Annotated in this window: 53 protein-coding genes, 1 tRNA gene and 4 pseudogenes (1 of these 58 cut by a window edge); 29 read left to right on the forward strand and 29 right to left on the reverse strand. The window is 65.5% G+C overall.

The features are described 5' to 3' along the window. The first annotated feature begins 85 nt into the window (after positions 1–85). Positions 86–1288 carry a formate-dependent phosphoribosylglycinamide formyltransferase gene (gene purT / locus G6N46_RS13175; protein WP_138248153.1) on the forward strand — a complete coding sequence of 401 codons (1203 nt, stop codon included), beginning with the start codon at positions 86–88 and terminating at the stop codon, positions 1286–1288. Between the two features lie 57 nt (positions 1289–1345). Here the strand turns inward: purT and G6N46_RS13180 are convergent, their stop codons facing one another. After that, complete coding sequence (locus G6N46_RS13180) at positions 1346–2188, reverse strand: Bax inhibitor-1/YccA family protein (RefSeq protein WP_064860641.1); 843 nt, start codon at positions 2186–2188, stop codon at positions 1346–1348. Between the two features lie 161 nt (positions 2189–2349). Between G6N46_RS13180 and G6N46_RS13185 the strand changes: the two genes are divergently transcribed. The 3 genes from G6N46_RS13185 (at position 2350) to G6N46_RS13195 (ending at position 5943) form a co-directional block, all read left to right on the forward strand. After that, positions 2350–3384 (forward strand): enoyl-CoA hydratase/isomerase family protein, encoded by a 1035-nt coding sequence (locus G6N46_RS13185; RefSeq protein WP_138248152.1) that lies wholly within the window; start codon positions 2350–2352, stop codon positions 3382–3384. Between the two features lie 15 nt (positions 3385–3399). Next, positions 3400–4182: an enoyl-CoA hydratase gene (locus tag G6N46_RS13190; RefSeq protein ID WP_053854339.1), complete on the forward strand. Its 783-nt coding sequence runs from the start codon at positions 3400–3402 to the stop codon at positions 4180–4182. A gap of 105 nt (positions 4183–4287) precedes the next feature. Then, positions 4288–5943 (forward strand): alpha/beta hydrolase, encoded by a 1656-nt coding sequence (locus G6N46_RS13195; RefSeq protein ID WP_234880559.1) that lies wholly within the window; start codon positions 4288–4290, stop codon positions 5941–5943. Here the strand turns inward: G6N46_RS13195 and G6N46_RS13200 are convergent. Continuing rightward, positions 5920–6366: a rhodanese-like domain-containing protein gene (locus G6N46_RS13200; RefSeq protein WP_138248150.1), complete on the reverse strand. Its 447-nt coding sequence runs from the start codon at positions 6364–6366 to the stop codon at positions 5920–5922. The two genes, G6N46_RS13195 and G6N46_RS13200, sit on opposite strands and share 24 nt — an antisense overlap. Beyond that, positions 6366–6911 (reverse strand): cysteine dioxygenase, encoded by a 546-nt coding sequence (locus G6N46_RS13205; RefSeq protein WP_138248149.1) that lies wholly within the window; start codon positions 6909–6911, stop codon positions 6366–6368. The genes G6N46_RS13200 and G6N46_RS13205 overlap by 1 nt, the downstream gene beginning before the upstream one ends. 187 nt (positions 6912–7098) lie before the next feature. On the opposite strand from G6N46_RS13205, the gene lpqV reads away from it, so the two are divergent. The 4 genes from lpqV to G6N46_RS13225 all read left to right on the forward strand — a co-directional run bounded on the left by lpqV (position 7099) and on the right by G6N46_RS13225 (position 11252). After that, on the forward strand, positions 7099–7518 hold the full coding sequence (gene lpqV / locus G6N46_RS13210) for a lipoprotein LpqV (protein WP_138248148.1): 420 nt from the start codon (positions 7099–7101) through the stop codon (positions 7516–7518). A gap of 186 nt (positions 7519–7704) precedes the next feature. Next, a complete protein-coding gene (locus tag G6N46_RS13215; protein ID WP_407665103.1) occupies positions 7705–9339 on the forward strand; it encodes an LCP family protein in 1635 nt (544 codons plus the stop codon). Between the two features lie 678 nt (positions 9340–10017). Continuing rightward, the gene (locus tag G6N46_RS13220; RefSeq protein ID WP_138248147.1) at positions 10018–10233 is read left to right on the forward strand and encodes a hypothetical protein; all 216 of its coding nucleotides are present in this window, start codon (positions 10018–10020) and stop codon (positions 10231–10233) included. Positions 10234–10280: 47 nt separating this feature from the next. After that, a complete protein-coding gene (locus G6N46_RS13225) occupies positions 10281–11252 on the forward strand; it encodes a patatin-like phospholipase family protein (RefSeq protein ID WP_138248146.1) in 972 nt (323 codons plus the stop codon). Here G6N46_RS13225 and G6N46_RS13230 read toward each other — a convergent pair. Together G6N46_RS13230 and G6N46_RS13235 are read right to left on the reverse strand one after the other, a co-directional pair. Next, positions 11249–12100, reverse strand: coding sequence for a patatin-like phospholipase family protein (locus tag G6N46_RS13230; RefSeq protein ID WP_138248145.1), 852 nt, complete (start codon positions 12098–12100; stop codon positions 11249–11251). The two genes, G6N46_RS13225 and G6N46_RS13230, sit on opposite strands and share 4 nt — an antisense overlap. Before the next feature lie 39 nt (positions 12101–12139). After that, positions 12140–12625, reverse strand: a complete 486-nt coding sequence (locus G6N46_RS13235) for an SRPBCC family protein (protein WP_138248144.1) — start codon at positions 12623–12625, stop codon at positions 12140–12142. A gap of 40 nt (positions 12626–12665) precedes the next feature. Between G6N46_RS13235 and G6N46_RS13240 the strand changes: the two genes are divergently transcribed. Beyond that, positions 12666–13709, forward strand: a complete 1044-nt coding sequence (locus tag G6N46_RS13240; RefSeq protein ID WP_138248173.1) for a zinc-binding dehydrogenase — start codon at positions 12666–12668, stop codon at positions 13707–13709. 114 nt (positions 13710–13823) lie between these two features. Here G6N46_RS13240 and G6N46_RS13245 read toward each other — a convergent pair whose 3' ends face one another. Continuing rightward, positions 13824–14873: an NAD(P)H-dependent amine dehydrogenase family protein gene (locus G6N46_RS13245; protein WP_138248143.1), complete on the reverse strand. Its 1050-nt coding sequence runs from the start codon at positions 14871–14873 to the stop codon at positions 13824–13826. A gap of 139 nt (positions 14874–15012) precedes the next feature. On the opposite strand from G6N46_RS13245, the gene G6N46_RS13250 reads away from it, so the two are divergent. Next, positions 15013–16206, forward strand: coding sequence for a lipid-transfer protein (locus G6N46_RS13250; protein ID WP_138248142.1), 1194 nt, complete (start codon positions 15013–15015; stop codon positions 16204–16206). An 82-nt stretch (positions 16207–16288) separates the two neighbouring features. Here the strand turns inward: G6N46_RS13250 and G6N46_RS13255 are convergent, their stop codons facing one another. Next, positions 16289–16894 (reverse strand): TetR/AcrR family transcriptional regulator, encoded by a 606-nt coding sequence (locus G6N46_RS13255; protein ID WP_138248141.1) that lies wholly within the window; start codon positions 16892–16894, stop codon positions 16289–16291. 62 nt (positions 16895–16956) lie between these two features. Between G6N46_RS13255 and G6N46_RS13260 the strand changes: the two genes are divergently transcribed. Continuing rightward, complete coding sequence (locus G6N46_RS13260; protein WP_138248140.1) at positions 16957–17787, forward strand: alpha/beta fold hydrolase; 831 nt, start codon at positions 16957–16959, stop codon at positions 17785–17787. Positions 17788–17829: 42 nt separating this feature from the next. Here the strand turns inward: G6N46_RS13260 and G6N46_RS13265 are convergent, their stop codons facing one another. Beyond that, positions 17830–19458, reverse strand: a complete 1629-nt coding sequence (locus tag G6N46_RS13265; protein WP_163692745.1) for a fatty acid--CoA ligase — start codon at positions 19456–19458, stop codon at positions 17830–17832. Positions 19459–19558: 100 nt separating this feature from the next. Here G6N46_RS13265 and G6N46_RS13270 point away from each other — a divergent pair, with 100 nt between their 5' ends. Further along, entirely contained in the window at positions 19559–19876 is a 318-nt protein-coding gene (locus G6N46_RS13270) for a hypothetical protein (RefSeq protein ID WP_163692747.1), read from the forward strand. 56 nt (positions 19877–19932) lie between these two features. Here G6N46_RS13270 and G6N46_RS13275 read toward each other — a convergent pair whose 3' ends face one another. Together G6N46_RS13275 and G6N46_RS13280 are read right to left on the reverse strand one after the other, a co-directional pair. Further along, positions 19933–21099, reverse strand: a complete 1167-nt coding sequence (locus G6N46_RS13275; RefSeq protein WP_234880555.1) for an MmpL3/TtfA transport complex stabilizer — start codon at positions 21097–21099, stop codon at positions 19933–19935. 359 nt (positions 21100–21458) lie between these two features. Further along, a complete protein-coding gene (locus G6N46_RS13280; protein ID WP_138248138.1) occupies positions 21459–22790 on the reverse strand; it encodes a cation:dicarboxylate symporter family transporter in 1332 nt (443 codons plus the stop codon). 144 nt (positions 22791–22934) lie between these two features. Between G6N46_RS13280 and G6N46_RS13285 the strand changes: the two genes are divergently transcribed. The 7 genes from G6N46_RS13285 (at position 22935) to G6N46_RS13315 (ending at position 29644) form a co-directional block, all read left to right on the forward strand. Then, entirely contained in the window at positions 22935–24497 is a 1563-nt protein-coding gene (locus G6N46_RS13285) for a sensor histidine kinase (protein ID WP_138248137.1), read from the forward strand. Then, complete coding sequence (locus G6N46_RS13290) at positions 24494–25183, forward strand: response regulator (RefSeq protein ID WP_061004403.1); 690 nt, start codon at positions 24494–24496, stop codon at positions 25181–25183. The genes G6N46_RS13285 and G6N46_RS13290 overlap by 4 nt, the downstream gene beginning before the upstream one ends. A 27-nt stretch (positions 25184–25210) precedes the next feature. Next, positions 25211–25825 (forward strand): DUF3060 domain-containing protein, encoded by a 615-nt coding sequence (locus G6N46_RS13295; RefSeq protein ID WP_163692749.1) that lies wholly within the window; start codon positions 25211–25213, stop codon positions 25823–25825. Between the two features lie 81 nt (positions 25826–25906). Then, positions 25907–26470, forward strand: a complete 564-nt coding sequence (locus tag G6N46_RS13300; protein WP_061004407.1) for a hypothetical protein — start codon at positions 25907–25909, stop codon at positions 26468–26470. Beyond that, positions 26467–27804: a Dyp-type peroxidase gene (locus G6N46_RS13305; RefSeq protein WP_338100895.1), complete on the forward strand. Its 1338-nt coding sequence runs from the start codon at positions 26467–26469 to the stop codon at positions 27802–27804. Before G6N46_RS13300 ends, G6N46_RS13305 begins: the two co-directional genes overlap by 4 nt. Then, complete coding sequence (locus G6N46_RS13310) at positions 27801–28805, forward strand: hypothetical protein (RefSeq protein WP_064861017.1); 1005 nt, start codon at positions 27801–27803, stop codon at positions 28803–28805. Before G6N46_RS13305 ends, G6N46_RS13310 begins: the two co-directional genes overlap by 4 nt. Further along, on the forward strand, positions 28802–29644 hold the full coding sequence (locus G6N46_RS13315) for a bile acid:sodium symporter family protein (RefSeq protein ID WP_138248136.1): 843 nt from the start codon (positions 28802–28804) through the stop codon (positions 29642–29644). The genes G6N46_RS13310 and G6N46_RS13315 overlap by 4 nt, the downstream gene beginning before the upstream one ends. A 4-nt stretch (positions 29645–29648) precedes the next feature. On the opposite strand, the gene G6N46_RS13320 is transcribed toward G6N46_RS13315, so the two are convergent. Beyond that, complete coding sequence (locus tag G6N46_RS13320) at positions 29649–31859, reverse strand: winged helix-turn-helix domain-containing protein (protein WP_234880554.1); 2211 nt, start codon at positions 31857–31859, stop codon at positions 29649–29651. An 82-nt stretch (positions 31860–31941) separates the two neighbouring features. Here G6N46_RS13320 and G6N46_RS13325 point away from each other — a divergent pair, with 82 nt between their 5' ends. Both G6N46_RS13325 and G6N46_RS13330 read left to right on the forward strand, forming a co-directional pair. Then, positions 31942–32430 carry a hypothetical protein gene (locus G6N46_RS13325; protein ID WP_234880553.1) on the forward strand — a complete coding sequence of 163 codons (489 nt, stop codon included), beginning with the start codon at positions 31942–31944 and terminating at the stop codon, positions 32428–32430. A 95-nt stretch (positions 32431–32525) separates the two neighbouring features. After that, complete coding sequence (locus G6N46_RS13330) at positions 32526–33278, forward strand: STAS domain-containing protein (protein WP_138248134.1); 753 nt, start codon at positions 32526–32528, stop codon at positions 33276–33278. Between the two features lie 149 nt (positions 33279–33427). On the opposite strand, the gene G6N46_RS13335 is transcribed toward G6N46_RS13330, so the two are convergent. The 7 genes from G6N46_RS13335 to G6N46_RS13365 form a co-directional block, all read right to left on the reverse strand. Beyond that, the gene (locus G6N46_RS13335; protein WP_138248133.1) at positions 33428–34693 is read right to left on the reverse strand and encodes an MCE family protein; all 1266 of its coding nucleotides are present in this window, start codon (positions 34691–34693) and stop codon (positions 33428–33430) included. Positions 34694–34929: 236 nt separating this feature from the next. After that, positions 34930–35769, reverse strand: coding sequence for a glycosyltransferase family 2 protein (locus tag G6N46_RS13340; protein WP_138248132.1), 840 nt, complete (start codon positions 35767–35769; stop codon positions 34930–34932). A 68-nt stretch (positions 35770–35837) separates the two neighbouring features. Next, on the reverse strand, positions 35838–36980 hold the full coding sequence (locus G6N46_RS13345) for a zinc-binding dehydrogenase (protein ID WP_138248131.1): 1143 nt from the start codon (positions 36978–36980) through the stop codon (positions 35838–35840). A 128-nt stretch (positions 36981–37108) separates the two neighbouring features. Then, on the reverse strand, positions 37109–37594 hold the full coding sequence (locus G6N46_RS13350) for a MarR family winged helix-turn-helix transcriptional regulator (RefSeq protein WP_234880552.1): 486 nt from the start codon (positions 37592–37594) through the stop codon (positions 37109–37111). A 331-nt stretch (positions 37595–37925) separates the two neighbouring features. Next, positions 37926–38387 (reverse strand): hypothetical protein, encoded by a 462-nt coding sequence (locus G6N46_RS13355; RefSeq protein WP_138248130.1) that lies wholly within the window; start codon positions 38385–38387, stop codon positions 37926–37928. A gap of 486 nt (positions 38388–38873) precedes the next feature. Continuing rightward, positions 38874–40304, reverse strand: a complete 1431-nt coding sequence (locus tag G6N46_RS13360) for a prolipoprotein diacylglyceryl transferase (RefSeq protein WP_138248129.1) — start codon at positions 40302–40304, stop codon at positions 38874–38876. Positions 40305–40729: 425 nt separating this feature from the next. Beyond that, positions 40730–41341: a cutinase family protein gene (locus G6N46_RS13365; RefSeq protein ID WP_138248128.1), complete on the reverse strand. Its 612-nt coding sequence runs from the start codon at positions 41339–41341 to the stop codon at positions 40730–40732. Positions 41342–41449: 108 nt separating this feature from the next. Here G6N46_RS13365 and G6N46_RS13370 point away from each other — a divergent pair, with 108 nt between their 5' ends. After that, on the forward strand, positions 41450–42853 hold the full coding sequence (locus G6N46_RS13370) for an IS1380 family transposase (RefSeq protein WP_138248127.1): 1404 nt from the start codon (positions 41450–41452) through the stop codon (positions 42851–42853). Positions 42854–43073: 220 nt separating this feature from the next. Here the strand turns inward: G6N46_RS13370 and G6N46_RS13375 are convergent, their stop codons facing one another. The 6 genes and pseudogenes from G6N46_RS13375 to G6N46_RS13400 form a co-directional block, all read right to left on the reverse strand. Beyond that, entirely contained in the window at positions 43074–43376 is a 303-nt protein-coding gene (locus tag G6N46_RS13375; protein WP_138248126.1) for a hypothetical protein, read from the reverse strand. A gap of 167 nt (positions 43377–43543) precedes the next feature. Further along, positions 43544–44359 (reverse strand): mycofactocin-coupled SDR family oxidoreductase, encoded by an 816-nt coding sequence (locus tag G6N46_RS13380; protein WP_138248125.1) that lies wholly within the window; start codon positions 44357–44359, stop codon positions 43544–43546. 230 nt (positions 44360–44589) lie between these two features. Beyond that, positions 44590–45036 (reverse strand): hypothetical protein, encoded by a 447-nt coding sequence (locus G6N46_RS13385; RefSeq protein WP_138248124.1) that lies wholly within the window; start codon positions 45034–45036, stop codon positions 44590–44592. 248 nt (positions 45037–45284) lie between these two features. Next, positions 45285–45512, reverse strand: a complete 228-nt coding sequence (locus G6N46_RS13390) for a hypothetical protein (protein WP_138248123.1) — start codon at positions 45510–45512, stop codon at positions 45285–45287. 623 nt (positions 45513–46135) lie between these two features. Then, a pseudogene (locus tag G6N46_RS13395) lies at positions 46136–47448 on the reverse strand (IS256 family transposase). Positions 47449–47896: 448 nt separating this feature from the next. Next, a complete protein-coding gene (locus tag G6N46_RS13400; protein WP_138248118.1) occupies positions 47897–49066 on the reverse strand; it encodes a hypothetical protein in 1170 nt (389 codons plus the stop codon). Between the two features lie 232 nt (positions 49067–49298). Between G6N46_RS13400 and G6N46_RS13410 the strand changes: the two are divergent. The 4 genes and pseudogenes from G6N46_RS13410 to G6N46_RS13425 form a co-directional block, all read left to right on the forward strand. Beyond that, a pseudogene (locus tag G6N46_RS13410) lies at positions 49299–50272 on the forward strand (IS3 family transposase); the annotation flags it as partial. Positions 50273–50435: 163 nt separating this feature from the next. Continuing rightward, positions 50436–51953, forward strand: coding sequence for an IS21 family transposase (gene istA, locus G6N46_RS13415; RefSeq protein WP_138248116.1), 1518 nt, complete (start codon positions 50436–50438; stop codon positions 51951–51953). Next, positions 51950–52762 carry an IS21-like element helper ATPase IstB gene (gene istB / locus G6N46_RS13420; RefSeq protein ID WP_138248115.1) on the forward strand — a complete coding sequence of 271 codons (813 nt, stop codon included), beginning with the start codon at positions 51950–51952 and terminating at the stop codon, positions 52760–52762. The genes istA and istB overlap by 4 nt, the downstream gene beginning before the upstream one ends. 68 nt (positions 52763–52830) lie before the next feature. Next, a pseudogene (locus G6N46_RS13425) lies at positions 52831–53133 on the forward strand (integrase core domain-containing protein); the annotation flags it as partial. Here the strand turns inward: G6N46_RS13425 and G6N46_RS13430 are convergent. From G6N46_RS13430 to G6N46_RS13440, 3 genes are all read right to left on the reverse strand, one after another. After that, complete coding sequence (locus G6N46_RS13430) at positions 53096–54181, reverse strand: hypothetical protein (RefSeq protein WP_138248114.1); 1086 nt, start codon at positions 54179–54181, stop codon at positions 53096–53098. The pseudogene G6N46_RS13425 and the gene G6N46_RS13430 overlap by 38 nt on opposite strands. Positions 54182–54856: 675 nt before the next feature. Then, positions 54857–55147, reverse strand: a complete 291-nt coding sequence (locus G6N46_RS13435) for a hypothetical protein (protein ID WP_138248113.1) — start codon at positions 55145–55147, stop codon at positions 54857–54859. Between the two features lie 49 nt (positions 55148–55196). Next, entirely contained in the window at positions 55197–55850 is a 654-nt protein-coding gene (locus G6N46_RS13440) for a hypothetical protein (RefSeq protein WP_138248112.1), read from the reverse strand. Between the two features lie 60 nt (positions 55851–55910). Here G6N46_RS13440 and G6N46_RS13445 point away from each other — a divergent pair, with 60 nt between their 5' ends. The 3 genes and pseudogenes from G6N46_RS13445 to G6N46_RS13455 all read left to right on the forward strand — a co-directional run. Continuing rightward, positions 55911–56174 (forward strand): hypothetical protein, encoded by a 264-nt coding sequence (locus G6N46_RS13445; RefSeq protein WP_138248111.1) that lies wholly within the window; start codon positions 55911–55913, stop codon positions 56172–56174. A 199-nt stretch (positions 56175–56373) separates the two neighbouring features. Further along, on the forward strand, positions 56374–56592 hold the full coding sequence (locus G6N46_RS13450) for a hypothetical protein (RefSeq protein ID WP_138248110.1): 219 nt from the start codon (positions 56374–56376) through the stop codon (positions 56590–56592). Positions 56593–56983: 391 nt separating this feature from the next. Beyond that, positions 56984–57201 (forward strand): annotated as a pseudogene (locus tag G6N46_RS13455) (tyrosine-type recombinase/integrase); the annotation flags it as partial. A 45-nt stretch (positions 57202–57246) separates the two neighbouring features. Here G6N46_RS13455 and G6N46_RS13460 read toward each other — a convergent pair. Next, positions 57247–57323: transfer RNA gene (locus G6N46_RS13460), tRNA-Leu, on the reverse strand. A 78-nt stretch (positions 57324–57401) separates the two neighbouring features. After that, a protein-coding gene (locus G6N46_RS13465; protein ID WP_163692754.1) for an EAL domain-containing protein crosses the window boundary here: on the reverse strand, positions 57402–57671 show its 3' end. It continues 492 nt past the right edge of the window; the window shows 270 of its 762 coding nt (coding positions 493–762); its start codon lies beyond the right edge, outside the window; its stop codon occupies positions 57402–57404.

The following is a 57671-nucleotide window of genomic DNA, read 5'->3' on the forward strand; positions in this document are numbered from 1 at the left end:
GTACAGGATCAACGGGCCGGCGGACCACGACTGCGCCGACCTCGCACAGCCCAAATCGAACCCGACCCCATAGACTCAGCGCCCAATGATCACCATCGGAACCCCACTGTCGCCGAACGCGACCAGGGTCATGCTGCTCGGCTCCGGCGAACTCGGTCGCGAAGTGCTGATCGCGTTGCAGCGACTGGGCGTCGAGACCATTGCCGTCGACCGCTACGACAACGCGCCGGGCCAGCAGGTGGCTCACCACGCGCGGACCATCTCCATGACCGACCCCGACCAGTTGAAGGCGCTGATCGCGGCCGAGAAGCCGGACCTCGTGGTGCCGGAGATCGAGGCCATCGCGACGCCGGCGCTGCAGGAACTCGAGGAAGCCGGTGTCGTGCGGGTGATCCCGACCGCACGGGCCGCCCGCCTGACCATGGACCGCGAGGGCATCCGGCGGCTGGCCGCCGAGGAGCTCGGGGTGCCGACGAGCCCGTACCAGTTCTGCGATTCGCTCGAGGAGCTCCAAGCCGCCATTGACGGCGGCATCGGCTACCCGTGCGTCGTGAAACCCGTGATGAGCAGCTCTGGCAAGGGCCAGAGCAAGCTCGACGGCCCCGACGACGTCGCGAAGGCCTGGGACTACGCCATGGGCGGGGCCCGCGTCACCAACACCCGGATCATCGTCGAGGGCTTCGTCGACTTCGATTACGAGATCACGCTATTGACCGTCCGGGCGCGCGGGACGGATGGCGAGGTCGAGACGCAGTTCTGCGAACCGATCGGGCATCGGCAGGTCGCCGGCGACTATGTGGAGAGCTGGCAGCCGCACCCGATGTCGGCCGCCGCCCTGGCGAACGCCCAGCAGATCGCGCACAAGGTCACCGAAAACCTTGGCGGGCAGGGCGTTTTCGGCGTCGAGTTGTTCGTCAAGGGCGACCAGGTGTGGTTCAGCGAGGTGAGCCCGCGGCCGCACGACACCGGTATGACGACCATGATCACGCAGTGGCAGAACGAGTTCGAGCTGCACGCCCGCGCCATCCTCGGTCTGCCGGTGGATACGTCGCTGAAGACCCCGGGTGCCAGCGCGGTGATCTACGGCGGTGTCGAGGCCGAGGGCATCGTCTTCGACGGCGTCGACGAGGCGCTGCAGGTGCCGGGCACCGACATTCGGCTGTTCGGCAAGCCGGAGAGCTTCCGCACCCGCCGGATGGGTGTGGCGCTGGCGCGGGCCGAAGACATCGACACCGCGCGCCGCAACGCCGCGGAAGCTGCCGGCCGGGTCAGGCCGCGCGAAGTCTGAGCACGACGCGAAGAAGGGGCGCCCGCCGAAGCGGACGCCCCTTCTCTGTCAACGGAGCTAGTCGTTGTTGAAATAACTCAGCAGTCGCAGGATTTCCACGTACAGCCAGACCAGGGTGACGGTCAGGCCGAGCGCGACGCCCCACGCCGCCTTCGCCGGCGCACCGGCGCGGATCATCTGGTCGGCAGCGTCGAAGTCGATCAGGAAGCTGAACGCCGCCAGCGCGATGCAGACCAGCGAGAAGATGATCGCGATGGTGCCGCCGCTGCGCAGGCCCATGCCGGCGCCGCCGTTGAACAGGCCGATGATGAAGTTGCCGAGCATCAGGGCGAGGACGCCGAACATGCCGGCGACGATCATGCGGGTGAACTTCGGGGTGACGCGGATGGCGCCGGTCTTGTAGACGACGAGCATGCCGAAGAACACACCGAACGTGCCGAGGACCGCCTGGCTGATGAGGGCGCCTGCACTGATGCCCTGCACCGCGAAGTTGGCCATGACGAACGAGAAGGCGCCGAGGAACATGCCCTCGAGCACCGCGTAGGTCAGGACGATGCCCGGGTTGTCCTGCTTACGGCCGAACGTGGCGATGAGGACCATCACCAGGCCGCCGATGGCGCCGATCATGGCGATGGGCCCGGCCAGCGCCAGGTTCGACATGATCAGGAAGTACGAAACGACCGCACTGACGGTCAGCACCGCCAGCGTGATGCCGGTCTTGGTGACGACGTCGTCGATGGTCAGCGGGCGCGAGAAGCCGGCCTGCTGCTGCGGGTACTGGGTGTATGGCTGAGCCATGGTCTGCTGGGCACCATATGCGGCGGCGCCACTACCGAATTGCGCGTATCCGCCCTGCGACTTGGGCAGGGAACGAAATATCGGGTTGCTGCTCTCGCGCACCGTCGGGTTCCTCTCCTGAAGCTGTGGTCCGTCTGCTGACGAACACCCACACAACGTACGACTTCGGGTGTTGGTTCCCGGCGAGACGGAGAAACTGGGAACTTACTGTGAAACGGTACCTGGTCGGCGCACGCGCTGCGCGACGATCTACATTGCTTACCGTGGCGGAAAACGAGGATATCCTAGTAAATGTCGAAAACGGCGTCGGCGTCGTCACGCTGAACCGTCCGAAGGCCATCAACTCGCTGAACCAAGCGATGGTCACGGGCCTGGCCGAGGCGCTCACCGCGTGGGAGCACGACGACAGCGTGCGCGCGGTCCTGCTGACCGGCGCCGGCGAGCGTGGCCTGTGCGCGGGCGGCGACGTCGTCGCGCTGTATCACTCCGCCAAGGCGCAGGACGACAACGCCAGGACGTTCTGGCACGACGAATACGTACTCAACGCGCACATCGGCCGCTACCCCAAGCCGTACGTCTCCTTGATGGACGGCATCGTGATGGGCGGCGGCGTCGGCGTCGGCGCCCACGGCAACATCCGCGTCGTCACGGAGAAGACCAAGCTGGGCATGCCCGAGGTCGGCATCGGCTTCATCCCCGACGTCGGCGGCACCTACCTGCTGTCCCGCGCCCCGGGCCTGATCGGCCTGCACGCCGCACTCACCGGCGCCCCGTTCTCCGGCGCCGACGCCATCGCCCTAGGTTTCGCCGACCACTTCGTCCCACAGGCCGACCTCCCGGCGTTCCGTGACCTGGTGATCAGCGATGGGCCCGACGCGGCGCCCAAGAAGTACGCCGTCGAGCCACCTGCCAGTGCGCTTCTGGCGCAACAACATTGGATCGACGAGTGCTACGCCGCCGACACCGTCGCCGAGATCCTGGCGAACCTGCGCGGCCACGCCGCCGCCGAGGCCAACACCGCGGCCGACCTGATCGCCACCCGGTCCCCCGTCGCGCTGACGGTCACGCTGGAGGCCGTGCGCCGCGCCGCGAAGCTGCCGAGCCTCGAGGATGCCCTGGTTCAGGAATTTCGAGTGTCGATGGCGTCGCACAAGTCTCACGATTTCGTGGAGGGCATCCGCGCCCAGCTCGTCGACAAGGACCGCAACCCGCAGTGGTCGCCGGCCAGCCTGGCGGACGTCACCGCCGCCGATGTCGACGCCTACTTCGTCTCCGCCGACCCCGACCTCACCTTCTAGTTTTAGGATTCCACAGTGACATCTGAGACTTTCGAAACCATCCTGGTCACCCGCGACGACCGCGTCGCCACCATCACCCTGAACCGGCCCAAGGCGCTCAACGCCCTCAACAGCCAGGTGATGGCCGAAGTCACCACGGCCGCAGCCGAACTCGACGCCGACCCGGGCATCGGCGCCATCATCATCACCGGCAGCGAGAAGGCCTTCGCCGCGGGCGCCGACATCAAGGAGATGGCGAGCCTGACGTTCGCCGACGTGTTCTCGCAGGACTTCTTCGCGCTGTGGAACAAGTTCGCCGCGACCCGCACCCCCACCATCGCCGCCGTCGCCGGCTACGCGCTCGGTGGCGGTTGTGAGCTGGCCATGATGTGCGACCTGCTGATCGCCGCCGACACCGCCAAATTCGGCCAGCCCGAGATCAAGCTGGGCGTGCTCCCCGGCATGGGTGGCAGCCAGCGCCTGACGCGCGCCGTGGGCAAGGCCAAGGCGATGGACCTGATCCTCACCGGCCGCAACATGGACGCCGAGGAAGCCGAACGCTGCGGCCTGGTGTCGCGCGTGGTCCCGGCCGACAAGCTGCTCGAAGAGGCCAACGCCGTCGCCAAAACCATTGCCGGCATGTCGCTTTCGGCATCGCGGATGGCCAAGGAAGCCGTCAACCGAGCTTTCGAGAGCACGCTGGCCGAAGGCCTGCTGTACGAGCGCCGGCTGTTCCACTCGGCGTTCGCCACCGACGACCAGACCGAGGGCATGGCGGCGTTCACCGAGAAGCGCGCGCCGAACTTCACGCATCGGTAAAGTCGATCGGTGGCCGACACCGCACAACTGACCGATCCTGCCGACGATGACGGCGCCGCTGTCGCGGTAGCCGAGCCGTCGGACGAGGAGTCGCTCGTCGCGAAACTGGAAGAGCCGGCCTCGGATTGGTGGGTTCGCCGCTACACGTTCTTCGGCACCGCGGTCGGCCTCACGTTCATCTGGCTCTCGATGACGCCGTCGCTGTTGCCGCGCGGACCGCTCTTCCAGGGCATCGTCAGCGGCGCCGCCGGTGCGTGCGGTTACGGCCTCGGGGTGCTCAGCGTCTTCCTGGTGCGATACATGCGCTCGAAGGACAGCAGCCCCAAGGCGCCCCGCTGGGCGTGGCTGGTCCTGATCGGGCTCGGCGTCATCGGCCAGGTGCTGGCGGTCATCTGGTTCCACGTCTGGCAGGACGAGGTCCGGGACATGATGGGCGTGCCCCGGATGAAGTTCTGGGACCACCCGCTGACGGCGGTGTATTCGATCGTCTTCCTGTTCGGCTTCGTCGAAATCGGCCAGCTGATCCGCAAATTGGTGCGTTTCCTGATGCGTCAGCTGGAGCGCGTGGCACCGCCGCGGGTGTCCGGGGTGGTCGCGGTGCTCCTGGTGATCGCCGTGTTCGTCGAAGTGTTCAACGGTGTGGTCGGCAATTACGCGATGTCGTGGATCAACAACACCTTCGCCTCGGCCAACGACGAGGACGATCCGGACAACCCACCGCCCACCTCACCGTTGCGTTCGGGCGGGCCCGGCTCACTGGCCAGCTGGTCGTCGCTGGGCCGGCAGGGCCGCATCTTCGTCGGCAACGGACCGAGCGTCGACGAGCTCGCGAAGTTCAACGGCCGCAAGGCAATCGAACCGATTCGCGCCTACGCTGGCCTGCACTCCGCGGACGGTATCCGGGCGACGGCCAAGCTGGCCGCGCAGGAACTCAAGCGCACCGGCGGGCTCGAACGCGCCGTCGTCGCCGTCGCCACCACGACCGGCACCGGCTGGATCAACGAGGCCGAAGCCGCGTCGCTCGAGTACATGTACAACGGCAACACGGCGATCGTGTCGATGCAGTATTCGTTCCTGCCCAGCTGGATTTCGTTCCTCGTGGACAAGGCCAACGCGCAGGAAGCCGGCCAGGACCTCTTCGAAGAGGTCGACGCGCTCGTGCGACAGATGCCCGAGGGCAAGCGCCCCAAGCTTGTGGTGTTCGGCGAGAGCCTCGGCTCGTTCGGCGGCGAGGCCCCGTTCCAGTCGCTCAACAACCTGGTGGCCCGCACCAACGGTGCGCTGTTCTCCGGGCCGACGTTCAACAATCCCATCTGGACCGAGCTGACCCGCTACCGCGACGCCGGCTCACCGGAGAAACTGCCGATCTACGACGACGGGCTCAACGCCCGATTCGGTTCGCGCCCTGAGGATTTGAACCGTCCGGCCAACGCCACCTGGGGCCACCCGCGAGTGGTGTACCTGCAGCACGCGTCCGACCCGATCGCCTGGTGGAACCCCGACCTGCTGTTCGCCCGGCCGGACTGGCTGGAAGAGCCACGCGGCCGCGACGTCTCCCCACGGATGGAATGGATTCCCGTCGTGACGTTCCTGCAGGTGTCGGCCGACATGGCCGTCGCGGTCGACGTGCCCGACGGGCACGGCCACGTCTACATCAAGGACGTCGCGAACGCGTGGGCCGACGTGCTGCAGCCGCCGGAGTGGACCCAGGAGAAGACGGAACGGTTGCGGCCGCTGCTACACCCAAGCGCCGGCACGTAACAGCACCGACGCGGCCGTCCCGCCCAGCAGGCCTTCGTCCACCAGCGCCCGGTACCCGCCGATGACATCGGTGGCCCGGTACAGCCCCAGGTCCTGCAGCGCCGCGGCGGCCAGGCTCGAGGTGTAGCCCTGCGAGCACAGCACCACCCACTCGACGTCGTCGCCGGTGGCCTGCGGCAGGCGGGCGTCGCTGGTCGGGTCGCAGCGCCATTCCAGGACGTTGCGTTCCACTACGAGCGCACCGGGAAACTCGCCCTCGATGGCGCGCTGCGCGGCCGGCCGGATGTCCACCAGCACGGCGCCCCTGGCCAACGCGGCGGGGATTTCGGCGGCCGACAGCCGGACCAGCCGCTCGCGGGCCGCGTCCAGCATGGCGTCGATCCGGCTGGTCCTGCTTTCCGTCGCTTCGCTCGTCACGGTCATCAGTCCCCCTCGGGCTTGTCGGTGAGTTCGGTGTAGACGCGACGCAGCTTCTGGCTCTCGGTGACGTCGTAGTACGACATGGCGGTCAGCGGCGGCGAGTACGCGTGCACACTCAGCGTGGGAAGCGACGGCGGCACCACGTCAGCGCCGGCCCGCACCACGTCGTGGACCCAGCCCAGCGGGAACGCGGCTTGGTCACCCGCCTCGAGCGTGCGCTGCCGCAGCCCGCGACCGTCCCACCGGGTTTCCTCCAACGCGCCGGACACCACGGTCAACGCACCGAGTGAGCCGCCATGGTCGTGCAGCTCGGTGCTGCGCTCGGGGACCCAGCTGATCAGCCAGAGGTCGAGTTCGTCGTCGCCGTACAACCGGCGGAACCAGCGTTCGTCGTGGGGCAGGCCGTCGGCCGGCAGCAGTCGCTCGTAGCGGCCGCTCAAAACGTCGTCGGCGCACCGATCGGTGGCGTTCAGCAGGTCGGGTAGCCGCAACCGGGTCGGGGCGACGAGGGCAGGACCAGAAACAGAAAAATCTGTCAGGACGGACATGACGGAACTCCAATGCAGGAACGAACGGTGGGCTTGGCGCCCTCACAAGGCCGGGCTCAAGCCCGACAACATGTCGCGTTCTGCACGTTCTGCACTGCCATGTCCCCGATGATGCCGAGTCCCGGACCGGCGGGGAATGGTTAACGTCAGGGTGATCCTGAATGCCGTACCGCATAGATTGGCTGTCATGCAGACCGTCATCCGGGCAACGCTGCTCACCGCCACCGCTCTGACCGTGCTCACCGCCTGCGGTCCGGACAAACAAGCGGCCCCCGCCCAAACTCCCGCCGAGCTGCCCACCCAGTCGCACGAACACCCGGCGCCCGGCGGCATGGCTGTCTCCCCCGGCGGTGTGACGACCGCCGTCGACGCCCCGCCGGCGGCGACCGAGTCTGAATTCGGCCAGGCGTGCCACGCCGCGAAAATGTGGATGGACGCGCAGCACGCCGACCCGGCGACGCTCGTCGAGCCGTACCTGAACCTCATGCAACGGCCGGAAACACGTGATCCCGGTAACTTCAACACTCCCTGGACCGAGCTCACAGCAGGCCAGCAGGCCGGCGTGATCATGGCCGCGACCAGCGCCTCCAAAGGTGAATGCGGCTGATCACCGGCGTTCACTGAGGATTCGCTGAGTCTGCGGCGTTGCCCTAAAATCGGTCGCACTGCCGTCCGATCGCTCTGACGCATACACGCGGGCCGCGGTGACAGCGAACTTCCGACCGCCGGATCCGACCGGCGGTCCTCACGTACCCGCGAGGCCCGCCGAGATGACCGACATGACCAGCACGCCGTGGGGTCGCAGCTGAGCACCTCCGATTTCCAGCGCAGCGATTCCGCCCGCCATCGTCTTCCAGCCCGGCACCGCCGGAGCCGGCTGCAAAGCCTGCTCAGCGCCCGCGTGGGCTGGGACACCGTCGGCCGCGTCGCACTCGCGCTGGTCACCGTGGTGGCGGTGGCGACGACGGGCCTCGGCTGGTGGACGGTGCGCGGGGCGCTGCACGGCATCACGGTCAGCGATGCGCTCGGGGCCGACGCGCCCAAGTCCACCGGCGGGGCGATGAACATCCTGTTGATCGGCCTGGATTCGCGCAAAGACCAGCAGGGCAACGACCTGCCGCAGGCGCTGCTCGACAAGCTGCACGCCGGGGATTCGGACAACGGCGGCTACAACACCAACACGCTGATCCTGGCGCACATCTCCGCCGACAACCATGTGGTCGCGTTCTCGATCCCGCGTGACGACTACGTGCGGGTCACCGGCATCCCCGGATACGACCACATCAAGATCAAAGAGGCGTACGGCCTGACCAAGGCCAACGCCATGCAGCACCTCATGGACAAGGGCGTCACCGACCAGGCCGAGCTGGAGCGCAAGAGCCGCGAGGCCGGCCGCGCCGCGACCCTGGCCGCGGTCCGCAACCTGACCGGTGCGCCCATCGACTACTTCGCCGAGGTCAACCTCGCCGGCTTCTACGACATCGCCGAGAGCCTCGGCGGCGTCGAGATCTGCCTGAACCACCCCGTGTACGACGACTACTCGGGCGCCGATTTCCCCGCCGGCCGGCAGATGCTCGACGCCTCGCAGGTCGTCGCGTTCGTGCGGCAGCGGCACGGCCTGGACAACGGCGACCTGGACCGGACCCACCGCCAGCAGGCGTTCCTGATCTCGGTGATGCACCAGCTGCAGAAGGACGGATCGTTCAGCGATCTCGGCAAGCTGAATCAGCTGATCGGGGTCGCGCAGAAGGACGTCGTGCTGTCGGCCGGCTGGGGCCAGGAGCAGTTCAAGCGCATGGGCGAGATCGCCGGCGGCGCCAACGTCCAGTACCGGACGCTGCCCGTCGTGCGCTACGACAACATCGACGGCCAGGACGTCAACATCGTCGACCCCATGGCCATCAAGGTCGAGGTCGCCAAGGCCTTCGGCCTCAAGCCGCCGGCAGGCGCCCCGACGTCCACACCCACCACGTCGACCGAGCCGTCGACACTGGACAAGGCCGCGGACAGCACGGGTACGACGTCCAAGAACGCCAAGACCGCCGTCATCGACGTCATCAACGGTTCCGACGTCACGGGCCTGGGCCGGCAGATGTCGGAGATCCTGGGCGATCTCGAGTACTCCATGGGCCAGACCAGAAGCTCGCAGGACGGCGAGCTCAGCTCGACGGCCGTCGACTTCGGCGTCGGCACCGATGCCGAGGCCAAGCACCTGGCCGAACTGCTCGGCATCGACGCGGTCCGTGCCGACCCGTCCGTACCGGCCGGGCGCATCCACGTCACATTGGGGCCGGGCTACCAGGTACCCGACACCCTGGACAGCGTCTCCCTGGCCGCGGCCAAGTCGTCCAACTACGACACGACGTTGCCGACCCCGGAATCCGGGCCGCCGGTGCGCGCCAACGACGGGCTCCCCTGCGTCAACTGACGCATCAGCTTCGCGCCGCGAGCGTGGAACGAGCGCGACGTCAAGGTCACCGGGCCTGACCACACGGCGAATTCCGGCGCAGATGACCGCCGTCCGGTCAGCCTCGCGCCACGGTCGCGCCGACGGACGTGACCGGCGCCGGCCGGCCGCGTCCAGACGCTCAGCGGATTCTTCCGTAGCGCCAGTCCCGATTCCCAGGGATACGTACATGAGTGCAATCGGCGCTGCGATCCACCGGCGGTTTTTGCACTCAGGGACCGCAGCGGCCCCGGAAAAGTCCCTGACTGCAATCACGGACGCGGCGCGCTCCTGTTGATCGAAGCCAGGTATTCGGCCGACCGGATCTTGTTCCGAGCGAGCGACCGCCTTCGACTGCACGCGGGCGTTGCCGCCGTCGGTTTGTCGACTCACCAAACGCTCGCACGGCGCCACCCGCAAATTAATTAGATTAGGTCAACGAATTAAATTCGCCGCCGATCGAGTGCGCGAAATTGGACGCAAACGCCATCCCCAGAACACAAGCACATCTAACAAATTTGCCCGCCGACCAGGCAAAACGTCGCAAAAGCAATGAGATCAGCTAACGAATGCGACGTATTTCCCAACTACTGGTCAGTAATTGTGCTTTGACTCACACAATGGTGCACACTATGGGGTGTCTCACTCATTGTCGAAGGGATGAGCACGATGGTTGCTCCTCAGCACGTACCGGTCGCTCGGGCCCACGGTGGCGCGGTCAACGGGCGCCGGGTGCTCTTCATGGGCATCCTCCTGCTGCTCATCGCGGTTGCCGCCGTCAGCGGCATCCTCTTCGCCATGAGCAGCGGGCAGCCGCAGGTCGCCCTCATCATCGGGCTCGTCTCGGCGGCGTTCTTCTCGCGCATCCGCTGCTGACGCGGCCTCGTATCGCCGCCGTCTGATCCGCACGCCAAAATAGGCCCATGCGGGTCGCACTGGTCCTTGGCAGCGGTGGCGCCCGGGGTTACGCACATATCGGCGTCATCGACGCGCTCCGCGAGCGCGGATTCGACGTCGTCGGCATCTCCGGTTCCTCCATGGGCGCACTCGTCGGCGCGCTGCAGGCCGCCGACAAACTCGACGAATTCTCCTCCTGGGCCAGCGCCCTCACCCAGAGCGCGGTGCTGCGCCTGCTCGACCCCTCTTTGACCGCCGCCGGCGTGCTCCGCGCCGAGAAGATTCTGGCGACCGTCCGCGAGATCATCGGCCCGCGGACCATCGAGAGCCTGCCGATTCCCTACACCGCCGTCTCGACCGACCTGATCGCCGGAAAATCGGTCTGGTTGCAGCGCGGCCCCATCGACGCGGCCATCCGGGCCTCCATCGCCATCCCGGGCGTCATCGCGCCGTATCTGCTGGACGGCCGGCTCCTGGCCGACGGCGGCATCCTCGACCCGCTGCCCATGGCGCCGCTCGCCGCCGTCAACGCCGACCTGACCATCGCGGTCAGCCTCAACGCCAGCGATCCGAATCCCACGACCCCGGAATCCCCGCGACCCACCGCGGAGCTGCTGAACCGCATGCGGCGCAGCACGACGTCACTGATCGACCGGGCCGCGGCGAGCACCCTGCTCGACGGCCCCACCGCACGATCGGTGCTGAGCCGCTTCAGCAACGCGGTCGACGGCATCGACGCCGTCACCGAATCCGAGGTCGAGACCGAAGAGGACACGAACGTGCCGCGGCTCGGCGGCTTCGAGGTCATGAACCGCACCATCGAAATCTCGCAGGCCGCGCTGATGCGGCACACCCTGGCCGCCTACCCGCCTGATCTGTTGATCGAGGTGCCGCGCACGGTGTGCCGCAGCCTGGAGTTCTACCGGGCCTCCGAGGTCATCGAGATCGGGCACGAATTGGCTTGCGCCGCACTCGATTCCCTCGATCTTCCCGACTAGGACAGGAACGCGGCGACCTCGGCCGCCACCCGGCGGCCCTGTGCGCGGCCGGCCTGCGCCGCCGGGATGCGACAGGCCGGATCCAATGGGTCGGCGCCGAAGGCGGCGAGGGACTCGTCGTCGGCGAAGACGCCGCACGCACGGCCCGCAAAGCTCTTGACGTCCGCGCCGGGGCCCGCCCCGAACGGCGACGGCGAGTCCGATGGCGCCGGCACCAGGACGACGGCGGTGTCACAGTCCTTCACCGCGATCATGTTGACGCTGCTGCCCATGCCGCCGTCCATGTACCGGCGACCGCCGATGGTCACGACCGGCCAGGCGGCCGGCACCGCGCAGCTGGCCTCGACAGCGTCGACGAGGGACACCCCCGACTCGCGGGTGAACACCACCAGCTCACCCGTGTCGATGTCGACGCCGGTGATGCGCAGGTCATGGTCGGGCCAGTCGTGGGACGGCAGCCGGCGTTCGATGACGTTGCGGCGCACCGCCGGGCTGACGGTCTCGGTGGCTGCCGCGGCGGCCCCGAGGCGCTGCAACTGTTCTGCGCGGCTGCCGTTGGTCGACGACATCGCGTCGATGAACGTCGTCAGGATGGCCTCGATGTTTATGCCCGGACTGATCTCCGCCGATTCGGCGGCGACCTGACGCTCGAACAGCTCGCCGATGCTCAGTGCGCTACCCAGCTGAGCACCGACCGCCGAGCCCGCTGACGTACCCAACACCACATCGGAATTCCGCACCGCCGCCGCGACCTCGGGGGCTTCATCGGCGATGCCCTGCAGGATGCCGGTCTCCCATGCGATGCCGGCGATGCCGCCACCAGCCAGAACGAGTGCGCGCTTGGTCATTAGTTCATCTAACCGAATTCGGCGTGCGCCGTGGGAACGTCATCCCACCAGGAGGTCAGAAAGATGCTCCAGTGACCGGCCGGCGTAGCCCTTCCACAGCTTGCCGAACACCGGCAGCAGCGGAGCGGTCAGCGAGCTGCGGGGGTGCAGCGTCCACCGCCAGGTGATCTTGGTGGCCGGGTTCGGCCCGCTGGTGACGTCCTGAAATAGCCACATCCCCTGCACGCCGCCCACCAGAGGCGCCAGCGGTCCGTTGATGTCGGACAGCGTGTAGCCGAACGAATGCGGCTCGTCGTACGAGGTCAGGGTCTCGGCCATGCTGCCGCCACCGGTCAGCAGGATGGTGCGGGTCTGCCCCACCGCATCCCAGATGCCGGTCTGGTCGCGCACAGCCTTGATCGGCGGGATCGGTCCGTACCAGCGACAGAACAGCTCGTTGAGGGGAATCGGGGCGGTGCCGCTGAACGCGTCGGCCACCGGGACGGGAACTGTTCGTGATTGCTCGACCACCAATGCCTGCGCCATGATGGCGATCGTAACCATCGATGCTGACCACTGGAGTGCCATGACCTCGACGATGCGGGCCCAACGGTTCTATGCCGACACCAAAAAGGTTGTGGTGGAAGATGTTCCGATTCCGGAACCAGGCCCGGGCGAGGTCCTCGTCAAGGTCGCCTACTGCGGCATCTGCCACTCCGACCTCAGCCTCATCAACGGCACGTTCCCGTCGCAGCTGCCGGTGCTGACGCAGGGACACGAGACGTCGGGCACCATCGCCAAGCTGGGACCGGGCGTCACCGGCTGGGCCGAGGGCGACCGCGTCGTCGTCGCTGCCGGCAAGCCGTGCATGGACTGCGTGAACTGTCTCCGCGGCGACATGTCGAACTGCCTGCGGATCCGGCTCATGGCGTTCGCGTACGACGGTGGCTGGGCCGAGTACACCGTCGCGCAGGCCTTCGGGCTGACGCGCGTGCCCGGCAACGTGCCGCTCGAGCAGGCAGCGATCCTGGCCGACGCGGTGTCGACGCCGTTCGGCGCCGTCGTCCGGACGGGCCAGGTGGGCATCGGCGAGTCCGTCGGCGTCTGGGGTGTGGGTGGGCTCGGCACGCACATCGTGCAGTTGGCCCGGTTGGTCGGGGCGGCGCCGATCGTGGCCGTCGACGTCAACCCGGCAGTGCTGGAGCGCGCGCTGGAGGTCGGCGCGGACTACGCGTTCGACGCACGTGACCCGGAGTTGTTGGCGCAGATCGGCAACGCCACCGGCGGCCGGATGCTCGACGCCGCGTTCGACGCGGTCGGCAAGGGGTCGACGTTCGACCAGGCGCTGGCGGCACTGACGGTGGGCGGACGATTTGTCGGCGTCGGGATGAGCGCCGACGCCCCGTCGATCGGCCCGACGTCGTTCTTCAACCTGACCAAGAAGCAGGTGCGCGGGCACCTGGGCTACCAGAACGCCGACATCGGCACGCTGGCGACGCTGGTGTCCCGTGGCCGCCTGGACCTCACCCGGTCGATCAGCGAGATCGTCCCACTCGAGGACGTCGCCGAAGGCATCGCGAAACTCGACCGGGCCGAGGGCAACCCCATCCGGATTCTCGTCCAGCCCTGATCACCAGCACCCCCAGCGCCAGCCCATTCCCCGCGAGCGGCCGTGTTTGTACGCCGACACGCCGTATTCGGCGTGTATTTCGCGCACGCTCGCGGCGGACGAGCGTGCGCGTAATCACCTCAGTCGCGGTGCCGCTTTCGCGCTGAAGAGCGGCAGGTCCAGATAGGTGGCGATACCCGGTTCCGCGGCACACACCGCCGGCACGGAGTTGACGCAGTGGGCGGCGGTGCCGACGACGCCGGGTTCGGGGCCGTCCTCTCCGACCAGTCCCTGAAAGCCCTTGATCGACACGGTGAAGTCCGGATTTCCCTTGACCTCCATCTCGTAGCGTTGTCCTTCGGGACCGAAATCCCATGCCGGGTCGAGGTTTTCCTCACCCATGAACCAGTTGACGGTGACGCGCACGACGACCTCGTCGCCGACGACCGCCTCCCAGTGAAACTTGCGGGCGGCGACCTGGCCGGGCTGGATGGGGCCCAACGGTGAGTCGATCGGCGCGGTAGCCACCGCAACCTCTTGGCGCGCAACGATCTTCGGGTCGGCCTTGAACCCGAACTCGTCGACGCACATCCGGACGGCTTGGATGAAGCCACTGTCGAGCAGCTTCTGCATCGGCCCGGTGAGTGCCTTGTCCGGCGTTTCACCGAACCCCATCACGTGCCGCAGCACGTCGGGCGCCTCGTAGGTCCGCAGGTCCGAGAACTCTTCGGCCCGAACGAAAGTCACGCCGGTGGACATCACCGAGAACAGCAGCGGGAACTTCTCACTGATGCCGCCGGGCGCGATGCCGGTGCCGTGCAGCGTGGCGCCACCGGCCAGCGCGGCTTCCCGCATCGGCGCGCCCTGCTTCTCGCTCGGATATACCCAGCCGACCGGCGTCACCACGTTCTTGCCGGACCGCAGCAGTGCGGCGACCTCGTCGGGGTTGGCCATCAGCGGGGCGTAGATGACGGCGTCGGCCTCGAGCGCCAGGATGTCTTCGATGCTGTTGGTCGCGGTGACGCCCAGCGGCTCGACGCCGATGATCTCGCCAACATCCTTGCCGTTCTTGGCTTCCGAATGCACCCAACACCCGACGAGTTCCAGGTCCGGATGTTCCAGCACACCTTTGATGGCAGCGACGCCGACGCCGCCGGTTGCCCACTGCACGACCCGCAACGCCATGAAACCTCCCGAGCACCGCCAGAACTAGAACACGTTCTAGGTTGTATACCACCGCCTCGGCGCCGGAGACCAGACCTTTGGGGTCTTGACTAAAAGCGCCGCGCGTGACTGAACTACAGGTAGTAACGAAAGGACTCCCATGGCCAAGAATCGCGTGTTCGTCGTCGGCGTCGGCATGACCAAATTCGAGAAGCCCGGCAGCCGCGAGGGCTGGGACTACCCGCAGATGGCCAATGAGTCCGGCAACAAGGCCCTCGCCGATGCCGGCATCTCGTACGACCAGGTGGAGCAGGGCTACGTCGGCTACTGCTCCGGCGACTCGACGTCCGGCCAGCGCGCCCTGTACGAGCTGGGCATGACGGGCATCCCGATCGTCAACGTCAACAACAACTGTTCGACGGGATCGACGGCGCTTTACCTTGCTGCACAAGCGATCCGAGGTGGTCTCGCGGACTGCACCATCGCGCTGGGGTTCGAGAAGATGCAGCCGGGTTCGCTTCAGGCGGGCGCGCAGGACCGCGAATCGCCGCTGGGCCGGCACGTCAAGGCCCTGGCCGAGATCGACGAGTTCGCCTTCCCCGTCGCGCCGTGGATGTTCGGCGCGGCCGGCCGCGAGCACATGAAAAAGTACGGCACCACCGCCGAGCACTTCGCGAAGATCGGCTACAAGAACCACAAGCATTCGGTCAACAACCCGTACGCGCAGTTCCAGGACGAGTACACGCTCGACGACATCCTGGGCGCCAAGATGATCTCCGATCCGCTGACCAAGCTGCAGTGCTCCCCCACCTCCGACGGTTCGGGCGCGGCGATCGTGGCCAGCGAGGCGTTCGTCGACAAGCACGGGCTGGCCTCGCAGGCCGTCGAGATCGTCGGCCAGGCCATGACCACCGACTTCGCCTCGACGTTCGACGGCAGTGCCGCCAACATCATCGGCTATGACATGAATGTCCAAGCCGCCCAGAAGGTTTACGACCAGTCCGGCCTCGGTCCCGAGGACTTCCAGGTCATCGAGCTGCACGACTGCTTCTCGGCCAACGAGCTCCTGCTGTACGAAGCCCTGGGGCTGTGCGGCGAGGGTGAGGCGCCGCGACTGATCGACGACAACGACACCACCTACGGCGGACGCTGGGTCGTCAACCCGTCGGGCGGCCTGATCTCCAAGGGCCACCCGCTCGGCGCGACGGGCCTGGCCCAGTGCTCCGAGCTGACGTGGCAGCTGCGCGGCACCGCCGACAAGCGCCAGGTCGACGGCGTCACCGCGGCCCTGCAGCACAACATCGGCCTCGGCGGCGCCGCCGTCGTGACGGCCTACCAGCGCGCCGAGCGGTAGTCACCACCCCGCCGAAACGGTATTCCAGCAGGTCCTTACTCGGACTTTTCCTGCTGGAATGCCGTTTCGGCGATAACGGCGGTCAGGGCGTGAACATGGCGTCGACGAGGCGCCGCAGCACCTGACGGGTCTCGCGGCGCGTCTTCTTCGGGTCGTCCGCGGTGGCGATGAGCATGGCCGCCTCGTCGAGGGCGCCAATCAGCACGTGCGCCAGCGCCCGCACCGGTTGACGCGCCAGCTGGCCGGCCTTCATGGCCTCACTGAGCAGCTGTTCCGTCATGCCCAGGCTGTAGCGCTGGGCGACGTCGCGGAAGCCCGCCCAGCCAAGGACGCTCGGGGCATCGAGCAGGACCAGCTGACGCACCTCCGGGTCGCCGGAGACCTCCAGCCAGGCATCGACCGCGGCGCGGATGGCATCGGCCGGTGACGTCGCACCCGACGCCGCCACGATCGCCCCCATCCGGGCCATGACGTCCTCTTCCACCACTTCCACCACCGCCAGGAAAAGCGCTGCCTTGTCGGCGAATTGGTGATACATCGCGCCCCGGGTCACCCCCGCCGTCGTCGCGATCTCTGGTGTGCCCACCTCGGCATAACCACGCTCGCCCCACAGTCGCCGCGCAGCGACGATCAACGCTTCGCGGGTAGCCGCGGAGCGCTCCTCCTGAGTACGCCTCTTGTTTTCCATACACCCTGTTGGTAAGTTGCGGACAGCCTGTTTGTAACTGAGTATCGAGCTAGGAGTGCTCCATGTCGATCATCGAGATTAACGCCGGAACCATCCATTTCGAGGAATTCGGACCGAAGGACGGCAGGCCCGTCGTCTTTGTGCACGGATACATGATGGGTGGGCAGCTGTGGCGCGGTGTCGCCGCGCGACTGGCCGAACGCGGCCTGCGGTGCATCGCCCCGACCTGGCCGCTCGGCGCGCATCCCGAACCGCTGCGCCCGGGCGCCGACCGGAGCATCCACGGCGTCGCGCGCATCGTCGCCGACACCATGGCCGCACTCGACCTCGACGACGTCGTCATCGTCGGCAATGACACCGGCGGTGTGGTCACGCAACTGGTCGCGGTCCACCACCCGGAGCGCATCGGCGCCATGGTGCTGACGAGTTGCGATGCGTTCGAACACTTTCCGCCACCGATCCTCAAGCCACTGATCGCCGCGTCGCAGTCGAAGGCGCTGTTCCGTGCGGGGTCTCAGGTGTTCCGGATCCCGTTGGTGCGCAAGCGCGCCTACGCCGGGCTCGCGTATACCGACTTCGACGCCCTGACTCGGGAGTGGGTGCACAACACGCAGTCCAAACCCGCTGTCGCCGAGGATCTCCGCGTGTTCACCAGCTCTCTGCGCACCGAGGTCACCACCGGAGTCGCGGCGCGGCTGCACGAGTTCGACAAGCCGACGCTCATCGCCTGGTCGGCCGACGACGAGTTGTTCGAAGTCGAGGACGGCGAGAAGCTGGCGATGATCATCCCCAACGCCCGCCTCGAAATCCTCGACGGCGCAAAGACATTCTCGATGCTCGATCGCCCGGACCGCCTCGCCGACCTCATGTCGACCCTCGCAGTGCGCGCCTAGCCGCGAGCTGGGGTACCTCCCGCTTGCGGGGGAGCGAGGGAACTAGATCGTGACGACGTCGTAGACGCCGTCGGCGTACCGGGCGCGGATGGTCTTCTTGTCATACTTGCCGACGCTGGTGCGCGGCACCTGCTCGATGAACGTCCAGCGCTCGGGCAGCCACCAGCGAACCACCTTGTCCGCCAAGAATTCTCGAAGTTCGTCAGGTGTGGCCGAAGCGCCCTCGTGCAGCACCACGGCGACCAGCGGTCGCTCCTGCCAGCGGTCGTCGGGCACCGCGACCACGGCGGCTTCCAGCACCGCGGGGTGCGCGACCAGATGGTTCTCCAACTCGACCGACGATATCCACTCACCGCCGGACTTGATGACGTCCTTGGCCCGGTCGGTGAGGGTGACGAACCCGCAGTCGTCGATGCGTCCGACGTCGCCCGTGCGCAGCCAGCCGCTGTCGAACTTGCTCGCGTCGTAGCCCAGGTAGTAGCTGCCGGTGATCCATGGTCCGCGAATCTCGATCTCCCCCACGGCTTCTCCGTCGCGGGGCAGCGGGGCGCCGGCGTCGTCGACGATCCGGATCTCGACACCACACATGGGCCGCCCGGCGGTCGCCCGGCTCTTCCAATACTCGTCCTCGGACACGTTCGGGAGCGGCTTGGCAGTGGTCGCCAGCGGCGAGGTCTCGGTCATCCCCCAGGCCTGGCGGATGTGGACGCCGTACCGTTCCTGGAAGATGCGCATCATCGACTGCGGCACCGCCGAACCCCCGCAGCCCACGATCCGTAGCGACGAGATGTCATGGCCCGGGTTCTTTTCCAGACAGTTCATCACGTCGTTCCAGATCGTCGGCACGGCGCAGGCGATCGTCGGGCGAGAGGTCTCGATGAGGTTGATCAGTGAAGTGCCGTCCAGGAACCGGTCCGGCATGACCAGGTCGGCGCCCGCCATCAGCGCGGCGTACGGCAGTCCCCAGGCGTTGGCGTGGAACATCGGCACGATGGGGAGCGCCACGTCGTCGCTGCCGACGTCCAGCGCGTTGCTGGTGCACGTTGCCATGGCATGCAGGAAGCTCGAACGATGGCTGTAGACAACGCCTTTCGGGTTGCCGGTGGTGCCGCTGGTGTAACACATCGCGGCTGCGGAGCGCTCGTCGATTTCCGGCCAGTCCAAGTCCTCGGATTGGGCGGCCAACAGCTCGTCGTACCGCAGCACGGTCTTGCCCGCGTTCTCCAGTGGCCCCAAATCCCCTGCGCCGATGGCGATTACCGTGTGCACCGTCTTCATCTGCGGTAGTACCGGGGCGAGCTGGGCAGTCAGCGAGAGGTCGGCGATGACGATCTGGTCCTCGGCCTCGTTGGCGATGTACGCGATCTGTTCGGGCGACAACCGGATGTTGAGGGTGTGCAGCACCGCACCCATCGACGGAATGGCCAGGTAGGCCACGGTGTGTTCGGCGTTGTTCCACATGAACGTGGCCACCCGCTGGTCCCCGGTGATGCCGAGACCCCGCAGCGCGTTGGCCAGCCGTCCGGATTGCCGGCCGACTTCGCCATACGTCATGGTGCGGTACTGCCCGCCGCCGAGCGCCGTGGTGACGGTTCGGCAGGAGTTCTGGCCCGTCGCGTGCCGCATGATCGTGGCGATGGTGAGCGGGGCGTCCTGCATCGTACTGAGCATCGTGAATTTCGCCTCTGGGTTGCTGCCGCTGGGATGTCGAGATGCTAGCCGACCATGCCAGGTAGGAGGATGATTAGCGTTGGCACGACAGGAGAAAATCATGCGCAGGATTTGGACGCTCGCCACGGCGACAATCGGGGGTGCCCTGACGATGCTCGCGCCGGCGGGATTGGCCGCCGCCGAATCGGCGCAGGACACGATCAACCGGCTGCAGTCCGAGGGCTACGTGGTCACGATCGACAAGCTCGGGACCGCGCCGGTGTCGGAGTGCACGGTGACCAGTGTGCGCAATCCGCAACAGACGACCCAGTTGGTGCCGTGGGTCGGCCCCGGCCTGGGCCGCAACAGCAATTCGATCCTGCTGCCGCAGACCAGCAGGACCATTTCGGTGTCGCTGGACTGCACGGGCACGCACTAGCCCCACGAACGCAAGAACGCCCCCGCTGGCAGGCGGGGGCGTTCTTTGTTGGTCGATCAGACGGTCGCGGGCTCCAGCGCGCGCACCTCGCGCATGGCGACGGGCTTGCTCGCCATGAACTGCGAGTAGAGCAGCGGTTTGGGGGCCTCGACGGCGACCGAGGTGACGTCACCGGCGACGTCCGCGACGTACAGCGTCGATCCGTCACGGCTGACGGTGACGCAGGACGGCTGGACGTCCGCGGCGATGGTGTCGACGACCGTGTTGGTCTGGGTGCAGAACACCGAGACCCGGTTGTAGTCGACGACGTAGGCACGGGTGCCGTCGGCGCCGAGCACCAGCTGGGTCGGCGTGTCACCGACGGCGAAACGCCCGGTCACGCGACCGGCGGCCAGGTCGACGACGTGCACCTCACCGCGGGCGGTCAGGTCCGAGGTCAGCACGTAGGCGGTGTTGTCCGGGCCGAGCGCCAGGCTGCGGATCGGAGCACCGATGACGATGGTGTTGCGAATGCGCGCGGTCTCGGTGTCGACGACGACCAGCTGGCTGCCCACCTCGTCGGTGGTGGCGACGTAGAGCCGGTGACCGGTGTGGTCGACCGCGAGGGCGTCGATGCTGATGGCGGCACCGGTCGCGATCTCGATGGTGCCGACGCGGTCGGCGGTGATGTCGATGACGGCGACGTCGATGTACGCATCACCGGCGCGACCCGCGAAGACGCGCTTGCCGTCGGGGCTGACGGCGAGGGCGCTGACGCCGGAGGCCAGCGGGTAGGCGGCGAGCTCAGCACCGGTGGCGACGTCGATGACGGCGATGCCGTCGAACTCCGCACCGGACACGGCGACGTAGGCCCGATCGTCGGTGGCGACGACCGCGAACGGCTCACCGTCGACGGCGATATCGCGGATGCTGCGGCTGCGGGGCTCGATCAGCGACACCATGTTGTCGGCGTAGCTGGTCGCGACCAACTGGCCCGCGCTCTCGGCGATGTCGGCAATGGTGCCGCGGCCAATCTGCGCGATGTCCATGGTTCCGCGCAGCGCCCGGGCGCCGGCCCGCTTCGCTTTTGCACGAGCGTTATTATTTGCCACGATCTTCGGTACCTCCGCCAGCGCGGCAACGCGCCGGTAGTCGATTTCCCGTTCGGGTGCGCCCGGATGAGCGCTGCTTTCAAGAAGTGTAGTGACCGCCACCGACATTCCGGACAGCTTCAGCGACGCCACGTCACGAATTGATCAGAGGCTCTTAGGAGTTACTTATGTTGCGAATTGTTATGCACTTGTTATCAATGGCGATCGATGCTCCCACCTGCTAAAACATCGGTCAATTTAAATTTGAGCAAACAAAGGTCGACCTCATTTCTGAGCGTTTCGAAACACGGATTCCTGACATTCCCAGACAAAGTGAGCTAAACATCACACCGCGACACGAACGCCTTCTATCCCATCCGTCCCATCTGCACGATAGAACTCAGGCTCCACTTCTGTGCATCAAGATCGGGACAGCGCCGAGGCCCACCTGAAGTGGGCCCCGGATTCGCTGTTATCGACGAATTCACATTTTGTTCACGACGAGACGGCCGTCACACCGACGTTGCCGACGGGCTCTGCGTCTCCACGTCGACCATCGTCAGTTCGTCGAACGGATCGCCGCCGCTCAGCACGGCGTCGGCCTTTGCCCGGTCGAGCGTCCCGGTCCACGAGCCGATCAGAACGGTGGCAACCGCGTTACCCGAGAAGTTGGTGACGGCCCGCGCCTCCGACATGAACCGGTCGATGCCGACGATCAGGCCGACGCCGTCCAGCAGGTCGGGCCGGTGACTCTGCAGGCCGCCGGCCAGCGTTGCGAGGCCCGCGCCCGTGACCCCGGCAGCGCCCTTGGAGGCGACGATCATGAACGCCAGCAGCGCCAACTGCTCCCCGATCGCCATCGGCCGCCCCATGGCGTCGGCGATGAACAGCGCCGCCATGGTCAGGTAGATGGCGGTCCCGTCGAGGTTGAACGAGTAGCCGGTCGGCACCACGACGCCGACGGTGCTGCGGTCCACGCCCAGGTGCTCCATCTTGGCGATCAGCCGAGGTAGCGCCGACTCCGACGACGACGTCGAGAAGATCAGCAGGTATTCGCGCGCCAGGTAGCGGACCAGCCGGAAGATCGACATCCGCGTCACCGACCACAGCACCACGCCGAGCACACCGAAGACGAAGACGACGCAGGTCACGTAGAACCCGAGCATCAGGGTCAGCAGCTGGGTGACCGCGCGCCAGCCGGTCTGGCCGACGACGCCGGCCATGGCGCCGAACGCGCCGATCGGCGCCAGCCACAGGATCATGATCAGGACCCGGAACACCAGTTTCTGCAGGTGCTCGACGCCCCGCAGGACGGGTTCACCCGCAGTGCCCATCGCCTGCACGGCGAAGCCGACGAGCAGCGCGATGAACAGCGCCTGCAGCACGTTTCCACTGGTCAGCGCAGACAACAGCGTCTCGGGGATGATGTGCGAGACGAAGTCCATGAGGCCGCCGGCCTCATGCGCCTTCTGGGCCAGTTTCGCGCCCTGACCGGTTGCCTGCGCCGACAGGTGCAGGCCCGATCCGGGGCTCAGCAGGTTGCCGACGACCAATCCGATCGCCAGCGCCACCGTCGACATCACCAGGAAGTAGGCGAGCGACAGGCCACCGATCTTGCCGACCGTCGCGGCTTTGCGCACCGAGCCGATGCCCAGCACGATCGTGCAGAAGATGACCGGCGTGATCATCATCTTGATCAGGTTGACGAACAGGGTGCCGAGGACCGCGATGTCCTTGCCCACCCCCGGCGCGATGAGGCCGACGGCCACACCGCCGACCACGGCGACGAGCACCGCGATGTACAGCCAATGGGTGCGGTCGCGACGGGGCGCTTGATCAGTCATGTCGGGCAGTCCTCCGGCCTCGATGTCGAAAACTTCTGCAAGGATGTTGGTCCAGAACGTGAGGCACGTCACGCATATGTTCATTTCGTTCACGGAAGTTCACCGCGCACGCCACGAGCAGGCGGATTACAGAAGGACGCAGTGATGCGCAGTTGGCCGGCCGCGCCGCGCTGGTCCCTGGCCGGCCAGATCGTCGCCCTGCAGATCGCGATCATCATCGTCGTGGTGGTGGCCGGCAGCGCGCTGGCCGTGGTGCAGTCGCGCCGCACCAATGACGCCGCGGCCAAACAGCTGCTCACCGGCGTCGTGACGGCACTGGCCGACGCGCCGTCGACGGCTGCCGCCATCCAGACGGGCAGCGCCACGGAAGTACTTCAGCCGGTGACCGAAACCGTTCGGGCCCAGACGGGCATCGCTTTCATCACCGTCATGGCGCCCGACGGCACCCGGTTCACCCACACCGACCCGCGCCAGATCGGCGGCCATTACCTGGGCACTACGGCGCAGGCCCTGAAAGGCCAGACACACACGGAGTTCTATACCGGGACGCTGGGCCGCTCGGTGCGAACCATCGCCCCGGTGCGGGACGGTGCCGGACGGGTGGTGGGCCTGGTCGCCGCGGGCATCACCGAGACCACGCTGACGGCGCAGTGGCGCCACCAGATCCCGGTGATCGCGGCGATCAGCCTTGCCGCCCTTGCCCTTTCACTGGCCGGCACCTGGCTGATCCGGCGCCGCCTGCTCCGCCAGACCCACGGGCTGCGGCCGGACCAGTTGCGCGTGATGTACGAGCACCACGATGCCGTACTGCACTCGGTGTCCGAAGGCCTGCTGGTGCTCGAGAGGGGACGCGTGGCACTGGCCAACGACGAGGCGCGGCGCCTGCTGGCACTGCCGCCCGGCGCGGTGGCCCTGTCCGATCTGCCGGAGTTCCTGCGCGCGGCCGATCCCGGTGTACGCGACGAGGTGCACGTCACCGACGACCGGGTGCTGGTGGTCAGCCGGTCACCGGTGGCCGGCGCCTCAGGTTCGGAGGTGGTGACGATCCGGGACCGCACCGAATTACAAAGCACCCTGGGAGAACTCAGCTCGCTGAAGGTCCTCACCGACTCGTTGCGGGCGCAGGCGCACGAAGCGGCGAACAAGTTGCACACGGTGATCACCATGGTCGAGATGGGGCGCCCGGCGGACGCCGTCACCTTCGCCACCGACGAACTGGAGCTGTCCCAGCGGCTCGTCGACCGGCTGTCCAGCGAGGTCCGCGAACCCGCCCTGGTGGCATTGCTGCTGGGCAAGAGCGCCCAGGCCCACGAACGTGGCATCGACTTCACCGTCACCATGGACTCACAATTACCTTCGGACACTTCACAACTACCGCTGAGCGGGCCGGAAATGGTGACGGTGCTGGGCAACCTGATCGACAACGCGATCGACGCGTGCGACCGCGACGAGCCGTGGGTCGAGGTGACGGTGCGGTGCGAGCCGGGCGCCGAACTGCACATGCGGGTGGCCGACAGCGGCACCGGCATGGACCCGGCGACATTCGAAAACGCCATGCGCCGTGGCTATTCGACGAAATCGGCGCCGGGACACGGGCTGGGTCTCGCCCTGGTGGCACAGGTGGTCAAGCGGCACGGCGGCACGTTGTCGTCCGATGTCAGTTACGGTTCGGTGGTGTCGGTGACGATTCCGGCGGCAACCTCATGACCACCGTGCTGATCGTCGACGACGATCCCCTGATCGCCGAGGCGCACCGCACGTATGTCGAACGGCTGGAAGGGTTTTCCGTCGCGGCGGTGGCCCACACCGCGCGCGAGGCCATCCACGCCGCGACCCGCGCGACCACCACCGACCAGCCCATCGACCTGGTCCTGCTGGACCTCGGCCTGCCCGACGCCAGCGGCATCAGCCTGGCGTCGGCACTGTCCGGGCTGCGGCCGGCGCCGGACATCATCGCCATCACCTCCGAGCGCGATCTGGAGATGGTGCGCGCCGCCGTCGCGCACGGCGCGCTGGCGTATCTGTTGAAGCCGTTCACCTTCGCGGCCTTCCGGGACCGGCTGGACCGCTATCAGCGGTACCGGACGGCGCTCCCGGCCGGGGTCGACGCGGCCAGCCAGGCCGAGGTGGACCGGGCGCTCGCCGAATTGCGCACCAGCGCAGATAAATCCGCGGCCCCGAAAGGCGCGTCGGCGCTGACGAACGACGACATCGCCCGCGCGGTACGGGACAGTCCCGACGGGCTGACGGCCGACGAGGCCGCCAAGGCGGTCGGGGTTGCGCGGGTGACCGCCTGGCGCTATCTGGAGCGGCTGGCCGACGACGGAACCGTCACGCGCCGAAGCGAATACGGCGGGACCGGCCGGCCCAAGACCCGCTATCTGTGGCGTTGACTTCGCCGGGTGTGACAGCATCGGATCATGAGTCGCGACGACGATCCTGAAGCCCGCATCCGCGAGCTCGAACGCGCGATGACCGATCAGGCACGGGCCTCGGAGCTGACGGAGCCAGGCCAAGGGTGGTCCTCGCGCACGCCCGCGGCCGGCACGCCGTACACCGGCCCCGCAGAGCTCGCCGCGCAACGTCCGTACCGAACGACCGGCAAGAAACACCTGACGTTTCTCCCGCCCTCCTCCAACCATCAGCCCAGCGTCTCGGTGGCCGCCCCGACCCCGCCGCAACCGGGCGACGAATCGTCGGTGGTCGTCAACGGCACCACGGTGCAGTCCGGTCCCGGCCTGGTCGAATTGCCGCCGCAGTCCGACGATCCCAACCGGCCCATTCAGGTCGCGGGTGTGCGCGGTCACCGCACCGTCGCGTGCAACGACAGGCCGATCAGCATCAGCGGGGTGTCCAACAGCGTCACCATCACCGGGCACTGCGCGACCGTCGAGGTCTCCGGGATCGAGAACACCGTGACGGTCGACTCCGCCGACAAGATCGTCACGTCCGGCATGGACAACCACGTCACCTACCACTCCGGGACCCCGGAGATTCCCGATCCGGGCCGGTCCAACACCGTCAGCCGCGGCTGAACGACCAGACGACGGCCCGCGCGTCAATTTCCCCCGAATCGGGGGACGACGGGAGTCCGCGGCGTTCATAATCTCGTTGCCATGGCGCACAACGGAAATGACGATTGGACCCAACCCGCAGCTCTGGCGATCCCGAAAGAGGGCTACTTCGAACTCACCCGCGGTCGCTACGGGCCGGTCTTCCCGCGCACCCCGGCGTGCTACGGCTTCAACATCATCGCCAAGGTGCTCGACGGTCATGAGCAGGCGATCCGGGACTACGGCAAGCAACTCGAGGCTGCCGTCGCCGCACAGCCCGACGTGCTGGCCCCGCTGAAGCTGCACTATCTGCGGTGGAATCTGTTCGACGTCGGCTCCGGGCTGCACTTCCAGTACCAGGGCATCTTCGACACCGACTTCGACAAGTACACCGAGGACGCCGTCAAGCTGTTCAGCTCGACGGGGATCACCACGGCGTTCACCCATCTGGAGGGCTTCCCCGCCGACTGGAAGACCAACCCCGAGGCGTTCATCATGTTCGTCCGCGAGCACCAGGTGCCGAGCTTCCTGGAGTACGGCGAGTACCCCTACGTGACGGCGGTGGAGATCAAGAAGGCCCTGCGGCTCAAGGCCGCGTTCTCCGACATGTTGGACCAGATGCAGTGACAGAACTCGAGTTCGACGATATTCAGCACATCATGCTGACCGGGACGCCTCACCTCACCGGCCGGTACGAGTTCCTGTCGTTCGACACCCCCGAAGCCGGGCAGGCCTGGCTGGCCGAGATGGTCCCGCTGGTGCACTCGGCGACCGATGTGCGCAAGACGGTCAACATCTTCAAGCGGTGGGTGAACCTGGCGTTCACCTGGAACGGCTTGCGCGCGTTGGGACTTGACGAGCAGACGCTGGCCACCTTCCCCGCCGAGTTCCGCGAGGGCATGGCGGCCCGCGCCGATATCCTGGGCGATACCGGCGCCGCCGCACCGGAGCACTGGGTGGGCGGGCTCGCGGGTGACGACCTCCATGCCATCGTCATCCTGTTCGCAAGGGACGAGGACGAACGGGTGCGCTGCGTCGGCGAGCACGACGCACTGTTGGCCCGCTGCCCCGGCGTGCGGTCGCTGTCGCATCTCGATCTGGCGGCCACTGCGCCGTTCGAGTACGACCACGATCACTTCGGCTACCGCGATCCGGTGTCGCAGCCGCAGATGGCCGGTTCCGGCGAGACGCTGATCCCCGGCGCCGGCGGGGCGCTGGCTGCGGGGGAATTCCTCCTCGGCTATCCGGACGAGGAGGGTCTGGTCTCGAATCAGCCTGCCCGCGAGGTGCTTTCACGCAACGGCAGCTTCATGGCGTACCGCAGGCTGGAGGAGCATGTCGGAACCTTCCGCGACTACCTGAAGCAGCACGCCGCGGACGCCGAGGGCGAGGAGTTGCTGGCCGCCAAGTTCATGGGCCGCTGGCGCAGCGGCGCACCACTGGTCTTGGCGCCCGAGCACGACGATCCCGAGCTCGGCGCGGACCCGATGCACAACAACGATTTCGACTACGCCACGATGGACCCGCACGGCTACAAATGTCCGGTGGGCTCCCACGCACGTCGGCTCAACCCGCGCGATACCGAGCCGAATCCCAATCGGCGCAGGATGATCCGGCGCAGCGGCACCTACGGGCCGGCGCTGCCCGCGGGCGCTCCCGACGACGGTGTCGAACGGGGCGTCGGGATGTTCCTGATCTGCGCCAGCCTGGTGCGGCAGTTCGAGTTCGCCCAGAACGTCTGGATCAACGACACCGCGTTCCAGGAGCTCGGCAACGAACACGACCCCATCTGCGGCACCCAGGACGGCACGCTGGACTTCACGATCCCCAAACGGCCGATCCGCAAGGTGCACAAAGGGTTACCGGCATTCACCACACTGCGGGGCGGGGCATACTTCTTCCTACCCGGCCTGACCGCACTGCGCTATCTCTCCACACTCGGACATCAAGGAGCATCATGAGTTCTTACGCCCGCACCTACAACCAGGCCCACATCACGCGCCCCCACAACGGCAACCGCCGTGTCAGCATCTACTGGTCGTGGAGCTACCCGTGGGAGGCCCAGCGCGACCCGGCACTGCTGTACAACCGGTTCTCCACCATGACCGAGGTGCGCGCGGCGACGTGGCCGGCCTACGAAGGTGTCGAATACAGCGCGCGGGAGTTCCTGCAGGGCGTCGACGGCACGCTGGAGCTGTTCCACCGCTCCTCGTTGTCCTTCCAGGATGTCGCCGGTGAAGCGACGGGGCATCCGGTGGCGGTGTTCCAGCGGGTCGATCAGGCCGGTTACCGGCTGCCGATCGACGAACGCATCCTGAACGACACCGACACCCTGATGATCTTCGGGTTGGACCATCTGCTCGGCGACGAGGAAGCCACCCCCGAGGAGGTCGCCGCGATCCAGCAGTGGCTGAAGCGCGAGGGCACCTGCCTGATGCTGGCCCCGCACCACGACGTCGGCTTCACCGACGACAAAGAGCAGCAGCAGATGGAGTACCTGCACCACGGCGACCCGCTGACACCGCGGGTGCAGAACTTCAGCGGATTCGCGCGGTCGCTGCTTACGGGGCTGAACATCCCGGTGCACAACACGTGGGGTCTGCGACCCGCGACGGTTGAGGGCACCAAACAGATTGTGCCCCTTACCGCTTTCCGCGACCTGGACTCTGCCGGTCTGCTGCGTGACGTCACGACGCTGGCCCTGCACCCGCACCTGCCGCACTACCAGTTGACCGCCCCCGAGAGCCCGGAGTTGCGGGTGCTGGGCCGGCAGCTGATCGACCAGACCCGGCCGCACCCCTTCACGCTGGCAGGCAACACCGAGTTCAATGCGCTGATCCACATGCCGCCGACCGGGGACCGTGCCGGCGACATCGTGCTGGTCGACTCGACACATTTCACGACGCTGTTCGGCGCCAGCGAGAGCTTGAAGTCGTTCTGGCGCAACCTGGTGACGATGTGACGGTAACCGAGCTGGCGGTTCGCGGTTCCAACATCGCGGTCGTCGTCTTCGTGGTGGCCAGCACTCTGGGCGTCGGACTGAGTCTGACTCCGGCCCAGATCCTGGCTCCGCTCAAGGACGTTCGGGGGGTGAGCCTGACCCTCGTGGCCAATTTCGTTGCCGCGCCGTTGGTTGCACTCGGGCTCTGGCACCTCTTCGATCTCGACGAGGCCCTGGGAGTGGGTCTGCTGCTGTGCGGGCTGGCCGCGGGCGCGCCGTTCCTGATCAAGCTCGCCGAATTCGCCAAGGCCGACACGGCTTTGACGGTGGGCCTGATGGTGCTGCTGATGATCACCACGGTGGTGTACGTGCCGATCGTCCTGCCGATCTTCCTCAAGGGGTCGTCGGTCGATCCGCTCGCGATCGCGTCTTCGCTTGTGATCCTCATGCTGATCCCCTTGGCGATCGGGCTGTTCTGGCGGCAGCGGTCCGCGGGCACGGCCGCGCGCATCCGGCCCGCAGTCGGGCTGGTGAGCACCGTCGGCATGGTCCTGGTGGTCGTGCTGACCATCGTCGCGAACTTCCGGGAGGTGCTGTCGATCTACGGCACCCGGGGGCTGCTGGCCGCCGTCGTCTACACCGCGATCTGCGCCGGAATCGGTTGGGGTTTGGTGTTTTTCAGCACGGCGGCCCGGCCTGTCCTGGCGCTGGGCACCGCGCAGCGCAACGCGGCGGCCGCCTTCGTGGTGGCCGGCCAGAACTTCAGCGACCCGCGCGTCACGGTGATGATCACGGTCGTGCTCATCGCGGAGTTCTCGATGTTGATCCCGTTCTCGCGGTTCCTGGCCCGCAAGGCCTGACGGGTCAGGACTGATCCAGCAGGCCGAGGCGCGTCGCCTCGGCCACGGCTTCGGCGCGCGACGACACCGACAGCTTGCGGTAGATCGCCTTGGCTTGGCTCTTCACGGTCTCCCGCCCGAGGTGCAGTTCAGCGGCGATCTTCTGCAGCGACAGGTGGGTCGCGAGGTGCGGGAGCAGACGCAGCTCGGCCGCGGTCAGTGCCGGCCGCGGCCCGTGCTGCGCATGTGCCGCAAGCAATTCTCGAACCCGAGCCAACCGCAGGTGCACCGCGGCCGCGTCGGGCTCCCGCCGTGCGGCCAGCAGCCCCGCGTCGAGGTGCCGGCGGCACAGTTCCGGGTCGTCGATCTCGAGGGCGGTGGCCGCGGCCAGCGCATGTCCCAGCGCCGCGGTGCGCGCCGCCAGGTCACCCAGCCGGTCCAGCAGCCGTTCGGCCCCGCGCACCGCATCCCGCGCCCCGGCCACGTCGCCGCGGTGGCTGCGTACCAATCCGTCGACCGCGTAGACCAACACCACGGGCACCAGATCGCACAGGTCGCGGGAGTCGACGATGCTCCGCGCCTGCGCGCTGCGCTGCGCCGCGGACGCAACGGCGCCGTCGTCGAGGTCCAGCAGGGCCAGATGTGCCAGTGCCACAGCCCGGAACCCGGGCAGATCGTCGAGGACCGGGAGCGACGATTCCAGTGTCGCCCTGGCATTTTCGGGGTCACCGGCCATCGACAGCGCTCCGCCTTTGACGGAGGCGGCCGCGCCCCACCACGGGTTGACGAGGTGGTCGCCGGCGGCGCAGACCGTGTCGGCATGCCGGACCACCTCGAGCACCCCGCCGATGCCGACGAGCGCGCCGACCAGGGCGGCCGCGACTGTCACCGACGGCGCCCCGTCTGCCAGGCCCGCACCCCGGTCCGCGGCAGCGGCCAGCAACAGGGAGCGCTGGACCAGATCGGCGTCCCCCAGCGTCAGCCCGAACCAGGCCCGGGCGATCGCGGCGTCCGGGTGATCGGCGAACACGCGCTCGTCGAGCAGGCTCAGGCGGCGCTCCAAGATGCCTGCGCGGCCGTCGAATCCGAGACGCACGGCATCGCGTTCCACGAGCGCCGCGGCATGTGCCGGGTCAGCGGCCGCGAGCGCCTGGAACAGGGCCCCGTCGATGTCGCCGGTCCGCTCGAGATGCTCAGCCGCCCGGGACGCGAGGGCGCGGAACCGTTCCGGATCGCGATTGCGCAGCCGCGCACGGAGCAGGTCGGCGAACAGCCGGTGGTACCGGTATTCGATGCCCTGCGCGTCGAGCGAGACCAGGAACAGGTTGCCGGAGGCGCTGATCGTGCTCAGCATGTGCGCCGAATCATCCCGCTGCAGAACGCTGTTCAGATCGTCGGCGGTGAAGTGGTCGAGCACCGCGGATTCCACGAGGAATGCCTCGACGGACGGGTCCAGCCGGCCCAGTACCTCTTCGACCAGATAGTCCGCCACCAGGCGGTGACGTCCGGTGATCGCCTCCACCGATGAACCGTCACGCAACGCCATGGCCGCCATCACCACACCGGCAGCCCAGCCCTCGCACCGGTCGACCACCAGCGCCGCCGTCGGGCCGACCGGTCCGCCGACCGAGTCGAGCGCCGATTCTGCCTCTGCCACAGAAAGTTTCAGCTCGTCGGTGCCGATCTCGAGCACGCCGCCCTGCAGCCGGCGGCGCGCCAGATCGAGTGGCGGCGCGGTGCGGCCGATCAGCGTCAGCGTCGTGGACCGCGGCGCCAATTGGACCAGGGCACGCAAGGTCGACAGCGCCGCTTCGTGCGTCAGCTCATGAATATCGTCCAGCACCAAGACAATCGGCCCGGCCGACTCCAGCGCCGCGATGGCCGCGGGAACCAATTGGGTTTCCACGGCCCGGCCGGCGCCGCGGAGGTACTGAAGCGTCGCGGGATCGACCGGGGTGACCTGGTCCACCGCCGTCACCAGGTGCAGCAACAGGTGGGCGGGATCGTTGTCGAGATGGTCGAGCCGCACCCAGGCGAATAGCCGGGCGTCGGCGTCGTCCCAGAGCGCCACCGCCGTCGTCTTGCCGTAGCCGGCGGGCGCGACGACCATCACCAGCTCGGCATCCAAATCCGACAACAATCCGGTGACCGCCGGCCGCGCGATGACGGCACCGCCCAGCCGGGGCGGGCCGTAGGTGGCCGCCGGGATGTGCGCTACCCAGCCGTCCCCTGCCACCCTGGCATCGTAGGTGGGTTTCCCATGGCCGCCCAACCGCGCCATTTCTGACCACCCCGTCGAATACGTTGATACCGTGCCCATGACGATGGGAGCGACCATGGGCAACGCAATCCGTTCGGTGGCAGTCGCCGCAGCCGTGATCGGCCTCGTGGCGGGCTGCGCCGGTAAGAACGACTCCGGCACCACAGCATCGTCGAGCACCGCCCCGGCCGCAGCGGCAACCCCCGCGCAGTTGCAGGCGCTGGTGCCGACGCCCACCGGCACTGCCCAGACCTGGGGCCCAGACCCGATCGCGGACAACGGGATTCACCTCAGCTTCAAGGTCACCGGCTCCCCGACCGACGTCGTGACCGCCTACAAGACCGCACTAGAAGGCAAGGGCTGGGCCGTCACCACCATCGTGTCGTCCGATGGCGGACCGAGCGGTGGCGGGGGCGCCACCTATACCGGCACTCATGGCGACAGCTACGGCGTGTTCGACGGCGGCGGGTTCGGCGCCGAGACGTACCTCAACGTGTGCACCTGGCCGGCCAAGCCGGCCCAGCCCAACTGCAGCCGCAAACGCTGACTCCGAGAAACCACGGCTCACCGTTTCACCCCAGCGCGACTGGGTAGGAAGTTCTGGGGCGGGGAAAGTCCCTAGCTCGGAACGGCCGAAAAGTCATGGCACAGCTGCGAGTCAGCGCACCTGTCTTCGGGAGGTGCGGCGAATACACGTTGCGCTGCACCGGCGAACTCGATGGTGTCTCATATCGCATGTTGCGCGACAGCGTGGTCAGAGCCGCGGTGGACGAACCCCGCGTGGTGATCGTCGATGTCAATGAGTTGCGCGTCCCTGACGCGTCGGCGTGGTCGGTGTTCTCAAGTGCCCGTTGGCACGTTCGAGTCTGGCCTGACGTGCCGATCGTGCTGGTGTGCGCCGACGAGGCCGCCCGCCGGCTCATCCGGCAATGCGGCATCACGCGTTACGTGCCTGCATTCGCCACAACGCAGGACGCGCTGCAGGCGGTGGGCGACGAGTGGCCCCAACCGAAACGCCGGGCACGTGCCGATCTTCCTCCGCACGTCAGCAGCATCGTCGACGCACAGCGGTTGGTCGGCGGCTGGTTGTCCGGATGGTCGTGCACCCCTCTGATCCCGATCGCGGCAACGGTCGCCACGGCCTTCGTCGAAAATGTGCTGCGGCACACCGACTCCGCGCCCACGCTTCGGGTTGAGTACGACGGCCACGTGGTCGCGGTAGCTGTCGAGGATGCCAGTACCGCACTGGCGCAGCGCCGGGAAGAAGCGCGCTCCGGCACCAGCCAGCTATCAGGGCTGGCCATGGTGACCGCGCTGACCCGCGGATGGGGAAACCTCCCGACGCCGACCGGCAAGATCGTTTGGGCGGCCGTGGGTCCCGAGAATGTCCTGTAGCCATACCCCCAGCGAGGTGGTCGATCAGAGTTGCGTGGCCTTGTCGATCACTCATTGGGACAGCCCACCGTGCCGTGATGAACAGGCGGAGGGACAGCCCGAGCGGATCGGCGTCGCCCAGCCTACTCCGCAACGGTCCCCATCGGCGCTCACGGATTGATGGTGTTCTCGCCGTCCTGACGACCCCAGACGTACTCGGATGCGAACGGCGAACCGAGACCGAAATGGTTGTACGGCGCGATCGACGCACCGGTGTCCATCACCATGTACGGCATGGGCCAGATGTCGCGCGTGACGGTCCAGCAGCCGGGCCGGCCCATCGGCCCTCCCCTGGCGTTGATCCGCGGCAGGTTGTCGGGATAGACGTACTGATTCGCCGAACCGACGAGCGCGGTGTGCGATATCAGCGAGTAGCCGTTGCCGCCGACAGCGAAGGACGTCGCCTGCACCGCGCGCGGGAGGGCCCTTATGCCGCAATCGATTTCGGGGCTGTACTTGTCGAGCACCTGGGACGTCGGGAGCAGATCCTGGGCGCCACGAACCAGATACGGCCCGCCGCGCTCGAAGATGTCGCCGCCGGTGTTGCCGAACCCGACCGATGCCATCAACGCCTGATCGATGTTGTCGCGCTGATCATTCAAGGTGCGCTCGGTGGTCACCGCGTTCTTGAGGCCGTCCCACAGGTCCGGGGACGCGTTCGCATAGACCTCGGCGAGATCGGCCAGCGCGCGGTTGTCATGCCGGATGGACGGCATCCGCTGGTTCAGATCGGCCAGGATGACGTTGCCGTTCACCAGCGACTGACCGAACTTGTCGCCCAACCCGTCGAGGGCCTGGGCCGCCGCCGACAGCGTCGCGTTCAGCTTGATCGGGTCGACCTGCTCGGAGATCGCGGTGATGGTCTCGAACAGCGTGTTGAATTCCGTGGTGACGCTGACGGCGTTCACGGTATCGCCGGCCTTGAGGCGCTGCGGCGTCGGGTTCGGCGGCGAGGTCATGGAGATGTACTTGTTGCCGAATACCGTTGTGGCGAGCAGCTTGACGTCGACGTTGCGGGGCAGCACGTCGAGGTATCGCGGGTCGACGTTGAGGATCAATTTGGCTTCGGCCTTCTCGCCGGGGGCAGCCACCACCTCGCTGCCCGTGAGCCGCCCGATCGGCACGCCGTTGTAGGTGACCTTCGAGCCGTTGTCCATCGACAGCCCGGCCCGACTGGCCAGCACGTACACCTGAGCCTTGCTGTCGAAGGCGCCACGGAACTGGAGCCAGGTGAGCGTCATCCCCGCGATCGTGACAAGAGCCACGATCAAGCCGGCGATCTTGTACGGCGGGGTGCGATCCCGGTTGAGCGGCGCATGGACCTGGCCCGCGGCGACGGGCGGCAACGGCTGCAGTGGCGGCCGTGGTTTCGTCATGGCACTCCAGCGTCAGATCGAGGTGTGGCCGGGCGCCGTTGTCCGGCCTTGATCGAGACTGAAATGCAGGGTACGACTGCCACCAACCTGGCGGCACGCAAATGACAAACCTCTAGCAAACCGTAAATTGACGCGGCGGCTACCTGTCGGCGGCCGTCTGACCATCACAAGACGGCTGTTGCCAATGTGATGACGGCCGTCAGCAAATCGGCCGCGACGGTCGAGCGGGTCCTGATCTATGCCCGCCCGACAGCGCGGACGCGCAGCAGCTGTACTGCTTCCTGCAGCGCGCCAAGGTTCCACGCCAGCGCGCACGTCGTCTTCCGGCGGCCGACACCGGACAACCACGCCGCACCCCATACGACCGACTGAAATGCAGCCCCCACCACGGCGGGTCCCAGCCACCACGGACGAAACTTGTCCAGTACGCGTGCTTCACCGCGGCCGAAATTCCGATACTGAACGAACGCCGCCTTCAGATCGGTGCGCTGCACCTTGCTCACCACAGCATCCGGCACCAACTCCAACATGAACCCGGCTTCGGCTACCCGCCAAAAGAAGTCGACTTCGTCAGCGCCGCCTTTGAACCATTCATCGAAGCCGTGCACCCGGTGGAACAGCTCGCGCGTGAACCCGCAGTTCGTTCCATTCGCGAACACATCCTTGCGGCCGAGCGCCGGATAGAGCCGACGTTCCCGAGCCAGCAGCGTGCCGTCTGCGAGGATGCGATCAAGTCCTCCGCCGACGGCCTGCGCTCCTCCCATGAACGCCCGGTGATACGCCTCGATCCATCCCGCGTGGACCGCATCGTCGGCATCAGTGAGCAGAATGTATTCGCCCTTGGACGCCGCGATCCCAATGTTGCGAGCGACATTGGCGCCCGGTGCCCGACCGGCATCCACGACGCGCACACGCGGATCCGAGTAGGAGTGCACCAAATCGGCGGTGCCGTCCGTCGACCCGTTGTCGGCGACGACGATCTCAAACTCGGTACTGGTCTCCTGCGCTAGTACGGCATCCAGTTGTTTGGCGAGCACGCCGGCACCGTCCCGGCACGGGATGACGACGGAGATCATGAGCCGAAAGGTAGCTGAGATCCATTTGGTACGCGCGTCTTGCAGCGTGCCTGACAGGGATTTGCCAGCTACGAGACCGATTGCGGCGTCACGAGGAACTTCTCGCCCGTTGCCTTCTTGAGGTAGCTGTTGAACGCCTCGGGTTTGAGCAGGCCGGCCAGCGAGACTTCCTGGGTGTAGGTGCTCGCGAAAGTGGTGGTGAGTTCCGCGGCCACGCGCGCCCGCAGCCTGCCGATGACCTCGGCCCCCGCACTGGCGAGGAACGGTGTGAGCAACCAGCCGCCCACACCCCACGACATACCGAAGCTTCGATTGAGAATCGTCGGGCCGGTGTCGAGGCTGCCGTAGATGTACACCTGCTTGTGGACGGCCGAGCCGTAGCGGGAGTACTGCGTCGCGGTCGCGTTGGCGGCCTGCTCCATGCCGTTGAGGATCTGGCTGGCGAGCGTGCCACCGCCGGTGGCGTCGAAGGCGAGCGTCGCGGACGTGGCCTTGAGCGCCTCAACGAGGTCCTGCTCGAAAGTCGGTGCGGCTGAGTTGCATACGTACTCGGCGCCCAAGTTACGCAGGATTTCTTCCTGCTCCGCCTTGCGGACGATGTTGACCAGCGGCACGCCGTCCGCGAGGCAGATCTTGACCAGCATCTGCCCCAGATTCGACGCCGCCGCCGTGTGCACCAGGGCCGAATGTCCTTCGCGGCGCATGGTTTCCACCATGCCCAGCGCTGTCAGCGGGTTGACGAACGACGACGCCCCGTCCTTCGCCGTCGCACCGTCCGGCAGCACCAGACAGGCCGCGGTCTTGACGACGCGGTACTGCGAATACATGGCGCCGCCCGCGATACCCACGACCTTGCCGAGGAGCGCCTGCGCCGCGTCCGACTCCCCCGCCGCCACGACCGTGCCGGCACCTTCGTTGCCGACGGGAAGTGATTGACCGACGCGGACGGACAGATGAGCCAGCGCCCCGGGCGGCAGCGGCGCGGTGACAACCGGTCGCTCCGGGGTGCCCGTAACCGTCGCAGCAGACATATCGGCGCCGGGAATCAGTAGGCCCAGATCCGACGGGTTGACCGGCGATGCCTCGACGCGGACGACGACTTCGTCAGCGGTTGGTTTGGGTATGTCGACGTCATGCAACGAGAGTTCGAGCGTGCCGTCGGGTGTCACCAATGACCGCAATTCCAACGCGGTCTGAGGTGCTTCGGTCATTGGTATGCCTCCGATTGTCGAACCGTCGCCTGAAGAGTACGCCCGGTCAATTGGCGGCCGCGAAATCGCCTGCCTGCGTGCCTTTTCCGGCCCGTGCCAACCGCGGTTCTGTCGATCGACGACGACTTCTAATGCGGGTACGGTTCCAATTCACGCATCCGCTTGAGATGGGCTTGCTGTATTTCGTCCGTGCGGGCCAGAAACCCCACAATCAGGTCAATCTCCGCCGCGCTGTAATGACGCGACAACATCTTGCCGGCCTGATCCAGCAGTGGGGAGACGAGTTCCGAGAGACGGCTGGCAGCGAGATCCGTGGCCACCACGGTGACTCGGCGATGATCGATGGGATGTAGCGATCGAGTGACGTAGCCCAGCTTCTCCAGGCGGTTGAGGACGATCGTGGTTCCGGCGGCAGTGAGACCGAGCCGGTCGGCCAGCAGCCCCGGCGTCGTGACCGTCTCGCCCGCAAAGAGAATGAGCTCCAAGGCACGTCGATCCGTCTGATTGACGCCGAGCACCCGCACCAACTCACGCGCCAAGTCGTCGACGGAACCATGCAGAGAATCCATCGTTCTCTTCAGGACTGCTGCGATTCGCGCCAGTTCAGTTGCCATCGGACGAAGACCTCCCCCAAGGTTTTCCTTTGACTGGGCCTGATCATAGCGACGGCCGAGTGGTTCCGGATGGAATTATTGACGCTTTGGCTAGATCTGTCGATGGCCTACTTTTGTCACCGCTCTGGCCGGCGATACCTGCCGGTCGTGGAACTCAACTTCGCAGCCTGGCACTACTGGAGAATCGCAATGGCCCTCGACTGGGCTGATCATTCAGCCCAGTCGAGGGCCATTCACCGCTGCACTTCCCCAGGCCTTGCGCTGAATCTGTCCCTGATCCCATCAGCGCCGCCCTATGTACAGCCGGCTATTTCTTGCGCGCCATCAGAAGTTAGGTGACGGTCGTGGTGGTGAGCGTCGGAGAAGGACTCGGGTAGCACGCGGTTGGGATGTCGCCAATCGATGTCACCGTAGTGGTCATGGTCATACCGGGGTTGGAGTAACCGGTACCGGCGTACTTGCTGATAACCGAGCCGGGAGCGTTGGCCGTCACGTTGATGGTTACTTGAGGCGGAGTGTATGTCGAGCCGGCCGAAATCGGGCCGGGAACGGTGAGCACGACATTACTGCCAACGAGGGCCGTCGTACCAGGGACGGATCCACCGGATGCGCTGGAGGAGACATAGGTCGAGTTGGCCGGGACCGGGATGAGCATCTTCAGATTACTGATGCTCTTGATCGTAAAAATAGCCGCCGTCGTCGGAACCGTCGATGAACCCGGCGCAATGGTAATGGCCACGGGAGAACCCGCGGTCACCGAAGCCGGCGCGGTGGTGGTAACCGAGGTTGTCATGCTCGACGTTGAGCCCGCGGCCTGACAAGTCCAATTCACCGGGACGGCTGCATGTGCCGTCCCGGCGAAACAAAGTGCGGCAGCAAGCGCCATCGGAGTAATGGCGCCGGCACGACGCAACATGGACGTATTCGATCGCATTGTTATCTCCAAGAGGTGAAGGTAACGACGTGGCGAGAATGCCGCGCCGCTTTAGAGCGAAGAAAACATAACTCGCCTCCAGTCAAATTCCGCGCACATATTGAATACGTTTCGATTGCCGTGTCGCATTCATTATTTGTTACTAGTTATTAGGCATGGAGAATTCAACAATAGAAAGCTATTTCTGCAAAGATATTGAATGCAGAAATAAGCGGACACGCACCGGACAACGGCGATGCGACAGTCGAAGGGCGCACCTTGCCCTGACGCAGTGGCCCTGCCGAAAGGCAGCAATCGGCCCCTCCCTGGTCGTTGGGGGAGGGGCCGATTGGTGGATTGATGCGGTTACTTGCTGCCGCCTGCGCTGTTTGCACCTGCACCGCTTGCGCCTACGCTGCTACCGCCGCTGCCACTGCCACTCTTGCTGGGCTTGGCTGGCTTGCCGAAACCGCTCTTGAGTCCGGCGCCGAACTTATTCAACGAGGACTTCAGGTTCTCCCCTGCGGAGTTGATCGCCTTCGTCAGGCCATCCCCGGTCTTGCCAGGTGTACCGGTCTTCGTGCCGCTGCTCGTGCCACCGTTTGGCGTGGTGGTACCGCCTGAGCCCGTCTCGCTGCCGTTCGATCCGCTGGGCTTCGTGGACTCACCGGCCGCGCCAGGTGTACCGGTCTTGGTGCCGCTGGTCATGTCGGTGCCACCGCTCGGTGTGGTACTGCCCGCGGTCGTACCCGAATCGGGCTTCGTTTCGGTTGCAGTGGAGGGTGTTTCGGACGAAGTTGAGGCGGGTTCCCCTGCGTCTGGTTTCGTGGCGGCTGGCGCCGTCGCGGCGGGTTCTGCCGGCGTGGCCTTCGTCGGCGTGGTCTCCGTCGCCGCAACCTTCGCGGTATCGGGCGTCGTCACCTTCTCGGCGCCCAACGTGACCGTCGCGGCCGACACGGCGGCCGACGGAAGGGCGGCCGGTCCAACATCGGCCACCTTCGCCGCGACTGGCACCGGTGCGCCCAGCGCTTGCGCGATGACGTTGCGAAGGCCGATGACCGTGGCGACAAGACCCGGGATTCCGATGCCGGTCGGAGTCAGAATCCCCGGGAGTAACATCGGCGCGTACCCGTTGAGGAAGGTGTTGGTGAGCACGGCGGGGGCGTTGACGATCGCGTTCACAGCCGCCCCCAAGTTGCCGGAGCGCACCCCGTCGTACACCGCTTGCGCGGTATCCCCAAACGCCCTCTCGACGCCGCTAACCGTGCCAAGCAGAGACAAGCCCACAGATACAAGAAGAGTGGGGGCTAGTTTGACGACGTTGGTGATGTTCTGCATAACCTTGCCGGGGATATCCAGTACCCCACTTCCGATCAGTGCGAAGCCGGGTTGTACCACCAAGTTGAGCACGGCTTGAAATGCCGTGTTCAGGCCCCAGTCGATGTGGCCGGCGGCCATTTCTTGAGCTGCCTGCTGGAAAGCCGGTGGAAGTGCCTTCACAGCCGTGACGAAGCCGTTACCGGCGGCGCCCAGTGCTGCAGCGGTGATGTTCGCGTAGCCGATCTGGTTGGCGATGATCTGCTTCAGGATGGGAGCGGGGTCGGCCCACACCTGCTGGCCTAGGGCCGAAATGTTGTTGAACGATGTCGTGAGGACCTTCGCCCATTCGCTGATGGGATTGACCGACGCGGTCAACGTCGTCGCGAGGCTCGACACCGGGACCGCCGGCAGGTGCACCTGCTGCGGTGCCACCACTATCGGCGACAGCGCGATAGCACTCGCTCCGATCAGCGCCACACCGCTGGGCATACCGGTCCGGACACACGTTTGCATAACTCCCCCTCAGTAATCGGTAACCTGCACCCGCAAATTACTTCACACCGATTGCCGCGTGAGGCAAATTCAACCGGAATTATTCGTTATTCCATACCGAAATTCAACGACGGAAAGTTAAGCATTCAAGACAATTAACTACACAAAGCTATTAACAGAAAACACTCAATTGAAAAATACGGATCGCCGTGAAAACCCTGGAGACTTCTGACCATGGAACATGGTTGCAGGTAGGCCCACACGGAATCGTCGTCGAGGAACAAGCCCACCAGTCATCGCTACGCCGCCGAGACGAACGCCGCGGCGGCGCGGATGGCCTACCCACTGCGCGCGCCGAACTGGAATCGAGCAGCGCGCGGGTGGCGCTCGCGTCGTTAGCGATCCCCGGTCTAGAGCCGGCCGGCCGCGAAATCAGCTGCCTGCGTGACTTTTCCGGACTGAACGTAGGAACCGTGGGCGCCGACGTCGAAACCGCCGCCCACCCAGCAGATCGGGTCGCCCTCGGCGCATTGATCGATGGAATTGGCAACGTACTGCGGCGCCAGCTCTGGCAGCGGTCCGCCGGCGAGCATGCCCGCGAACCCCGTCCGCGGCGCCCCGAACAACGCGGTGGCGGCGACGCGACTGGCAGTCTGTGGCGACGCAGAGTTGGTGGCGCCTTCGATGACCGCTGCCCCCTGCGAGTAGCCACCGAGCACCATCTTGGTTTTCGGGCAGCTGGCCGCGGTGGACTCGATGACCGCCCGTGCGGCGTCGATGCCCGCCGGGGTGCTGACGGCGAAGTCGTTACTCGCCGGGTAGTCGACCGGTGTCGCCTCGACAGTCCGCGGCGCCACGCGCGCACGCAGATCCTCGACGAAGGGACGACCGACACTGCCCAGGCCCGGCGGCTCGGTCGTGCCGCGAGCGAACACGACCTGGACATCGGGGCACGGTGCCGCGGTTGCAGCTGGTGCGAGTGCCGGGACGGCTGGCGCCAGGGCGGCTAAGCCTCGATCCACCGATGAACGGGTGGGGTTCGGGGTGTTGGTATGAGGAAAGTGCCCTCTGAGCTGGGATGATTGGAGTTACCACACTTCGATCAGTCCACGTTCGGAAAGGCACTTTCGGTGCAAGTGTCCCACAGCTTCACGGCCGCGTCGGCGGTCTTCGATGAAGAGCATCTCGTGTCGTGCGCGGGACTGGTGCCGGTGATGACCTTGGCTGAGCAGAGTCGCCTTTCAGTGCTGTTGAAGCAGAAGATTCGTTTCACCTGCGAGCGGATCCGCTCTGGTGCGGCCAATCCGTCGCCGAAGCTGACCACGCTGATCGCCGGGATGTGCGCTGGCGCGGACAGTATCGATGACCTCGACGTGGTGCGCAGTGGCGGCATGAAAACCCTATTCGATGGCGTGTATGCACCATCGACCATCGGAACCCTGTTGCGAGAGTTCACCTTTGGACACGCGCGGCAACTCGAATCGGTGCTGCGCGAGCACCTGGCCGGGCTGTGTCAACGCGTCGATCTGTTGCCCGGCGCCGATGTGCGGGCATTCGTGGACATCGATTCACTGCTGCGTCCGGTGTACGGGCACGCCAAACAGGGCGCGAGCTATGGGCACACCAAGATCGCCGGGAAACAAATCCTGCGCAAAGGTTTGTCACCGTTGATCACCACGATCAGCACCGAACGCGGCGCTCCGGTGATCACCGGAGCGAGGTTGCGGGCGGGAAGAACCAATTCCGGCAAGGGTGCGGCCCGCATGATCGCCCAGGCCGTCGCCGCTGCGCGCGGCGCTGGGGTCACCGGAGCGATCTTGGTGCGTGGCGACAGCGCCTACGGCAACAGCACCGTGGTGGTCGCCTGCCGCCGCGCCGGGGCTCGGTTCTCGCTGGTGCTGACCAAGACCGCCACCGTGACCGCGGCGATCGGTGCGATCAGCGACAACGCCTGGACCCCGGTCCAATACCCGGGGGCAGTGCGCGACCCGGACACCGGTGCATGGATCTCTGACGCTGAGGTCGCCGAAACCCCTTATACGGCCTTCGGTTCCACTGGCCACCCGGTGACCGCCCGGTTGATCGTGCGACGAGTCAAAGATGCCCGCTACCCTGATGCGCTGTTCCCGGTGTGGCGGTACCACCCGTTCTTCACCGACTCCGATGAACCGGTCGATGCCGCCGACATCACCCACCGTCGCCACGCGATCATCGAGACCGTGTTCGCCGACCTCATCGACGGACCCTTGGCGCACATGCCCTCGGGACGTTTCGGGGCGAACTCGGCGTGGATCCTGTGCGCCGCGATCGCCCACAACCTGCTGCGGGCGTCCGGTGTGCTGGCCGGCGCCACCCACGCGGTCGCCCGAGGATCAACGCTGCGCCGCCGCATCATCAACGTCCCCGCCCGACTGGCCCGCCCACAACGCCGATCCATCCTGCACCTACCGAACTACTGGCCCTGGTCGAGTCAATGGATTGCGTTATGGCACAACACTATCGGCGACAGTCCACCCCCGATCTGCGCCACCTGACCACTTCGCCGACAGGCCCTACCGGAGCACACAGGAAAAGCTGGGCAGACCAGCGACTACCCCCTGCTCAGATGACGGCTGACCCGGGAAAGCACTCCCAAGCCGCACCAATCACGTCAGTCCACGGATCGAGGCTAAGGCGAAGATCAACGCGAAGTTGCGGGTCATACCGACCGATCGTAGGTCGATGGCACAGGTTCGCAACGGGTTTGGCGTGTCATCACAGTGGTTGCGAGGTGATCTCCAGCCAGGCCTGGAACTCCTTCTTTATGCGGCGGCGGTCCATCCGTCGGGCATGCGAGCGTTCGCGGGCCAGGCGCAGTCCCTTGGGCGGGGCCGAGCTGCCGGTCCGATAATCCATTGGTGCCGAACGGGTTCCAGGAGTTTTCGATAACGGCGGCGCCGCTCTTCGATCCGGCATCCGAGTGGGGTGGGCGCGGCGCAGACGGGTCACCATCACCTCGACCCCGGCGCCAACGACTAGCACCAACACCGCCGCCATTTCGTACTCTGCGTACATCATGATGGTGCCTTCTCTCCGTGCCGTCAGGACGGCACTGCCTCGGCCTTGGCCGACTGAGAATGGGGTGGGTTGATGCCTTCTACGATCGTCCGCCTGACCAGGCAGTGTGATGGCCCGAATAGCGATATTCAGTCGAGTATCAGAGGGCACGCTCCAGCGAAGGGTGATCAGACCTTCGTGGCACCCATATCGACCGTCAACTGTGTTGCCGTGACCGCGCGCGATAGATCCGACGCCAGGTAGATCACGGCGTCGGAGATGTCGTCGACGCTCGCCGGAAACGGGTCGCTGAGCATGCAGCCGAATGACATCAGGTAGCTCGGGTGATCGGTCAGCAACGTGCCGACGGTGGGGTCTGCGGCGAGCACCGTGTCGACGCCCCACGGGTGGATGGAGTTGACCCGGATCTTGTACTCGGCGAGTTCGATGGCTGCCGACTTCGTCAGTCCGACCACGCCATGCTTGGCGGCGCTGTAGTGCGCTTGGCCCGGTAGCGACTTGATGCCGGCCACCGAGCTGATGTTGATGATCGAGCCGCCATTGCCCGCGGAAATCATGTGCGGGACGGCTGCTTTCATCGTGCGCCAGACCCCGGTGAGGTTGACGTCGATCATTGCCTGCCACTCGTCGTCCGGCATCTCCCAGAAGCGGGCCCAGGTGCTGATGCCCGCGTTGGCGACGACGATGTCGAGACGTCCGCCGAACCTGTCGACGCCGTCTTTGAGTACCGCGTCCATGGCCGTAGAGTCGCGGACGTCGGCGACCGCCATCAGGCACTTGCCACCCGCGGATTCGACCAGCCGCGTGGTCTCCTGCAGGTCCTCCTCGGTGGGACCGGGACATGCGCAGTGCGGGGACACGTCGGCCGCGATGTCGATGCCGATCACCGACGCCCCTTCGCGCGCGAGCCGTATCGCGTGATTACGTCCCATGCCGCGCGCAGTACCGGTCACGAACGCGACCCTGCCGTCGAGAAGGCCCATGGCAACCCTCCGGTTCTTGCTGATGTCACCGAAATGCCCGTGGGACCAGTAAACGCGCGGTGGTGGAGATTTGCTAGAGCCGCGACCTCCTACGCCTACGATCTGCTGATCGACGATCTCGCGGCCGGTCAAAAACCGGAGCTGGTTTAGGCGATCGTGGTGCCGATGAGCACAGTCACTTCGCCGGCGTCGTTGGCTTTGGCAGACGACTGCGCGAAGATGTTGCCTGCCTAGCGAGCGGTGTCGCTGAATTCAGTCGACGCGATGGTCCAGGACTCAATAGCTATGCAGCGCTGGAAAATTCCGCGGCCATACCAATCCTTCAGCACAGGGGCGGGTGGGACGTACGCCACCTGCGCCGGACGTTCACCGCTGTCAGGCGGACAGTTGCTCGAGCTGTCCTCCATCCACGTCGGCTCGCCCTGGATGCTGATGGTTAGCATGAACCGATCGAAGTCGGGTCGCTGGACAGTGAAAGCGGCTTTTACGGTTCGGGCTTCTGAACCCCAGGTGGTCGTGCTGACTGTAGCGGCCAGCGGTGTAAAGCTCGCGGGAACGCGGGCGTGTACGAAAGTGGCGTTGATCTGTTGATTAGCCTGATCTTTCGGGATTTCCTTGGCCTTTTCTAATTGATCGGATGCGCAGGCGGCAGCTGCCAGCACAACAACGGCGGTCATGCAGCGGCTGCGATCCGGCGGGCGACATCGGTAGCGGTGCTCATGTCATGGCATCCTTCCCTGGACGCGCTGCCGGATCAGAGGAGCCAGGATCCGTTGCACCTGCTCATACGGGAGTCGAAACAACCTCGATCTATTGGCTTAGAGCAGCGGCGCTTCGGTGAAGGTGTGAACCGTCGACCAGCGCGGCCGGACGATCAGATCCGCGACCTTATGCTTGCTGGGCTGCTGCTGCCGATGCGGTTCCGTCACAGGGTCTGGTCGAGTGGCTTTTCGATCGCGAAGGCCGCAGTTGCCGCGATGACAAAGCAGGGCACAGCGACCACACCGACGAGAACGGCGGTCTCCAACGCTGAACCGGACGTCGTCAACAGGTGGGCGAACCACCCGTTGAACGCGAAGCTGAGCCCCGCCAGCACAACCAGCAGACCTAGCGTGAACGCGCTGACTAGGCCCCACAACTTTGCGGTACTCATAGCTTCACTGTAGGTGATGCCTGTCGGACCGGTGTGCCTCCTGGCGGGGGTCCTACTAATCCAACGAGACGCATTTCGCATGTTCGAGATCGACTACGGACGCTACTGAGGCACTCTTGCCGGCGTTGACTCAGTCAACAAGGGGACGTTCACGGTCATTGCGGACGACCATTTCAGGTTCGAGGAGGGCAACCCGATGCGGGCCATTGTTGTCGGCGACGCCACCGAGATCATTGGGGTCAAGTCCATGCGTGAAGCGATGTCGGGGGCCTCGAAACGAGCCCGCCCCGCGGCCGGAGAATGATCCCGCGGCCTATAGCGAATCGCACCTAGAAACGAAACACCTCGGATGCCTTGGGCCTGACTAATCCGGGCCATTACCTGCAGCCTTTAGACACAAGGAACTCGCAAACAACGCAAGCCGTCCGGTAAGCGGTAGCAAACCCAACCTATCGCACCCAAGACGGACAACGGCATCCTAGGATCAAGAAAGATTCAGACAAGACCAACGGGGAAAACATGTTCCGCGCACTCACACTGGCGACAGCCGCCACCATCGCGGCAGCTACAGCAATCGCCGTCTCGGCAAGGAGCAATTGTCAATACCTGTGGATCGGGGTGTTTCAGGCGACCTCCGTTTCGGTGTGTTGATCGCCGTCTGACGGTGGTGTCGGTGGGGTGATGTCGGTGGGCCGTTCGAGCAGTTTGCCTTTGTGGAAGACCGCTCCGGCGCGGACGAGGGCGACCAGATGTGGGGCGTTGACGGCCCGCCAACGGGCTTGGGCTGCGTCGATCAGCTTGTAGGCCATGGCCAATCCAGCGGCCCGCGATCCCGGACCCTTGGTGACCTTCGTTCTCAAACGCACTGTGGCGAAGGTGGATTCGATCGGATTCGTGGTACGCAGATGGATCCAGTGCTCGGCGGGGTAGTGGTAGAACTCCAGCAGGACATCGAGGTCGTCGACGATCTTGGCGACCACTTTCGGGTACTTCGCGCCGAAGGCAACCGCGAAGGCCTTGACCGCGACCTGAGCTTTGTCGATGTCTTCGGCGTTGTAGATGTCCTGATGGCCGCCAGCGCGGCCGGATGCGCTGACTTCGGCAGTGCGGAAAGGACGTTGGCCTGCTTGTGGAACCAGCAGCGCTGCTCTCGGGTCTTCGGGAATACCTCCCGCACCGCCTTCCAGAACCCGAGCGCGCCATCGCCGACGGCCAGCACTGGGGCGGTCATGCCGCGTCGTTTGCAGTCGCGCAGCAGATCCGCCCACGACTCGCATGACTCCCGATAGCCGTCGGTGATCGCCACGAGCTCTTTGCGGCCGTCAGCGCGCACGCCGAGCATCACCAGCAGGCACAGCTTCTCCTGGTCCAGGCGGACCTTGAGGTGAATGCCGTCGACCCACAGGTAGACGTAGTCGCTGCCGGACAGGTCCCGGGCAGCGAACGTACGGGCTTCGTCTTGCCACTGCGCGGTCAGACGGGTGATCGTGGTGGCCGACAACCCGGCACCCGAGCCGAGGAACTGCTCGAGTGCGGGCCCGAAGTCGCTGGTCGATAGGCCGTGCAGATACAGCAGCGGCAGCACCTCACTCATCTGCGGGGACTTGCGTGCCCAGGCCGGCAGGATCGCCGAGGAAAACCGCTGCCGCTCACCAGAATCGGGGTCGACACGGCGATCGTTGACCCGCGGCGCCTTCACCTGCACGGCACCGGCCGCGGTCAGCACCTCACGCGGCTGGTGATAGCCGTTGCGGACCACCAGTCGGTGACCGTTCTCGTCGAGCTGATCAGCGAATGCGGCCACGTACGCGGCGACCTCGGCCTGCAGGGCAGCGGCCAACATCTGCCGGGCTCCGTCGCGGACGATCTCGTCCAACAACGACCGGCCGGCCTCGCCGCCGTTGGCCTCCTCGGCATCGTGAACTACGGTGAGCATGGGCGTACCTTCCCAACCAGCGCGCCAACGCCGGTCTTGATCGAATACCTGATTCCGTGATGATCATCCTCGGGAAGGTGCGCCCACTTTCAGGCCGCCTCCTCGGGCCTCATCCACAGGTATTGATCATTGCTCCTCGGCAAGCGCGCACGCAGACAACGTCGACTTCGGTACCAACCGCGGAGCTTGCCAATCGGCAGAACGACAGTTGCACGCCAGCGGAAACACCAGCGCGGACTGCTTCGAAACGGGCCCGGGGCACTACTCCTTGTACTACAGCCGGCGGTAACCATGTCCGGCATGCATAGCCCGGTCTCGACGGACCGTTCGGTAGATATGAAGACCTCAGTGGTCTCACCTGGTGACGCAGTCGGACTCGATCCGACACTTGGCGAAATTTGAGTTCTGCCGACCCGCTGACGACCACAGCTCAACGGTGGCGGGATGGTCAGTGACCGCTGACCGGGATTCGTGCCATCTCTGCCACGGCGCAAGCCACTTCGCGACGGAGTGAAGGGTCGGAAGTGCCTTGGAAGTCATCAATTACGCTTTGATAGCAAGCCCGAGCCTTTTCGTACCGTCCTTGCAGGGCCCAGGTCATCCCGTCTCTAATCCGTGTACTTGTGACCCAGCGACGGATCTCCACCTCGTGCGGACCGACATAACTTCCGTACGTCGAGATCATTTGGTCGTGCAACTTGTGCAAAGCGGCTGCGTCATCGCCGATCATGCCTACCATGGCGATCTTCGACATAAGGCAGCCTGCAACGTGGTAGTGGTCGACATATGCCGCGCCCGGCCCGTGTTGAACCAGCGCGGCCCACGCCAATCGGCGTTCGCACACCTCGACGACGAATCGGGCTTGCTGCTTGCCTACATCCGTGCGGTCATCGAGTCGGCTTAGCAGGCTACCGAGGTTGATCATTGCGGTCTCGAGATACTGCACCGTCAGGGGGTCTGTGTCTCCCTGGAACTGCTGATGTGCTCGCAAATACAGACGGCGTGCCTCTGAGCATGTGCTCGGTTCTGGTTCGACGAGAAATATCCACATGCTGGCGTGCTGAGACATCGCTAGGCACGCCGCTCGGCGGACGTTTGTACGAATTTCCAGACTCGGATAGTCGTCGGTTTGCTCAAACAGGTCGATGGCTTGAGCCCAGGCAAGCTGTGCTTCTAACAGCCAGACCGGTCCGCGCTCTTTCTGCATTGTTTTGATGAGTATCCCTTTGGCGGTAAGCGCACAGATGAGGTCTGCGTTGCTGAGTGGCTCAGCGAGATCACTGTGCAGATCGATGACGGACTGCGCTGCTTCCAACGCAGAATGGGGATCATTGAGCGACACGTAGACGTCGTGCTTCATCATCAGCGTGGCCGAAATCAGTGGGCGGGTGTCGAAGTCCGCGATGCGTTCGAAAATCGCTACAGCGTCGCCCGCTGCACTGATCGAATCTTCCAACCGGCCGAGAGCTCTCGTAGCAGTGACCATTCCAACAAGGCCAACTCCGCGATGAAGGTCAGACAGTCCGCCTTCGGGCGCAACCGCGCGGCCAAAAGCAGAAACAGCGTGATCCCATCGGCTTAAACTTGCAGCACGATATCCGACAGCCAAGGCTTCCATGCCAGAGGCAGATCTCAACGCTGATGTCCATGCTTCGTCTCGCGGCCCGGTCGCATCTCGCAAATGTTGGCGACGTACCACAAAGCTGGCGGCTCGATAGCCATCGTCGTATTCAACCAACGCGCTTGTGGCTGCTACTGGCCTCGTTGCCCAAGCTAGTCCGAGATGGAACCTGTTTTGAACCACCCCGGGTTTGATGCACACCTTCTTTCGAGGGAAGGTTGTTCGCATCATGCCGAAGAAGTACGACGAGGAGTTCAAGGCCCGGGCGGTGCGGTTGGTCACCGATCACGCCGAGGAGTACGACACCCGCACCGCATGTCTGGAGGCGGTCGCCAAGCGGTTGGGTGTGTCCTACGAATCGCTGCGTCGCTGGTCCAACCAGAGCGAGGTTGATTCCGGTGCCCGCGAGGGGGTCAGCACCGACATGGCGCGGGAGAATCGAGAGCTCCAACGCAAGAACCGTGAACTAGAAGAAACCATCGAAATCCTCAAGGCGGCAACAAGTTTCTTCGCGCGGGAGAACGACCCGCGACGCCGCTGATCTGTGCGTTCATCGCCGAGCATCGCGCTCGGTTCGGGGTCGCTCCGATCTGCCGCGTGCTGTCCGAGCACGGCTGCCAGATTGCCCCGAGAACGTTCTATGCCTGGCTGTCCCGCCCACCGTCAGCACGCACGTTGTGGGACACCGTCATCACCGAAGTGCTGGCCGGCTACTACGAACCTGACGAGAAGGGCCGACGCACACCCGAATCGCTATACGGGGCGACCAAGATGTGGGCTCACCTGCAGCGCCAGGGCATCACCGTGGCCCGCTGCACCGTGGAGCGCCTCATGCGCGCCAACGGCTGGCACGGGGTCACCCGCCGCAAGAAGGTCCGCACCACCATCGCGGACCCGGCCGCGGGACGGGCACCAGACTTGGTGGACCGCCAGTTCCGGGTCCCCGCCCCGAACCGGCTGCTGGTCGCGGACTTCACCTACGTCCGACTGTCCAGCGGGGCGTTCGTGTACACCGCGTTCGCCATCGACGCGTACGCCGGCCGGATTGTGGGCTGGACCTGCTCAGCGAGCAAGAGCGACGCCTTCGTGCGGCGGGCGATCCAGCACGCCGCCGAACTACGCAGACGTGAAGGTAATCCATTGTCCGGCAGCACTATTCACCACAGCGACGCGGGCTCGCAATACACGTCGGTGCGCTTCGGTGTCCGCGGCCATGAAAAAGTACCCACTGGTGGCCAGGTAGAGGTATCCAGTTTTGGCCAGGTAAAAGTATCCACCCTGTGTTCGTCGTGTCGATCAGGAACTGCGGGCCCCGATGGTGACGGTGAAGGCGCCAACCAATCGCCGTCACCACCGGGGAGTTCCATTGAAGTCTGCGAGGGACCGTATGGACATCATTTCTACCTATCAACAGCTCGGGTCGTACCGAGCCGCCGCCGATGCGTGCGGCACCACTCACCGGACCGTCAAGAAGGTCATGGACAGGTTCGAAGCCGACCAGGCGGGCGTGCCGCCGCAACCACGGGCCGAACGAACCCACAACTACGATGCGGTGGCCGACCTGGTCGCCGAGCGTGTCGAGAAATCGCAGGGCCGCATCTCGGCCAAGCGACTGCTGCCGATCGCGGTGGCCGCCGGCTATGTCGGTTCTGATCGGAACTTTCGGCGCCTGGTCGCTGATGCGAAAGCGTTGTGGCGCAGTGAGAATCACCGTGGCCGCCGCCCGGCGGTGTGGTCACCGGGACAGTATCTGGTGATCGACTGGGCCCAGGCCGCGCCGGGGTTGTTCCTGTTCTGTGCGGTGCTGGCGTTCTCCCGATGGCGGTTCGTGCGGTTCGCCGCCGATCAGCGGGCGTCGACGACGTTGGCGTTGATCGGCGAGGCCCTGGCCGCGATCGGCGGGGTCCCGGCGCGGGTGCTGGCCGACCGGATGGCTTGCCTCAAAGGTGGTGTGGTCGCCAATGTTGTTGTCCCCACGCCTGATTACGTCCGTTTGGCGTCTCATTATGGGTTCGCCCCGGACTTCTGCCACGCAGCTGATCCCGAATCGAAGGGCATTGTGGAGAACCTGTGCGGGTATGCCCAACGCGACCTCGCGGTGCCATTGTTGACCCAGGCCGCTGTTGATGGCGTGGCGGTCGATCTGCGGTCCGCCAATGCTGCTGCGGCGGCGTGGTGCGCCGAAGTCAACGCCGCGATGCACTCGGAGATCTGCGCGATCCCCGATGAGCGGCTGATAGCCGAACGTGAACTGCTGCAACGCTTGCCGTCGTTGCGGCTGCAGATCGGGGCGCCGTCGGTGCTCCGCAAGGTCGACCGGCTCTCGTGTATCCGTTACGGTTCGGCCCGCTACTCGGTACCCGTCCGGCTGATCGGGTCCACCGTGGCGGTGGTGGTCGATCACGGCGCGGTCTGCCTGGTCGAACCCAGTACGGGAATGATCGTGGCTGAACACGAACTGGTTGCCCCTGGCGGCGCATCGATTCTCGATGACCACTACGACGGGCCACGGCCCGAACCCAGCCGTGGCCCGCGACCGAAAACCACTGTGGAGAAACAGTTCTGCGAACTCGGCGCCGAGGCCGAGGCATTCCTGGTCGGCGCGGCAGCGATCGGCAACACCCGCCTGGGCGCGGAGTTGGAAATCCTGCTCGCCCTAGGTGCCGCTCACGGTGAACAGGCGTTGGTGGCCGCACTGCGCCGGGCGGTGGCGTTTCGGCGATTTCGGGCTGCTGACGTGCGCTCGATCCTGGCTGCCGGCACCGGAACACCGCAACCCCGACCGGCCGGCGATGCGTTGATCCTGGACCTACCCGTGGCCCCGACCCGCTCCCTGGACGCCTACAAAATCACCCCCGCCCTCGACGGCGAGGCCACCCCATGACCAAGACATCATCGGTGATATCCGCCAAACCTGTTGCACCACCTTCGATCCCACCGCTGGCCGCTGATCTGGATGCCGGGCTGCGGCGGTTGAAGCTGGCCGCGATACGACGCAGCGCACCGGAGGTTCTGCTCACCGCCAAGACGCAACGCTGGACCCCTGAGGAAGTGCTGCGCACCCTCATCGATACCGAACTGGCCTCCCGCGATGCCTCCAACATCGTCAACCGACTCAAGGCCGCAGCCTTCCCGGTACCCAAGACACTGGAGTCCTTCGACGTCACCGCCTCGTCGATCCAGTCGAAAGTTCTCGACTACCTTGCCAGCCTGGAATGGATACGGGCGCACCAGAATCTGGCGATCATCGGCCCCGCCGGCACCGGCAAAAGCCATACCCTGATCGGGCTGGGGACCGCCGCGATTCACGCCGGGCACAAGGTCCGCTACTTCACCGCCGCTGACCTCGTCGAAACCCTCTACCGCGGCCTGGCCGACAACACCGTCGGCAAGATCATCGAATCCCTACTGCGGGTCGACCTCATCATTTTGGATGAGCTGGGCTTCGCCCCGCTGGATGACACCGGCACCCAACTGTTGTTTCGCTTGGTTGCCGGCGCCTACGAACGCCGCTCCCTGGCCATCGGCTCGCACTGGCCCTTCGAACAATGGGGTCGATTCCTGCCCGAGCAGACCACCGCTGTCAGCATCCTGGACCGCCTCCTGCACCACGCCACCGTCGTCATCACCGACGGCGACTCCTACCGCATGAAAGACGCCCAACACCGAAAGGAGAACCCACCACCGACCTAACAATCACCAAACACGGGGCGGATACTTTATTCCGGCCACCAGTGGATACTTCAACCTGGCCATTGACATTCGGGGAAACCCTGGCCCTGTCCGGGCTCATCCCGTCGATCGGGTCGGTCGGGGACGCCTTCGACAACGCCCTGGCTGAGACGACCATCGGGCTCTACAAACACGAAGCCGTCCGCGACGACTCCCCGTTCCGGCGCGGCCCGCTGCACCGGCTGACAGACGTGGAACTGCTCACCGCCGAGTGGGTGCACTGGTACAACACCGACCGGCTCATGCACCGCCTGGGCCGCATCCCACCGACCGAGTACGAGACCATCTACTACGCTACGACCGCAGCCCAATCAGAGACTGCGCACCAATAACCGGTGTGCACCAAACTCGGGGTGGTTCATTTTCCGACGGCGCAAGTGTTGGATGGAGATAGCTTCGCCACAATTCAAACAGTTCTGGCTCGGAGGGAGGAATCGTCCGACCGCACCGCGCCCAGTCACCAAGCGCTTTGACGACCGCTTGGCCTTCGTAGGAGACTTCGGCATCACCCTCGTGGCGTCCGGTTTGGAGCTTCGTCTCGAGCATTGGTGCGGCGACAAGAAATGCAGCCCACCCATGCTTGCATGCGGCCCAAAAGTCATCTGCAGACAACCTGTTCCGAACCGACTGCAATTCGGTTCTCGTCGTGGGGCCGAGCTCCACGGCACGAATGTGGTCTTGGAGATGCGGATACATATGCGCGCCAGCAGCATTGTCGAAGGTCCCAGCGACGATACGCCGGGGTCCAGATTCGCGCCATCTGGTTAAGTCTTTGACACTCAATCCCTCGTTGAGAAACCTGGCAAAGTTGTCCAGCCAAAGCACCGCCGCCCCTTTGACCTTCAGCCTGGGAGCATTCGGACCGGTCAGTGTGCGCAATGCATCCAAGTCATATGGGGCAACAATCCGTACCGCCTCAACCGCGCCGTCTCGATGCCTTAATGCCTCAAACATGGTGCGGCTCTTTCCTACAACATCGGGGCCCACAACGAGGATTATCCAGCGGGTACCAGGACTCAGCGCTTCTTCAACGTGCCTATTTAGATCAGCGTCAATTCGATCGCGCGGTAGGTAGCGTTTTGAGAGCCTGCGATCCGCCGCTGGGGTGATGTTCACGGCCGCAGGGGTCAACGAATCGGCGCGCACCACCGGACAGATCAGCCCGCTCTCGCGGGCCCTACGGGCTTCCACTGTGGCGGCGATAGCCCACCAGCCCGTCAGCAAGATAGCCAGAATGCCGCAGGCCAAGGCGACATGCGAACCCCACCAGCGTGCGGCGTTATCGTGGAAGTAGGCGATCGCACAGATCGCAGTTGCGTCTATGCCGGCCATGGTGCTCCACCGATAGAGCGGCGTAGCGGCGATCCTCCCGAACTTCATACGCGAACGGTAACCGTTGCCCAGTCCACGTTTTGGTGATCCGCAAGGTGTGCTGTAGCCCGCCTCGGCAAACCGCCCAATCAGCACGTCAGCGATGCCCTGTTCATCGCAGAATCAATCACGGTTAAGGGGGCTCGAATATCGGCCCGAATGGTCGGCTTCGACGGGGGATCCGCCGGGGCGGAAGACCTACCGGTACCGACAGGTCATACATAAAGTCCCTCGCACCTGATGCGGTCATCAGCTGCTCGACGCACAAACTAGTGCGGACAGCAGGCACGAAGCCATGCTGGGCCGACGCGTCGACAGTCCCATGGATTAGCTAAAGACACACAGACGCAGATCGGTCTGCTGGCGTCCGAAGGCCAGATGTGCTGAGGGATCGGCCTAGGAGCTCGATAAACCGGCTCGGAGATACACCGTTGGTCCGCGCCTCCGGATGTCTTGGAAAGACTTAATCGATCTAGGCAGCGCGTGTTTTCTCAGTGCCCCCAGTCGGACTCGAACCGATATCGCGCCCCATGTCAACGTCATGGAATGCCGACTACCTGCATAAATACATACTCCCAGGTAACAGCAAGTACCTGTAACTGTGAGCAAATTGTGGGCACGATGTGGGGATTGGACGCGACCGGCGGAAAGCGCCCCGGGGATGAGACCTTTAACGTAGAGGTCTCACCCGGGCGACTTGATGCGTCGCCGGTTCGACACCGAACCCAGTCCGACGATCGGCCCGGCCGGCGAATCATCCACTACGACAAGGGGTACCGCGGAGGTCGGCTCGTCGTCGCCGTGCAGCCATAGGTCGATGTGTTTCTCGGTCATCACGAACACGTTGCGCGACAACCGCTTTCCTCGAATCTGGCCAGCAGCGATTCGACACTTCAACCAACGCACGCCATCCGCCCAGCCCAACAGCTGCAGAATCTCCCGGTCCACCTCTTCAAGCGTGTACACCTTGATCACGCCGCCTCACTTAACCCTGATCGCATCGGGGCCAGCCACAGAGTCACGGTCACCGCCGGCCGCCGACACGCACAGGCAGTTCCTGCTCCATCGGCGGATTGGAGGCAGTTTTCTCCCATCGATTGCCGTTGGCATCGGTGAATTGAACCGTTGCCGTGAACTTCGTTGATTCCACGATTGTCGGCTTGTCTTTGAGTTGGTTCGCACCGGCAACGGACATGCCGGGCGGGTACGGAACCCCCAACAAAGCCCTGCGAAATGCGTCATCCAGATCGTCGGACGCGTAGAAAATGAAATTGCCGTCCCCGTTCGGGTCGACGACAGGTAATGGGTTATCGGCTGGCGCCGGCAGCAGAAAGTCATGATCCTCGACGGACAAACGGACAAACGTCACATCGAGAATGGGACGTGAGCCCTTGTTTCTCACCATGACCTGCAACCAAGGAGGCTGCTCTGTTCGCCGGACGGTCCACACGATTACGAGCTTGGCCTGGGTGAAATCAGCGTCGTCGCGATCTTTCTTCCGTAGCCGGCGATCACTCGTGGCAATCCACAAAGCCACCGCCGCGGCGAGGAACGACCCCGCGGCGGACACCGCATTTGCGTTGACGTGCCAGTTCGCAGTGTGCAGCAGAGACGCAACTGCGAGACCAAGCGCCAAGACGCTGACAGCGAGTGAAACTCTGCCGATCCAGATCTGCACTCGCATAGCGTACGAAGCGAAGGTGGCTTGCCGTCGGATCCTGGTCGTACGATTCGAGACATGGATTTGGTCGAAGTCGCTGACCAGGCGGCCGCCATGGCTGACCTGGACGCTCAAGCACGCGGCCGAGCCGACGCCGAGCTCAAGTGGGGCGATTCCGAGTACGTCATCGCCATGGCAGTCCTCGAGACCCGAACTCCGCTGCCCGACGACGTACTCGCAGAGGTCCGCGCCGGCATTCCCCGCTGGTACCCGCCGAGCGAGTCCACCCGGCAGCTGATGCTGGACGCGGTGTCCCGACAAGAGTACGCGAACGCGCGATGACAGAGGATCGTCTTGTGCCCTCGACTGATCCGTCTCACGCCTGCCCAGAATGCGGGGTTGTGCCGAGTCGGTTCATCGACGGCGATCACGAGGAAGGGTGCAGTCGTCAGCCAATCTGCCCGGAATGTGGCTGTGACCCAACGACGATGTTCCATGGCATCAACGGCTGCACCCTGGCAAGCGGCCGGGCAGCGCAGTCATGACTGCGTCAGGCCGCACACCGCTTCCCTATGGCGCCACCACCTGGAACCACAATGGCCGCAAGTTCGTCCAGGTCCCCGGCGACATGTACGTCTACGAGTACGACGAGAACGGTGCACTCGCACGCGTGCTTGTCGAGGACCTGCCTACGCCGACCGGCCCCAACTTCGCGCTGGAGCGCCTGGCCCAAGAGGTACGGGACGCCAATCCCGGGTGAAACCGGGGACGTCCCGCACCATCAGCGTAACCCCAGGCCTAAACCGACGGCTAACCCTTAGCTGCTGAGACTGGCTTGCCCCACGAGGCCGCTTCCGGGTGACCACACCAGCACTGCCACCACCGCGACGTCGGCACGCCGGCTTCCTGCGACTGCCTGTGAACGTGCCGGCACCGGCCCTCGTGGCCTGGGTGCCCGCAATACTCGCACTGCGCCGAGCCCATCATTGAAAGCCCCCTCTGCGTTGGGCTACTTCCAGTGTCGCAGACGAGCCATTTAGTGCCCAGCTGCCATGAGGTGCCGCTTTGCTCCGACATCGACGTCCATGCAGAACAGCACGTGCCTCCTGAGCTCGATGCAATTCCCGGACTGTGACGGCCTCGAGTCCGCGCGGATGACAGCGCACGCTCTGCGGCATACCGCTGCGTCGCTGGCGATCAGCGCTGGAGCGAACGTGAAGGTAGTTCAGCGGATGCTGGGACATCATCGGCCGCAATGACTCTGGACATCTATGCCGACCTTTTCGACGAGGATTTGACTGCGGTTGCCGACAAGTTAGATGAGATTGTGGGCAAAATGTCGGCACGTGGCCCCGAGAGCACTGCGTGAGGCCAGCCAACATCACTCCTACCAGCGACAAAGCTGACAACAACCTGGTGCCCCCAGTCGGACTCGAACCGACACTTGGCGGATTTTAAGTCCGCTGCCTCTGCCAATTGGGCTATGGGGGCTTGGTGATCAAGCGGGTATCAACCTATGACGTGCGCACCCGGCCGCCGAACTCGCCCCCGACTGCAGGCCCGAAGAACCTAGAACGCCGCCCGCGCGCCGGCACTCACCACACCGAGGACTTCGGACGCCTGCAGGGGCGGGCTGAGGAAGAATCCCTGCAGCACATCGCACCCGAAATCCCGTAACTGCGAGGCTGATTCGGCGCTCTCGATACCTTCGGCGACAATCCCGAAACCGAGCCGGTGCGCGAGGTCGATGATGGTGCGCACCACCAACGAGGCACGCTCGTCAGCCGTGACCCGCGCGATGAAGTCGTGGTCCAGCTTGATCTCGTCGACCGGCAGATC

The sequence above is a fragment of the Mycolicibacterium phocaicum genome, assembly GCF_010731115.1.
GTDB classification, from domain to species: domain Bacteria; phylum Actinomycetota; class Actinomycetes; order Mycobacteriales; family Mycobacteriaceae; genus Mycobacterium; species Mycobacterium phocaicum.

What these genes read in the sequence shown, in the direction of transcription:
- G6N46_RS13430 (WP_138248114.1), bottom strand. Translation starts at nt 54,181, where the DNA reads ATGAAGTTCGGGAGGATCGCCGCTACGCCGCTCTATCGGTGGAGCACC.
- G6N46_RS13220 (WP_138248147.1), top strand. Translation starts at nt 10,018, where the DNA reads ATGAGCACGATGGTTGCTCCTCAGCACGTACCGGTCGCTCGGGCCCAC.
- G6N46_RS13245 (WP_138248143.1), bottom strand. Translation starts at nt 14,873, where the DNA reads ATGGCGTTGCGGGTCGTGCAGTGGGCAACCGGCGGCGTCGGCGTCGCT.
- lpqV (WP_138248148.1), top strand. Translation starts at nt 7,099, where the DNA reads ATGCAGACCGTCATCCGGGCAACGCTGCTCACCGCCACCGCTCTGACC.
- G6N46_RS13450 (WP_138248110.1), top strand. Translation starts at nt 56,374, where the DNA reads ATGACTGCGTCAGGCCGCACACCGCTTCCCTATGGCGCCACCACCTGG.
- G6N46_RS13385 (WP_138248124.1), bottom strand. Translation starts at nt 45,036, where the DNA reads ATGACCGCCGTTGTTGTGCTGGCAGCTGCCGCCTGCGCATCCGATCAA.
- purT (WP_138248153.1), top strand. Translation starts at nt 86, where the DNA reads ATGATCACCATCGGAACCCCACTGTCGCCGAACGCGACCAGGGTCATG.
- G6N46_RS13300 (WP_061004407.1), top strand. Translation starts at nt 25,907, where the DNA reads ATGGCGCACAACGGAAATGACGATTGGACCCAACCCGCAGCTCTGGCG.
- G6N46_RS13335 (WP_138248133.1), bottom strand. Translation starts at nt 34,693, where the DNA reads ATGACGAAACCACGGCCGCCACTGCAGCCGTTGCCGCCCGTCGCCGCG.
- G6N46_RS13325 (WP_234880553.1), top strand. Translation starts at nt 31,942, where the DNA reads ATGACGATGGGAGCGACCATGGGCAACGCAATCCGTTCGGTGGCAGTC.
- G6N46_RS13345 (WP_138248131.1), bottom strand. Translation starts at nt 36,980, where the DNA reads ATGACCGAAGCACCTCAGACCGCGTTGGAATTGCGGTCATTGGTGACA.
- G6N46_RS13200 (WP_138248150.1), bottom strand. Translation starts at nt 6,366, where the DNA reads ATGACCGTGACGAGCGAAGCGACGGAAAGCAGGACCAGCCGGATCGAC.
- G6N46_RS13205 (WP_138248149.1), bottom strand. Translation starts at nt 6,911, where the DNA reads ATGTCCGTCCTGACAGATTTTTCTGTTTCTGGTCCTGCCCTCGTCGCC.
- G6N46_RS13375 (WP_138248126.1), bottom strand. Translation starts at nt 43,376, where the DNA reads ATGATGTACGCAGAGTACGAAATGGCGGCGGTGTTGGTGCTAGTCGTT.
- G6N46_RS13280 (WP_138248138.1), bottom strand. Translation starts at nt 22,790, where the DNA reads ATGACTGATCAAGCGCCCCGTCGCGACCGCACCCATTGGCTGTACATC.
- G6N46_RS13390 (WP_138248123.1), bottom strand. Translation starts at nt 45,512, where the DNA reads ATGAGTACCGCAAAGTTGTGGGGCCTAGTCAGCGCGTTCACGCTAGGT.
- G6N46_RS13355 (WP_138248130.1), bottom strand. Translation starts at nt 38,387, where the DNA reads ATGACAACCTCGGTTACCACCACCGCGCCGGCTTCGGTGACCGCGGGT.
- G6N46_RS13330 (WP_138248134.1), top strand. Translation starts at nt 32,526, where the DNA reads ATGGCACAGCTGCGAGTCAGCGCACCTGTCTTCGGGAGGTGCGGCGAA.
- G6N46_RS13295 (WP_163692749.1), top strand. Translation starts at nt 25,211, where the DNA reads ATGAGTCGCGACGACGATCCTGAAGCCCGCATCCGCGAGCTCGAACGC.
- G6N46_RS13380 (WP_138248125.1), bottom strand. Translation starts at nt 44,359, where the DNA reads ATGGGCCTTCTCGACGGCAGGGTCGCGTTCGTGACCGGTACTGCGCGC.
- G6N46_RS13235 (WP_138248144.1), bottom strand. Translation starts at nt 12,625, where the DNA reads ATGGCGCAGGCATTGGTGGTCGAGCAATCACGAACAGTTCCCGTCCCG.
- G6N46_RS13230 (WP_138248145.1), bottom strand. Translation starts at nt 12,100, where the DNA reads ATGACCAAGCGCGCACTCGTTCTGGCTGGTGGCGGCATCGCCGGCATC.
- G6N46_RS13290 (WP_061004403.1), top strand. Translation starts at nt 24,494, where the DNA reads ATGACCACCGTGCTGATCGTCGACGACGATCCCCTGATCGCCGAGGCG.
- G6N46_RS13285 (WP_138248137.1), top strand. Translation starts at nt 22,935, where the DNA reads ATGCGCAGTTGGCCGGCCGCGCCGCGCTGGTCCCTGGCCGGCCAGATC.
- istB (WP_138248115.1), top strand. Translation starts at nt 51,950, where the DNA reads ATGACCAAGACATCATCGGTGATATCCGCCAAACCTGTTGCACCACCT.
- G6N46_RS13350 (WP_234880552.1), bottom strand. Translation starts at nt 37,594, where the DNA reads ATGGCAACTGAACTGGCGCGAATCGCAGCAGTCCTGAAGAGAACGATG.
- G6N46_RS13260 (WP_138248140.1), top strand. Translation starts at nt 16,957, where the DNA reads ATGTCGATCATCGAGATTAACGCCGGAACCATCCATTTCGAGGAATTC.
- G6N46_RS13400 (WP_138248118.1), bottom strand. Translation starts at nt 49,066, where the DNA reads ATGGAAGCCTTGGCTGTCGGATATCGTGCTGCAAGTTTAAGCCGATGG.
- G6N46_RS13445 (WP_138248111.1), top strand. Translation starts at nt 55,911, where the DNA reads ATGGATTTGGTCGAAGTCGCTGACCAGGCGGCCGCCATGGCTGACCTG.
- G6N46_RS13225 (WP_138248146.1), top strand. Translation starts at nt 10,281, where the DNA reads ATGCGGGTCGCACTGGTCCTTGGCAGCGGTGGCGCCCGGGGTTACGCA.
- G6N46_RS13270 (WP_163692747.1), top strand. Translation starts at nt 19,559, where the DNA reads ATGCGCAGGATTTGGACGCTCGCCACGGCGACAATCGGGGGTGCCCTG.
- G6N46_RS13250 (WP_138248142.1), top strand. Translation starts at nt 15,013, where the DNA reads ATGGCCAAGAATCGCGTGTTCGTCGTCGGCGTCGGCATGACCAAATTC.
- G6N46_RS13310 (WP_064861017.1), top strand. Translation starts at nt 27,801, where the DNA reads ATGAGTTCTTACGCCCGCACCTACAACCAGGCCCACATCACGCGCCCC.
- G6N46_RS13240 (WP_138248173.1), top strand. Translation starts at nt 12,666, where the DNA reads ATGACCTCGACGATGCGGGCCCAACGGTTCTATGCCGACACCAAAAAG.
- G6N46_RS13265 (WP_163692745.1), bottom strand. Translation starts at nt 19,458, where the DNA reads ATGCTCAGTACGATGCAGGACGCCCCGCTCACCATCGCCACGATCATG.
- G6N46_RS13255 (WP_138248141.1), bottom strand. Translation starts at nt 16,894, where the DNA reads ATGGAAAACAAGAGGCGTACTCAGGAGGAGCGCTCCGCGGCTACCCGC.
- G6N46_RS13340 (WP_138248132.1), bottom strand. Translation starts at nt 35,769, where the DNA reads ATGATCTCCGTCGTCATCCCGTGCCGGGACGGTGCCGGCGTGCTCGCC.